The sequence below is a fragment of the Sphaerisporangium flaviroseum genome (assembly GCF_039537005.1).
Classification (GTDB): domain Bacteria; phylum Actinomycetota; class Actinomycetes; order Streptosporangiales; family Streptosporangiaceae; genus Sphaerisporangium; species Sphaerisporangium flaviroseum.
In genome coordinates this window covers 1-57,671 of record NZ_BAAAZR010000028.1, presented here as the reverse complement: position 1 = coordinate 57,671, position 57,671 = coordinate 1, and the positions used below count along the sequence as shown (strand labels likewise).

Genomic DNA, 57,671 nt, shown 5'->3' with positions numbered 1-57,671 from the left:
TCGTCGACACCGATGGCACCGGTTACATGATCTCTGCCGCGGACGAGAACTACGACCTGCACGTCTACCGCCTCACCTCCGACTACACCGACGTGGCGGCGCTGGTGCGCGTATGGGACGGCGACCACCGCGAGGCCCCGGCCCTGTTCAAGCGCGGCGGCGTCTACTTCATGCTGACCTCCGCCGCGACGGGCTGGCAGCCCAACCAGGCGAAGTACGCCACCGCGACTAGCATCACCGGCACCTGGAGCGGCTGGCAGAACGTCGGCGATTCACTCACCTACGGCTCGCAGTCCACGTTCGTCCTGCCGATCCAGGGCACGCAGACCACCTCGTACCTATACATGGGGGACCGCTGGGCGGGGGCCTGGGGCGGCCCGGTCAACGACTCCCGGTACGTGTGGCTGCCGGTGCAGTTCCCGAGCGCCACGACGATGAGCCTGTCCAACGCCCGGGAACTGACCATCGACACCGCGACCGGCACGATCAGCGCCACCGGGTCGGGCTACGACCGGCTGACGGTGCGCCACTCCGGCAAGTGCGCCGACGTCACCGGGCAGTCCACCGCCGACAGCGTCGCCGTCGTGCAGTACACGTGCTCAACCGGCACCAACCAGCAGTGGCGCATCCAGTCGATCAGCGGCGGCTACGTGCAGATCATCGCCCGGCACTCGGGCAAGTGCCTGGACGTCAAGGGCGCCAGCACCGCCGACTCCGCCCTGATCCAGCAGTACACCTGCGGCAGCGGCGCCAACCAGCAGTGGACCCTGCAGAACGTCAGCGGCTACGTGCGTCTGGCCGGCCGCCAGTCGGGCAAGTGCGCGGACCTGCCGAGCGGCTCGCAGAACAACAACGTGCAGTTCCAGCAGTACACCTGCGGCAGCGGCACCAACCAGCAGTTCACCCGCACCCCACTCTGATCCTCGCGTCCGGAGGAACCCCCATGAGATTCCGTCACCTCTGGCGCCGCTGCTCCGCCGCGACGGTCGCCATCCTCGCCGGCGCCGTCCTGGTGGCGCTGACCCCTGCGGCCGCGCACGCCGACACCAGTGGCTTCCGCGGCGTCAACTGGGCCGATCCCCGAGACAACTTCGCCGACGACGCCGTCGTGCCGACCGGGCTGTCCACCGGCGACGGCTATGCCACCACCAAGGCGAAAGCCGGTCAGATCCTTGAGGGGTTCCGCGCCAACCTCGGCGCCAACACCATCCGGCTGCCGATCAACCCCGCCAGCGTCGGCACCGCGTGGTGGAACTCCTACATCGGCGCAATCGACGCGGCCACCGAGCGCGGGCTCAACGTCATCCTCAGCTACTGGGAGGGCAGTTCCTCCCGCAACGGCACCATCGACAACACCACCACGTTCTGGGCCATGTGGCAGACCGTCGTGGCCAAGTACGCGGGAAACGCCCGCGTCTACTTCGAGCCGATGAACGAGCCGCACGGGTACAGCTACACCAACTGGAGCGCGATCTGCGCGACCTGGCTGAGCGACCACCCCTCGGTGCCACGCGGGCGCGTCATCCTGTCGGGCACCGGATACAACCAGGACGTCAAGCAACTCGGCGCCGACGGCCGCTTCACCGGCACGTTGCTGTCGGTGCACATCTACCAGTTCTTCTCGAGCAACACCACCTACGCCCAGTTCAAGGCACAGCTCGCCGGTGAGGTGGGCGCCTACGCCGGTCGGACGCTGCTGGACGAGTGGGGTGCGCCGATGACCGACGGCACCAACTACCACCAGGCGAACAGCACCAACTCGTTCGTCAACTATCTGCGGGCGGCCTCCGACTACGCCCGCGAGAACGCGATGGGCACCGTCTACTGGCCCGGGCTGCGCAGGGACGACCACTACTCGATGCAGACGCTCACCGGCACCTATCCCAACCTGAAGCTGACCAGCACCAACTCGTCAGGCCGCGATCTGCTGCTGGGCAGCTGGGGAGTCGACGCCGGGCGGACCGGTGTGATCACGGGGCTGGCCGGCAAGTGCCTGGACACCCTGGCCAACGGCACGGCGAGCCCGAGGGTCGTCATCTCCACCTGCACCGGGTCGGCCGGTCAGCGCTGGACCTTGCGCAACGGCGCGCTGACCAGCGGGGGGCGCTGCGCGGACGCGACCGGCGGCGGCACCGCGGACGGCACGCGCGTGATCGCCTACACCTGTAGCGGCGCGGCGAACCAGCAGTGGATCCTGGTGGGCGCACAACTCCGCAACGGCGCCTCCGGCACCTGCCTCGACGTACCGGCGTCCACCACGGCCGACGGCACACAGGTCGTGATCTACAGCTGCAACAACGGCGCCAACCAGAGCTGGTCGCTGACTCCGTGACCACGACACCGTCCCGGCGCCGCAAGCAGCGGGTCTCCATGGCGGACGTCGCCCGGCTGGCCGGAGTGTCCTCCCAGACCGTCTCCCGGGTGTCGAACGGCCACCCCAGCGTGGTCGGGTCCACCAGGGAACAGGTCCTCGCCGCCATGAAGCACCTCGGCTACCGGCCGAACAGCGCGGCACGAGCGCTGCGGTACGGCGAGTTCCACACGATCGGCGTCATCCTGTTCAGCCTGACCTCGACCGGTAACAGCCGGACCCTGGAGGCCATCGCCACCCACGCGGCCGGAGAGGGCTACGCGATCACGCTGATCCCCGTCGCCGTGCCGACCCAGGACCATGTCCTCGGGGCCTTCACCCGCTTGGGCGAGCTCGCCGTCGACGCGGTCATCGTCATCATGGAGATCCACCTGCTCGACACCGCCACCGTCACGCTGCCGCCCGGCGTTCACGTCGTCGTCGTGGACTCCGACGCGGGCGATCGCTACAGCGTCGTCGACACCGACCAGACCGACGGCACCCGCCAGGCCGTCCGGCACCTGCTGGAGCTCGGGCACCGCACGGTGTGGCATGTGGCCGGCCCCGCGGAGTCGTTCGCCGGCGAGCGCCGCGCCATGGCCTGGCGCGCGTCCCTGGAGGAGGCCGGGTGCGAGGTGCCACCCGTGCGGCGGGGTGACTGGTCGGGTGAGTCCGGGTACGCCGTCGGGCTCCGGCTCGCCGACGAGCCCGGCTGCACCGCCGTGTTCGCCGGCAACGACCAGATGGCCCTCGGACTGCTCCGCGCGTTCCACGAGAAGGGCAAGGTCGTGCCCAGGGACGTCAGCGTGGTCGGCTTCGACGACATCCCCGACGCGGCCTCGTTCATCCCCCCTCTGACGACGGTGCACCAGGACTTCGCGGAGGTGGGCCGCGCATGCGTGCAGGGCGTTCTGCGGCAGATCCGCAGCGACACCCCGTCGGTGCCCGGGACGACCCTGGTGTCGACCCGGTTGGTCACCAGGCGGAGCACGGCGCCCCCGGCCCGTTAGGCCGCAGGGAACGGCCCGAGGCCGAACCCGATCGACCTCAGCCGTTGAGCAGCGGGTTGGTGGGGTGGTTGGAGCGGGGGCCGGTGCGCGCGATGGCGGTGAGGGTGAGCAGCAGGGCGCCGGGAGGGCCGATGACCCAGACGGGCCAGAAGTAGGCGACGGTCGCGTCCGAGACACTGACCAGGGCCCAGACGGTCAGGTTGATCGCCACCTTGGCGAGCCAGATCGTCCAGAGCACCCGGAGCCATCTCGGCAGGGTGCCGAGGAAACCGTAGGAGCCCAGCGCTCCAAGGGTGCTCTCGGCGCCGGACGGGGTGGCCTTCGGCCGGGAGGTGGAGCCGGGAGCCGTCTCGCGGGGGGCCGCCGCGCCGGACCCCGATCTGGGCAGGTCGACGAACAGGTCCTCGAGGTCGCCGTAGGTCACCGACTGGTAGGCGCGGCCCAGCCGGTCGTCGTACTCCTGCAGGTTGAGGCGTCCCTCGGTCACCGCCGAGCCGAGCCGCTCGGCGGCCTCCTCGCGATCGCTGTCCGATACCCGCACCTCACGCTGCTGGTCCATATCTCTGCCTCCTCCAGGGCTACGGTCACGACCCCGCGTCGCACCGGCCTCGACTCCTACTGGCTTCGTCCGCTGGTCTCGCGTTCGAGGAGGTCGTCGATGACGGCCTTCTCGGCGGGCTGGATGTTGCGGTCGGCGAGACGGCGCTGGGCCATCACCTCGAGGTACGGCCGGACGGCCTCGCGGTCGATGCTGTCGAGGAACGTCTCGAGCATCACCGCGCTTGCCGACCGCGCCGTCGGCCCGCCCGCCGGAGCGGCGGCCATGACCACCCAGGTGTAGGCCGCGTCGGCCGCGGGAGCGCCTCGGCCCGCGTTGGCCCAGTCGACGACCCGTGGCCCGTCGCCGGTGATCAGCACGTTCAGCGGGTGCAGATCCAGGTGCAGCAGGTTGTTTCCCGCGCATCCCTCGACCGCCGGAAGCCAGCCCGGTGCCCGCACGGTGGCCAACCGGCGCAGGAGGTCGGCGATGAGCCGGCCGTGTGCCGCCATGCGCGATGGCCGGTGGGCGGCGTCCTCGGCCAGGTTCACCCCGTCGACCCGCTCCATGAGAATGTCGGCGCCGTCGGCGTCGAAGACTTCGGGCGCGGGAAATCCGCTTCTCCGGGCGTGCCGCATGACCGAGGCTTCGCGTTCGAGGTTGCGACCGTCGCGGGCACGTCGGATCACTTTGCCGGTTCCGGCCTCGAAGATGTGACAGTCGCGTCCAGACGTGATCAGCGAACCTACCTGCATGATTGTCAGATTATTCGGTAAAGATGCGTTATTCCAGGCGTCTGGCGGCCCCGCCGATGGCAACAATTGATGGCAATTAGTGGCCACTGGCGGGCACCTGTTCTCCCTCCCCTTCCTGCCTGCGATGTGGTACGGCGAATCTCGTTCAGGGCCGTCCTCCCGGCGATACGGTCTGTTTCAGTGGGAGATGTAGTTCTTGGATTCGGGAGGGCCGGGGGAGTGCTTGCCGGCGAGGCTGGCCGGTAGCTCGGTGCGGCGGGTGACGTTGAGCTTGCGGTAGATGCGCGTGAGGTGCTGTTCCACGGTGCTCATCGTGATGAAGAGCTTTCGCGAGATCTCGCGGTTGGTGTACCCCTCGGCCGCCAGCGCCGCCACCCGTCGCTCGGCGTCGCTGATGGCCGCCGTCGCGCTCGACGCGTCCACGGGAAGCACCTGGTCGTCCTTGTTGCCACGGGAGAGAGCCCGGGTCAGCGGTTCGGCGTGGCACTCCTTGGCCAGGATCCGGGCGCGCCGTCCGAACATTCTCGCCTGCCGGTACTCGCCGTTGGCGTGGTAGACCTCCGTGAGGCCGAGCAGCGTGCAGGCCAGTTGGTACCGGTCGCCGCCGGACTGCAGCAGATCGGCCGACTTGCGGAGCAGCATGGGCCGGTGCCGCATCTCGTTCACGTCGGCCAGCAGGCGCATCGCGATCCCCTGGGCGCGCCTGGACTGCTGCCCGCAGCGTGCCAGTTGCTCGTCGATCAGACGCCGTGCCTCGTCCTCGTCCCGCAGGCGGATCAGCGCCTCGGCCGCGTCGGTGCGCCACGCGACGAATCCCGGGACGTCCATCTCCCATCTCCTCATGAGCTCGCCGCAGAGCCGGAAGTCACGGAGAGCCTGCAGGGGCTGGTCGGCCATGAGGTTGAAGCGGCCCTTGGCGTGCAGGTACTGCAGTCCGTACCTGGTCCGCAGCATCGCCTCGGGCACAGGCTGGTTGAACTGCGGGAGGTACTCGTCCAGCTTGCCCATCGCCGCCCCGGCGAGCAGGAGGCTGCCCAGCGGCCCGCCGACGGCCACCCCCCAGCTGCCGGCGGGGATGATCTCCAGCGCGCGCAGGGCGTCCTGCGCCGCGGAGGCCAGGTCGCCCTTGCGGATGCCGATCTCCGCCCGGATGGCGGACAACCGGGCCTGCCGGCTCGGGGCACGGCGGAACGCGGCCTCCTCGATGAAGGCGTCGCACCACGGCGCGGCCTTGTCGGGACGATCCGCGTAGGTCAGGGCCAGCAGCGCGCTCTCCACCGTGTCCATGGACATCTCGTCCAGACGGGAGCCGCGCAGGATGAGCTCGGCCGTCGCCACCGTGTCCTCGCGAGGCCCCTTGGTGAGCACACCGGCCAGCGCGCCGGCGGACTGCATGCGGCGGCCGACCCCGAGGGACGAGGCCGCGGTGCTCGCCTGCTCACCGGTGATCTTCGGCAGGTGGGGGAGGAACGACGGGTACAGGCTCCTGAACCAGGGGCGAGCCGCGGCCAGCTCGGCCACGGTCTCCTGGTCGAGCTCCCCCAGCTCCTTGAGGTGGACCAGGACCTCCTTCGCCTCGTCGGCGTTGCCGTGCCACAGCAGGGCCTTCGCCAGCACGACCGCGTCGCCGCCGCCGAGGTGGCCCTTGTGCAGGGCGTCGGTCAGCTCGGAGAGGTGCCCGGCGGGCGTGCTGGGGTTGATCCGCCACTCCGCGCGTACGAGCGTCGTGGTGATCCGGGCGCGTCGCCGCGCGTCGCCGCAGGCCCGCCAGGCGAGCTTGAGGTACTCGATCGCGGACTCCACGCCGTCGTCGCGCAGCGCCTGCCGTGCCGCCTCCTCAAGGACCGATATGGCCCAGTGGTCGCCGGCGTGGCTGGCGTGCAGGAGGTGCTCGGCCACCACGGACGCGGGAGCCCCCTCCTCGTAGGTCAGTTCCGCGGCCCGGCGGTGCAGGTCGATGCGCTCCGCGGCGTCGAGCTCGGCGAGCACCGCCGACCTGGCGGCCTCATGGCGGAAGCGGCCCTCGTGCAGCAGCCCGGCTCCCTCCAGCTCCTGGATCGACGTGGAGATGGTCGTCCTGCTCTCGCCGAGCAACCGGCCGGCCGAGGCGGGCTCGCCCAGCACCGCGAGCCCTCTGGCGATGAGCAACATGCGGGGGTCGGCACGGCGCAGGTAGGCCACGACGGCCTCGCCGTACCTCGCGCCGGGAAGGCCGGTGTCCAGGTAGTCGTCCAGCAGCGCGTCCACCAGCAGCCGGTTGCCGCCGCTCAGCGCGTGGCAGTCGGCCGCGAACCGGCCGGCCACCTCCGCGCCGGCTCTGTCCGTCGCCCGCTGCTCGACGCCCTTGAGGGACAGATGGGTGAGCCGGACAGGACGGCAGTGCGGCTGCCGCAGCACCTCCGTGTGGAAGAGCGTGCGCGTGTGCGCGCTGTGGTCCGGCGCGCTGAACACGAGCATGACGTCGGCGAACTTGATGCGCCGTGCCAGGTAGGCGAGGCACAGCTGTGACGGGCGGTCGGCGTAGTGCACGTCGTCGACCGCGATGACCAGCGGGCAGCGCTCGGCCAGCTCCAGCAGCACCGCGCACAGGGCGTCCACGATCTGCACGTCGACGTGCTCGATGGACTCGGCCCGGGGATCGTTCGACATCTGCGAACGTGCGCCCTCCTCCAGCAGGCTCAGGGTCCTCGCCCGCTGCTCGTCTGTCAGCGGCGCGTTGTGGACGAGCTGTGACAGCGCCCCGAGTGGCAGGCCGCTCTCGGCGCGGGATCCCGTCGCGGTCAGGGGCAGGGCGCCGTGGTCGAACGCCCGCTCGGCGAACGCGTACAGAAGCTCGCTCTTGCCGGTCGCGATGGCCCCGGTGACCATGGCGATCCTGCCCTTACCTCCAACCGCCTCGGTCAGCAGTTCCTGCAGGGAGGTCATGCCCTCCCGTCGATCGTCTACGGCCATGATCGGCATCCCCTGTCGTCGGCGCGTCCGTTGGTCTTGGTCAGAAGGGCAACTTGCGCCCGGAAGGCGTGCGGAGATCCAGATCGGTGGCTCGGGCCTGCGGCCGCCGGTTCCGCCGGATTCTCGCGAGCATCGCGGTCTCCCTTTCGCTCAGAGTCCCGCCGCGGCCAGCGGGCGCGGCTGCTGGAGCACGCTCGCCTCGACGGTCTGGAGGCGCCTGGCGGGGGAGAGCCGCGTGCTGGCCGCGCGTACGGCCGAGAACGCGGCCGTCGCGATGTCCCTGTCGATGCCGGCGCCCCAGGCCACGGCGCCGCCCATCCCGCACTCGGCGTAGATCACGACCTCGTCCCCGGACCGGCCGTCGAGCACGGCCTGCTCCGGCGTCATCTCCTCGTTGTCGAGGGGGAGGCCGGTCCGGTGGACGACCCGGACCTGGATGCCCCAGGGCTCCAGCACCGAGCCCAGGGTGCGGAAGGCGTCGGCCTGGGCGCCGCTGATGTCGAACCGTCCATCGATGTAGAGGGACGCCGTCATGGGCTCCCGTCCCACCGGGAGGGGGCCCGACGGCTCCCCGTGGTGGAGGTACTCCTCCATGAAGAGCGCTCCGATGTCGTCCGGCGAGAGCTCGCCTCCCACCGCGTCGACCCGCGCCTGGACCTTGGCGGCCAGGTCGATCTGGAGGCCCCGGGGCAGGTTCAGGCCGTGCCAGGCACTCATGATGTACGCGACGCCGCCCTTGCCCGACTGGCTGTTGACCCGTACGACCGCCTCGTAGGTGCGGCCCACGTCCTTGGGGTCGACGGGGAGGTAGGGCATGTCCCACGGCAGCTCGCCCGCGTCGGCGCCGGCAGCGGCGGCGCGCCGCTCCAGGTCGTCGAATCCCTTCTTGATCGCGTCCTGGTGCGATCCGGAGAAGGCGGTGTAGACCAGGTCGCCGCCATAGGGGTGCCGAGGATGGACGGGCAGCTCGTTGCAGAGCTCGACGGTGCGCCGGATCGCGTTGATGTCGGAGAAGTCGATGCCCGGGTCGATCCCGTGGGAGAACATGTTCATGCCCAGCGTCACCAGGCAGACGTTGCCGGCGCGCTCGCCGTTGCCGAACAGGCAGCCTTCGACGCGCTCGGCCCCGGCCAGCAGGGCCAGCTCCGCCGCCGCCACCCCGGTGCCCCGGTCGTTGTGCGGATGGACCGAGAGGCAGACGTGCTCCCGCCGTGACAGATGCCGGTCGAGCCACTCGATCTGGTCGGCGAACACGTTGGGCAGGGACCGCTCCACCGTCGTCGGGAAGTTGAGTATGATCCCGCGGTCCCGCTCGGGCTGCCAGACGTCCATGACGGCCTCGCACACCTCGAGGGAGAAGTCCGGCTCCGTCTCGTTGAAGAGCTCGGGGGAGTACTGGTAGCCGAGGTCGCAGTCGCCGAGCGTCTTCTCCGCGTACTTCATCATGAGCCTGGTGCCCTGGACCGCGAGATCCTTGCACTCCGCGCGGCTCATGGCGAAGACCGTCCGGCGGAACAGCGGGGAGGTGGCGTTGTAGATGTGGATCATGGCGCGAGGGGCGCCTTCGAGGCATTCCACGGTACGCCTGATCAGATCGTCACGGGCCTGGGTGAGAACCGTGATCCGGACGTCGTCGGGTATCCGGTCGTGCTCGATGAGCATTCGCACGAAGTCGTAGTCGTGCTGGCTCGCGACGGGGAACCCGACCTCGATCTCCTTGTAGCCGATGCCGACGAGGAGGTCGAACATCATGAGCTTCCGTGCCGGGGTCATCGGGTTCGCGAGCGACTGGTTGCCGTCCCTGAGGTCGGTGGACAACCAACGCGGAGCCGAGACGATGCGGTTGCCGGGCCAGGTGCGGTCGGGCAGCTCGATAGGGGTGAATCCGGCGTAACGCGTGACACCTTTCATTGTTGGACTTCCTTTCCTGCATGTGCCGTGGGAGAGGTTGTATTCAGAATGCGGATGTCGGATGGGTCGCACTTCGAGCCGCGCGTCCGGGGGTGTGAATACCCCTCATCGGCGCGCCGGGCGCGCGCCGATGAATGCCGTGACCGGCGTCAGGGCGAGACGTGAAAACATCTGCCGGAATTTCGGGCCGCCGGGCGATCCGGAACGGCGGTAAATCGTCGTGTACCTCTGTCGGTCCGAGCAACTTGAAATCCGGCATCAGATTTCCTAAGGTTGATTCGGCCCCCCGCAGAGGCTGGAGGTCACCTATCTGGCGGCTTCCGATGGGCTCAAGTTATAGGGGTTCCCGCGGCCGGACAAGACGGGTGTACGAGGAGTTCGGCGCAGGTGTCCAAGGGTTGTACGGGTGGTATCGAAAGAATCAATGCCGACTACAACTTTCGGATTATCCTCTTACCCGATAGCCGGCTCGGGGCGACAATGCCCTCATGGCGAGCCCATGGACAACGAGGCAAGCGACAGGCACCTTCGTCCTGCGGTCCGGTATTCAGGTGTTGCGGCTGTGTGTCATCGAGGCACGGCCGTCCGTGCTCTCGGTATCGACGCTGCGATTCCTTACCGGAGCCGTGCTCGCGCTGCCGGTGGCGGCCACACCCGAGCCGGCGAAGGTGGCACAGGGGGCGATGGCCTGGGTGCTGTCGATCTTCGCGATCTACCTGTTCAACGGGGTGACGGACGTCACCGAGGATCGGATCAACGGCTCGCGGCGGCCGATCGCCCGTGGCGATCTGGACCCGGGCATCGCGGTCGGCGTCGCGGCCATCGCGGCCGGTCTCTCGCTCGCCGTCACCCTGCGGTTGCCGGGACCGCTGACGTGGATGGTCGCGTTCAATCTGGTACTCGGGTACCTCTATTCCGGCCCGCCGTTCAATCTCAAAAGCCGTTCCGGCTGCACGATTCTGGTGCTGTGCGCATCGAGCCTGTTGTCGTACTGGGGCGGGTTCACCGTCGCCACCGGGGGAACCGGCGCGTCGACGCCTCTCGGATTGATCGTTTTCGCGGTCGCCGCCACTTACTGGATGGCGGTCGTCGGTGTACCCGCCAAGGACCTGTCCGATATCGCCGGAGACGCGGCGGCGGGCAGGCGGACGATAGGGGTGACGCGAGGTGAGCGAACGTCGCGGTACATCATGTCCATCGCGGCCCTGACGCTCGTGGTGGTGTTCACCGGCATCACGATGTACTTCGGGCTTCCGCTGATCGGGGCCTGTTTGGCGATGGCGGTCGGCGCGGCGGCGGTGATCGGTGCCGGCCGCAAGGCTTCAGCCGAGGCCGGTCGGTGTCAACAACGCCGACCTTACAGAGCGTTCATGGCGACGCAACACCTCGTACACATTACGGAGCTGATCTCCAATGTGTCACCCCATATGTTGCTTTAGAGACTCACCTGCGAGATAGTTGGGACACGCCCGTCCCATGGCGGAGGGACTTCCTTGGATGCGGCACGCGGGGCAGGGAACGACCCGGCTAGATTCGTCGACGCATGTCGGAAAGAAATCCTCGAGGAATTCCAGTCGGAGCTCCAAGCCGCCGGTAACGTGCTCTCCACGGACCCGCAGGCCACCCGTCAGGCTCTTATGACCGCCCAGTACGTCCTGGACGACGTGGCCGCGATGCTCCGCGCCGGCAAGGTCCAGGTCAACGAGCTCTATAAGTTCCACGCCTGGGAAATCGGCAGCACCCGCGCGGCGTCCGGAGTGCACCCCAAGGCCTCTCTGGAGGCGGGCTCACTGTTTTTCAAAGCCGCGCTGACCCATCTGGCGCGCAGAATAGCCATGGACTCCGAGTCGCCGACCGAGATTTTCACTCTCGTGGCCACCGGAATGGAGGAGAGCCTCTCCCGGCGAATTCGCGAGGCTTCGGAGAGTTATCACGGCTTTCTCCTCAACCAGGTGCAGGAAGCCCAGGGCGAGGAGCGCCGCCGCATAGCCCGGGAACTCCACGACCGCATCGGCCATGGGATCAGTGTCGCCCACCAGCAGCTGGCGCTCTCCGAGATGCATCGTGCCAACGATCCCGCGAGGGCGTCGGCCAAGATCGGGGTAGCGCAACAGGCCATCCAGGAGACGATGGAGAACCTGCGGCAGATGACATCGGAGCTGCACCCCCAGGTGCCGGTGAAAAGCCTGGAGAAGGCGCTGCTCGGCTTCCTCGAAGCGGTCGAGGACGACCTGGTGTCCGTCGGCCTCGATGTCAACGGCGACGAGTCCTGGGCCGAACCGAGGGTGCTCGACGAGGCCTTCCTCATCATCCGGGAAGCCGCCCGCAACGCGCTCAGCCACGCGTGCCCCTCGGTCATCCTCATCCGCGTGGACATCGCTCCGCACGAGCTCGTCGCCACCGTGCAGGACAACGGGCGCGGCTTCGACTCCTCGCGGGTCCGAGATCGTGGCGGCGTGGGTCTCACGTCCATGCGGGAGCGCGCGGAGTTGCTGGGCGGCCGGGTGACCATCTCCAGCGAGCCAGGGAACGGCTGCCTGGTCGAGCTTTTCATCCCCCTAAAGAGACAGTCCCATGAACCGGACGAATCGAAGTAGCACCACCATCTCCGTCGCCATCGTGGACGATCATGCGCTCTTCCGGGAAGGGCTGCGCGAGATCCTCGAGGCCGTCCACGACATCGCCATCGTGGGCGAGGCCGGTGACTCCTCCGCCGCCTTGGAGCTCGTCGCGGAGACGCGGCCGGACGTGGTCCTGCTCGACGTGGAGATCCCCGGCGACGAGGTCACCGAGACCGTCACTCGGTTCCGGAGCATCTCCCCCGAGACGCAGATCATCATCTTGAGCATGTACGACGGGCCGCAGTTGCTCACCCGGCTGCTCGCCGCGGGCATCTGCGGTTACCTGCTGAAGAGCGTCCACCGTCACGAGCTGATCGCGGCGGTCAGGAGCGTCTACGAGGATCCCGCCAGGGTCGTGCTGGCGGTGTCACGCCACAGCCTCGCGCACGTGGAGGGGCCTCCCGTGGGAGTGCTGTCCGAGAAGGAGCAGGAGGTGCTGCAACTGGCCGCGCAGGCGCTCAGCAACGGCCAGATCGCTCGGTGTCTCGGTCTCGCCGAAGCCACCGTGAAGCGGCACATGCGGAACATCTTCGTCAAGCTCAACGCGGTCTCCCGGATCGACGCGGTGAACAAGGCCCTCGCCGCGTCGCTGATCCCGCCTCAGAGCAGGAAAGAGGTCGACTGACCGCCGGAGCGGAAGATCGTGGCCAGCTTGTCACGGATCTCGGGCGGGAGCTCCACGGCTGAGGCGGCGAGGTTCATCTCCAGGTGCACCTGGTCCCGCGTGCTCGGGACCGGGACGATGTCGTCCCCCTGGGAGAGGAGCCAGCCGAGGGCCAGGCGGCCGGCGCCGAGGTCGAGCTGGGCCGCCGCGGCCTCGATCTCCCGGAGCGCTCCCGCGCTGAGCCGCAGGTGCTCCGGCTGGAATCGGGCATCCTCGTGTCGCCAGTCACCGGCGCCGAGCTGGAGCGGCGATCTGATGCGGCTGGTGAGGAAGCCGCGGCCGAGAGGGCGGGCGGCGACCACGCTGGCACCCAGCCGGTGTGCCGCGGCGAGAAGCTCTCGCTGGGCCTGTGGCTTCCAGAGCGAGTATTCGATGGCGAGCGCGGTGACGGGGTGCACGGCGTGCGCCCTGTGCAGTTGCCCGAGCGTGCCGTTGGACAGGCCCACGTAGCGGATCTTCCCGGCCGACACGAGCTCGGCCAGCCGGGCCATGCTGTCCTCCACCGGGACGCTGTCGTCCTGGCAGTGCAGGTAGTAGAGGTCGATGCGCTCGACGCCGAGGCGTTCGAGTGACGCCTCACACGCCTGCTGGAGGTAGTCGGGCCGCCCGTCGAACCGGGCCGGTCGCCCCGGCCCCGCGTCGCGCACGCCGCCACGGGTGCACACCACCAGCTCATCGCCCCGCCCGGCGATGGCCCGGCCCACGAGGCGTTCGACCTGACCGGCGGCGTAGAAGTCCGCCGTGTCGACAAGGGTCACGCCGGCGTCGAGGGCCCTGCACACAAGGGCGAGCGCCTCACCGCCGTCGATGTCACCGTAGGCGCCGGTGAGGGCCAGTGAGCCGAGCCCGATCTTGGAGATGACCGGCCCTTCCCGTCCCAACCTCGTGTAACGCAAGCGGACCCCTTAGCGCGTCCATCACAGACTCCTGCATTTCTATAGATATCCCCCTCGTCAAAGTACAGTCAAAACGGAGTCAATGTCCAGTCAGATGGAGAAACAACTGATAGTCAAACCGTCAACAAGGGTGCCTTCTGTCAGGGCTACTAAGGTGATCTATCCCCTAAACAAGCCCCTTGATTGAGACATATAACCCCATAAAGAGGCTTAATGCCGTGGGATCACTAATTAGCGGTGACCCGGCCACGGTATGATGACCGCTTTTCCGCGAGAGACGTCCGATGTATCGGCCGCCGGGTTTCAATGCGGGGGGATCGGCGCCAGGCGTGGGGCGCTGTCCACGCGAGAGGAGGTCAGGCTGTACAGACAGGCGCTCAGGCTGCGGGCCTGGACGTTCAGGTAGTAGCTGTGCCGCAGCAGTTCCCCGAGTTGGTGCATGGTGAGCCATCGGAAGTCCGGGTGGCCGAGCGCGGGGTCCTCGTCGGTCTCCACGATGAGATAGCGGTTCCTCGCGTGGTAGAAGCGTCCACCCTCCTCCGACAGGACGGTGTCGAACCGGATACGGCCAGGCCGGGCCGCCAGCACCTCGTCCAGGAAGAGCGGGCGGGCTCCGGGCGGAAGGTGGTCGTAGTTCTCCGGGGCGCACTGCACGGTCGGGCCCAGCTCGACGACATCGCTGTTCCCCGGCTCGACGCGTGCGTTCACCAGAGCGTGGAGCACGCCGTCGATGTTCCGTACGAGGAGGGCGATGACGCCCATGCCGACGGGCTCGATCATCGGCTGGCTCCAGGCGCCGACCTCGCGCCCGCGCGCGGTGACGTCCACCCCGATGACGTCGAAGAACCTCCCCGTCTCGTGCGAGATCTTCCCGTCGGCCCGATGCCATCGACGCAGCCGGTTGAGCGGGATCCGCTCGGTGTGGATGTCGACCGTGGATCGGATCCCGGTGGTCCAGCTCAGTACCTCGTCGATCCCGTGCCGGCCACCCTGGGCCGGGTCGCAGGACCGGATGAGCGACGCGCGGAACCCGCCGTCGCCGTCGGAGCCGAACGTGTCGCTCGTCCCCCTGCCGGAGAACGGCATGCAGGCCAGCACCGTCCGGGCGTCCATATTGACCAGGTCGGGCACGGACAGCAGCTCGTGCACCTGCCCGAGGGTCAGCCAGCAGAACCCGTCGAGCAGTTCGACGTCCCCGGTGACCTCCACGACCATGTTCCTGTTGCGCTTGCGGTAGAACCACGCGCCCTGCTCCGACTGGCGCACGTCGGCCAGCACGCGCCCCGAGGGGTCGCGGAAGTGGTCGAGATAGGGGACCGGCCTGCCGTGGTGCACCCGCGTGTAGTTGCTCCGGGTCGCCTGCACCGTGGGGGACAGCTGCGGGCCGTCATGGTTGCCGGGCTCGTTCTTCGCCTGCATCAGCAGGTGCAGGACGCCGTCGAACTCCTTGACCAGGATGCCGAGGATGCCCACCTCCGGCTGGTTGATGATCGGCTGCGTCCACGCCGCCACGCAGTTGCCGGGGAAGCGGACGTCGAGCCCCTCGATGGCGAAGAACTTCCCGCTCCGGTGGACGATGTCGCCCGTCCGTCCGTCCTCTCGCCAGCCGGCCAGATCCTCCAGCGCGGTCCGGTCCACATTCATGCGCGTGCGTTCTGCGATTTCGGAGAACCAATGATGGAAAGCCGCCAGGCGCCTGAAATGCGTCCCCGGCGAAAGAGCGGACTCGGCGATTCTCACCTGTGCCGGCGGGCACGAAAGCGTAGGAATGGCAGACTCCTCCCGGGCGGCGCTTACCGGCGAAGATGTCATGGGCGATCAGCCGTCGTAACCCCCTGTCCACCCCTGCTCACCACCCCCCTGCTTTTCTTCTCGTACGCGAATAGGGGGGTCTCACCGCGCCGGCCGACCATAGCCTCGGGTCGGACGCCGGTACCGGGTGTGATCCCAAGGCTGGCAGGAGGAAAAACTGATCAATAGAGTGGGCGCCATGACCAAAGACGCGGGGATCCGGGCCGGTGACGGGGACCGGGACCGAGTGGCCGAGATGCTGCGCACTGCGGTCAGCGAGGGACGCATCAGCTTCGAGGAACTGGACGACCGGCTCGGCCGTACGTACGCGGCGCAGACCTACGGAGAGCTGGACGCCATCGTGGCGGACCTGCCGCAGGCGGGAAACCTGGCCGAGCGGCGGCCGAACGCCCACGACGCCGTAGGGGTCCTGCGGCTGCACACCCGGGGCGGACGGCTGAAGAAGATCGGTCACTGGGTCGTCCCTCCGCTCATCAGCGCAAGATGCACCTGGGGCCGGGTCAAGCTCGACTTCACCCAGGCGCAGTGCCATCACCGCGAGGTCCCCATCGAGGTCGACTGCGGCCTGGGGGACATCGTCATCGTGGTTCCCGTCGGATGGTCGGTTCGCTCCGACGAGGTCACCACCAGCGCGATGGGGAAGGTCCACAACCGGCCCCCTGGGCCCCCGGCGCCGGACGCGGTGGTCGTGCGGCTCTACGGTCACGTGCGCATCGGCGACATCTGGGTGAGATACCGCCATCGACGTGGCTGAGCCGGCACGCCTTCGAAGGCCGGCCGGACGCGACGTACCAACCTAGCTCGCACTCTCGAAGGAGTCTGCCATGTCATGCCGGGTCTGTTCGGGTCGCCTCCGTCCGTTCGCCGACTTCGGGCGCCAGCCCATCTCAGATGCTTTCGTGACACCTGGCGACACCCGGGAGGAGTTCTTCTTCCACCTCGCGGTCGGGATCTGCGAGACCTGCACGATGGTGCAGCTGCTGGAGGAGGTCCCGAGAGAACGCATGTTCCACGAGGCCTATCCCTACCTGTCGTCCGGCTCGGCGGTCATGCGCGAGCACTTCCAGGCCCTGGCCGACCACCTTCTCGCCACGGAGCTGACCGGGGAGGATCCCTTCGTCGTCGAACTCGGCTGCAACGACGGCACGATGCTCCGGCGCGTCGCCGAGGCGGGCGTCCGGCACCTCGGCGTCGAGCCGTCCGGCGGCGTCGCCGACCTGGCCGCGGCGAAGGGCGTCCGGGTGAGGAAGGACTTCTTCGAGGAGGCCACCGCTGCGCAGATCCGCGCCACCGACGGGCCCGCCGACGTCATCTACGCCGCCAACACCCTGTGCCACATCCCGTACATGGAGTCGATCCTGCGCGGCGTCGACATCCTGCTGAGCCCTGGCGGCGTCTTCGTGTTCGAGGACCCCTATCTCGCGGACATCGTGGACCGTGCCGCGTTCGACCAGATCTATGACGAGCATTTCTTCTTCTTCGCGGCAGGTTCCGTCCAGAACATGGCGCTGCGGGCCGGCTTCGAACTGGTCGAGGTGGAACGTCTCCCCGTGCACGGGGGCGAGGTCCGCTACACGCTGGCGCGCCAGGGCGCGAGGCGGCGGAGCCCGGCCGTGGACGAGCTGCTCGCCACCGAGACCGCGGCCGGGATCACCGACCCGGCCACGCTCCACAAGTTCACCGCGCGCGTCGAGCACACGCGGGACACCCTCGTGGCGGTGCTGGCGGATCTGCGGCAGAGGGAGGCCCGCGTCGTCGGGTACGGTGCCACCGCCAAGAGCGCGACCGTGCTCAACTACTGCGGCATCGGGCCGGACCTGGTGTCCTTCGTCTGCGACACCACGCCTGCCAAGCAGGGCAGGCTCACCCCGGGGTCGCGCATCCCGGTCAGGAGCGCAGAGGCCTTCGCCGACCCCTATCCCGACTACGCCCTCCTGTTCGCCTGGAACCACGCCGAAGAGATCATGAAGAAGGAGGCGGCGTTCCGGGCCGCCGGCGGCAGATGGATCCTCTACGTCCCCGAGGTGCAGATCATCTGATCAGGCGCACCGGGTCCTCCCGCCGGGGGTTCTCACAACCTCTTCAGCACCTCGCGAAGGGCGGTGATGACCTTCTCCTGCGCCTCGACCGGCAGTGACGGGTACATCGGCAGGGAGAAGATCTCGTGGGCCAGGGACTCGGTCACGGGCAGGCTGCCCGGGGCGTAGCCGAGGTGCGCGAAGCCGGACATGGTGTGGACCGGCCACGGATAGCTGACGGTGAGATGGACGTCATGGGCGCGGAGCGCCTCGATGATGTCGTCGCGCCGGGGATGCCGCACGACGTACAGGTAGTAGACGTGGTCGTTGCCCTCGGCGACCGCGGGCAGGACGAGGCCGGTGTCGGCCAGGCCTTCGGCGTAGCGCGCGGCCACGGCCCGGCGCCCGGCGATGTACTGGTCGAGCCGGCCGAGCTTGCGGCGCAGGATCTCCGCCTGGACCTCGTCCAGCCGGGAGTTGTGTCCGGGCGTCTCCACCACGTAGTACGTCCGCTCCATGCCGTAGTAGCGGTGCCTGCGCAGGCTGGCGTCCACGGCGCCGTCGGAGGTGATCGTCGCTCCGCCGTCCCCGTAGGCGCCGAGCACCTTGGTGGGGTAGAACGAGAACGCGGCGGCGGCGCCCATCGATCCGGCCATGCGCCCATGGTGGCGGGCGCCGTGGGCCTGCGCGCAGTCCTCCAGGATCACGAGGTCGTGCTCGGCGGCGAGCCGTTCCAGCGGCGCCATGTCCACGCACTGCCCGTACAGGTGGACCGGCAGCAGGCACCGGGTCCTTGAGGTGATGGCGGCCTCCACCTGCCCGACGTCCATCAGGTAGGTGTCCGGGCGCACATCGGTGAAGACCGGTACGGCGCCGACCCCGTCGATGGCGACCACCGTCGGCGCCGCCGTGTTCGACACGGTGATCACCTCGTCGCCCGGGCCGACCCCCAGAGCCTGCAGCCCCAGCTTGACGGCGTTGGTGCCGTTGTCCACACCCGCGCAGTGGCGCACTCCCTGGTAGGCCGCGAACTCCTCCTCGAAGCACCGGACACTGTCGCCGAGGATGAGCCGTCCGGAACGGAACACGCTCTCGACCGCGTCGATGATGTCCGTACGTTCGGCTTCGTATTCCAGCAGATAGTCCCAGACGCGGGTGGGCATTGGCGTCCTCCTCGAGATTCCGGCTCAGCGTAAACACGCGCATACGACTGGGGGAACCCCAGAGGGAGGGGGTGGCTCCGGGTACCTGACAGGGGGCGATAGGGGGTGCCGCATTTTCGGAAACCCTTATTAGCTTTGCAGTGGCGCATACCCGAGTAATCCGCGGGAGATTCTCACATGACGCGACACTATCTCTTCATCTGTCACCCTGATCATGGTCATGTGATTCCTAATCTGGCCGTGGTCGCTGAATTGGTCCGCAGGGGGAACCGGGTCACGTATTTGACCGCGCCCAGCATGGCGGCCATCGTGGAAAGGACCGGCGCCACCGTCCTTCACTACGACTCGGTGTACCGGCAGGCGGACTTCCGGCACGTGGCCGACGATCCGCTGTATCTGCTGTCGCTGTTGCTCGACGAGAGCGCGGCGATGCTGCGGGCCCTGGACGAGCAGATGCCCGACCGGCCCGACATGGTGGTGTACGACATCTCGATCCTGTACGCGGGGCGCATCCTGGCCAGGAAGTGGGAATGCCCGGCGGCGCAACTCATCCCCGTGTTCGCGTCGAACGCCGGCTTCTCGTATCTCCACGCCATCTACGACGACCCCGGTGGCGCGGAGGCGGCGCTTCCCCGGTGGGTGGACGGCATGCTCGAGAGGATCCGCGCGCTGGCCGGCTCGCACGGCGTGGGGGTTCCGGCCGCCGAGCTGTGGTGGGGCGTCCAGGACTTCAGTTTGGTGAACATCCCGCGGTCGTTCCAGTTCGCCGGCGACACCTTCGACGAGCGGTTCGTCTTCGTGGGGCCGTGCCTGGGAGAGCGGAGCTTTCTCGGCCGGTGGGAGCCGCCGGGCAACGGGCTCCCGGTCGCGCTGGTCTCGTTCGGAGCGGTGTTCAACGAGCATCCCGGGTTCTTCCGCACCTGCGTCCAGGCCTTCCAGGACATCCCGTGGCACGTGGTCATGACGGTGGCGGACGGCGTGGACCCCGCCGCGCTCGGCCCGCTGCCCCCCACCATCGAGGTCCATCGATGGGTGCCGCACCTGAGCGTGCTCGGTCACGCCTCGGTGGCCGTCACCCATGGCGGCATGGGCACGGTGATGGAGGCCCTGCACTCCGGCTGCCCCATGGTGGTCGTCCCCACGTCGGCCATCGACCGGCCGACCGGGAGGCGGGTCGAGGAGCTGGGGCTCGGACGGGCCATGCGTCCCGAGGAGGTGACCGCCGAGCGGCTGGTCGCCGCCGTCCTCGACGTGGCGGCCGACCAGGACATCGGTCGCAGGACGCGGTCGATGCGACAGGACGTCCAGGCCGCGGGCGGCACCGTCCGGGCCGCTGACGAGCTCGAACGGCGGCTGGACCGGATATGCGCCACCGAGCGGCGCCTGGCGGGGACCCGCTGATGAGCGGCACGCTGGAGTTCCGCGTCCTTGGACCGCTCAAGGTGTTCAAGGACGGTGCGGAGCTGCAGATCTGCGCGAGCCGTGAGCTGGCGATCCTGGCGAGCCTGGTCCTGAACGCCAACCGGGTGGTCAGCGTCGACCGGCTGATCGAGACGGTGTGGGCCGGATCCGCGCCGCAGAGCGCCGGGAGGCAGATCGCCATCTGCGTGTCGCGGCTGCGGCGCACCCTGGGCGCCGGGGTGATCGAGACGTCGAGTCCCGGCTACCTCCTTCGGGCGTCCGCGGGCGGCATCGACTGGCTGCAGTTCAGGGCGCTGGTGACGCGGGCGCGCGGCGAGGTGGCGGGCATGAACCATGAGGACGCCGCCCACCTGCTGCGGGAGGCGCTCGCGCTGTGGCGCGGCGTCCCCTTCGAGGACCTCCGCGGCCTGCGGTACGACGTGGCGCGGATGGAGGAGTCGCGGCTGGAGGCCCTGGAGGCGTGCCTGGAGCTGGAGATCGAGCTCGGCCACCATCACCAGGTGATCCCTGAGCTGCTGGCGCTGGCGGCGGAGTGCCCCTTCAGGGAGCGCGTGCGCGCCCAGCTGATGCTGGCGCAGTACCGGGCGGGCCGCCGGGCCGAGGCGCTGCGGACGTATCAGGAGACGCGCCGGTACCTGCTCGAGCAGATCGGCCTTGAGCCGGGTCCGGCGCTGCGACGGCTTCACGACCAGATCCTCCGGGACGAGTCGGCGCTCATGCGGCCCCCGGCGCACCGGCCCAGCGCCGGCCTGGTCGTCCCCTCACAGCTGCCGCCGCAGATGCTGCCCTTCGTGGGCAGGGACGAGGAGGTCGGCGCGCTGGATCTGGCGATGCGGCCGGATCCCGAGGTGGCGGTGCCCGGCACCATGGTCCTGAGCGGCCAGGCAGGCGTGGGGAAGACCGCGCTGGCGCTGCGGTGGGCGCACAACCGGATCGAATGGTTCCCCGACGGCCAGCTCTACGCCGACATGGGCGGGACCGGGGACGGCCCGGCCGTCGACCCGGACGCGGTCGTGGACCGGTTCCTGCGGGCGCTGGGCGTGCCAGGTCACGAGATTCCGCTCGACCGTGCCGAGAAGCTGGCCCTCTACCGCAGCTGGACGGCGCGGAGGCGGCTGCTGGTGGTGCTGGACGACGCCCGCGACAGTGAGCAGGTACGACCCCTGCTGCCGGGCGGCGCCAACTGCCGGGTGGTCGTCACGAGCGCCGATCCGCTGGACGAGCTCGTCGCCAGGCAGGGGGCGCACCGCGAGTTCGTGCGGCCCCTGGAGGCCGAGGCGGCCAGGGAACTGGCGGACATGCTCGTCGGGGTCACCTACGCTCCGTTCCAGGCGCAGACGGTGATGGACCTCGTCGCCAGCTCCTCCGGCGACCCCCTGTCCCTCCGGATGGGCGCCGCCGCGCTCGCGGGCCGGGCCCGTCACGAGCTGGCCAGGATGACGGCCAGCGCGCCGGCCAGCGCGGCCTGTGCGGGCTCGCCGCCCGGCGACCGCCAGCCGACATGACCGTCGGGACGGACCAGGACGGCGCCCGCGTCGCCCACGCCGTACTCGTGCGCCCAGGTGGGGGACGAGAGGGGGGCCGAGCCGTCGCGGGAGATCTCGACCGTGGCGAGCGGGATCCCGGCCTGGTGGGCGGCCTCCTTGGCGGGCTGGAGCCACCCGCTGCCCGCCGGGGTCATGAGGGTGAAGCACGGGCCGAGCACATCCAGCGTCGAGACCTTGCCGTCCTGCCCCGACAGCCAAACGTGCGGCGCGCGGTGGCCTGGACGCGCGGCAGGAACATAGGTGCGGTAGGGATCGGCGGGCACGATCTCCCGCGTCCCGTCCGGGACCACGGCGTCCGACTCGTAGTGGAAGCCGAGGATCAGGCCCTCGTTGCCGCGCCGGCCGGCCTGCCGCTCGATCGCCTCACGCATGGAAAGGCCGCCCGCCATCATGTGGAAGGTGATCAGGGCGTTGGTCAGGCTCTCCTCCACCGTCCGGGCGGCGATCGGACGACGCTCGGCCTCGTAGGTGTCGAGGAGCCCTTCCCCCGCCGTCCCGCGGAGCACGGCGGCCAGCTTCCAGGCGAGGTTGTGCGCGTCCTGGATGCCGCAGTTCATACCGAAACCCCCTTGGGGGGTCGCCACATGCGCGGCGTCTCCGGCCAGGAAGACCGGGCCGCCGCGGAACCGGGTGGCCACCACCGCCTGCTGCAGCCACGGCATGACGCCCACGATGTCGACGGGCAGGTCGGGGACCCCGGCGGCCGAACGCACCGCCGCCAGGCACGCCTCCGGGGTGAAGTCCGCGGCGCTTCCGCCCTCGGCGGGGTCGTATCCGGTCTGGAGCATCCATCGCCGCCGATCGTCCACCGCCTCCACCGCGCAGGGGGGGTCGCTGCGCAGGAAGGACAGCGCGGCGCGCCGGTCGCCGAGCAGGGGACCGAGGTCGGCGTCGAACATGATGCTGATCATGTGGCCCAGCGGGGGAGGGCCCTCGACCGTGATGCCGAGGCCTTCCCTGATGGTGCTGCGGCCGCCGTCGGCGGCCACGAGATACCGGGCACGTACGAGCGTGCGGCCCTTCTCCGACTCGATGACCGTCTCGGTCCCGTTCGCGGTGGCCCGTGTCCGCGTCATGGTGGTCGCGAACCGGACGCCGGCGTGCGGCTGGGCCTCGGCCAGCCGGCGCAGGATGACCTCGAGCAGGTCCTGCGAGCACAGGCAGGTGTAGGTGGGGCTCTGCGGCGCGTCTTCGTGGATCGCCGCCGCCTGCCGCAGGAAGTCGCCGGACGTGAGGGAGGTGCCGACGCCCACCGCGAGGATGTCCTCGCGCGGCATCCCGGCGCTCTCGACCTCTTCCTGAATTCCCCAGGCGCGAAAGAGCTCCATCGTGCGCGTCGAAATGAGCCGCGCCTTGGGGAAAATCGAGGTGCCTTCGTGTCTCTCCACGAGGAGTGAGGAAATTCCGTGCCGGGAGAGCTCAATGGAGGTGGACAGGCCGACCGGCCCGCCGCCGACGACCAGAACTTCGACATCGACCTTATCCATGAAGTCAGCGTCGTATATCGCCTTATCCTCGTCAATCCAGAGATGCCTGCGTGATACAGGCGTGATATCTCGCCCTAGTACTTTTTCGTAATAGATACCCATTGTTCGATCGGTGTCATTGCCGAACCTCTGGAGACGATGATGCTCTTTGCCGAAGGCTCCGTGGCCCTGGTGACGGGCGGGTCGCGCGGCATCGGCCGGGCGGTCGCGCTCGATCTGGCCCGGGAAGGCGCGCACGTCATAGTCAACTACGCCAACTCCGCGCAGGACGCCAAGGACGCCGTCGCCCTGATCGAGGCCGAGGGCGGCAGCGCGACGGCCGTACAGGCGGACGTCACGGACGAGGACGCCGTGCGGCGGATGTTCCGGGGCGTGCGCTCGGATCACGGCCGGCTGGACGTGCTGGTGACCAGCGCCGGCATCACCCTCGACCGCTATCTCATCGCCATGAACCTGGACCAGTTCCGCAAGCCGATGGACATCAACGTCACCGGCACCTTCCTGAGCTGCCGAGAGGCCCTGCGGCTGATGCAGCACCAGCGCAGCGGGGCGATCGTGACGCTGTCGTCGACCAGTGGGCTGGACGGCGGCTTTCCCGGCCAGACGAACTACGTGGCGTCCAAGGGCGCGATCATCGCCTTCACCCGGGCGCTGTCGAACGAGGCGGCCCCGCACGGGGTGCGGGCCAACGTCGTGGCGCCCGGATTCGTCGCCACCGACATGACGCGCAAGGTGCCCACGGAGCTCAGGAAGCAGTACGAGTCCCGCATCCGGCTGGGCCGCATGGGGCGGCCCGAGGAGATCGCGACGATCGTGAGCTTCCTCGCCTCGGAGAAGGCGTCGTACATCTCCGGCACGGTCGTGGTCGCCCACGGCGGCGGCCTCGGCTGAACCGGCCGCGCCTTCGCCCCCGAACCGAACGCCCTACCAGACCCGCAGGCACAAGGAGGATAGATGACCATCGACGAGCTCCGCGCGAAGGCCGCCGAGCGCCAGCAGACGTGCAACCAGATCAAGAAGATGATCGTGTCCCGGCTCGATCTGGAGATCGAGCCGCAGTGGATCACCGATGACCAGCCGCTGTTCGGCCGCGGTCTCGAATTGGACAGCCTTGACGTCCTGGAACTGTACGTCGCCATCGAGGCCGAGTTCGGCGTGGCGCTCTACGACAGCGAGATGGCCGTCTTCGGCTCGGTGTCCCGGCTCGCGGACGAGGTCAACCCCGCTCTGCGGGCCTCGGCATGACGGTCGGCACGGCGGCCCCGGTCGTCTCCGGGCTGACCAACGACCAGATCCGGGAGGTGCTCCCGCACCGCTGGCCGATGCTCATGCTCGACCGCGTCGGCAAGGTGGAGCCGGGGGTCAAGGGAACGGCGACCAAGAACGTCGCCGGGACCGAGCTGTGGTTCCAGGGCCACTTCCCGAACGAGGCCGTGCTTCCCGGTGTGGTGATCATCGAGGCGATGGCCCAGCTCGCCGGGCTGGTCTTCGCGCTCGCGGGCGCCAGCGAGATCAGCTATCTGGCGGGGGTCAGGTCGATGCGGTTCCGCCGGCCGGTCGTCCCCGGTGACCAGCTCACCCTCTCCGCCGAGCGAACCGGGGGCGGCGGCGGTTTCGCCGAGTACCGCGTCTCGGCGCGGGTGGACGGCCAGGTCGCCGCCGAAGGAAACCTCACGATCGCCGATCCGGCGGCCAACGTCCCCGTACGAAAGGTGTGAACAATGGCTACCGTCCTCGCGAACCTGCATCCGGAGGACACCGTCTACGGTCAGGTGGGCGACAGCTCCGTCCCGCTGCGTTTCTCCCCGATAGCCGATGAGTACAAGGTGCTGAGGGAGCGCGCCGCCGTGCTCGACCTGAGCGGGCACCGCCTCATCGAGGTCACCGGCGCCGCGGCGATCGACTTCGCGCAGCGCGTGCTCGCCCGCGACGTGGAGTACCTGACCTCCGAGCGGTGCATGATGAGCCTGGTTCTGGACGAGTCAGGTCAGGTCGTCGACCAGGTGCTCGCCTTCGGCCGGGAGAACGGCCTGCTGCTGGAGAGCTCCTGCGGTGCGGGCACGCGCCTCATCGAGCACCTGCGGGAACACAACGACGAGGACGTCGAGATCACCGACCGCTCGCGGGAGCTGACGGTGCTCGGCCTCGAGGGACCCTACGCCTGGGGAGTGGTCGGCCGGCTCATCGACGGCGAGCTGGCCTCGCTGCCGTTCGAGTCCGTCGTGGACACGGACTGGAACGGGATCGACATCATCTTCGCGCGGACCGGCTTCACCGGCGAGTACGGATACCAGATGATCGTGCCCCGTGAGGCGGCCCCCGAACTGTGGCGGCAGTCGATCGAGCACGCCGGGGCGGCCGGCCAGGAGGCCCTGGAGCTGGCGATGCTGGAGGTCCGCCAGCCGATCCCGCGCCACGAGGTCACCGACGGGACCTCCGTGCTGGAGATCGGCGCCAACTGGCTGGTCGACATCACCAAGGACGCGTTCGTCGGCAAGGAGGCCGTGCTCCAGGCGCTGGAGTCGGGCCAGGGACGCCGCACCGTCGGCTTCACCGGCGGGTCCGTTCCCGCGCCCGGCACCCGGGTGCTGGCCGGCGGCCACGACGTCGGCGAGGTGGTGCACGCGGTGCACAGCGTGGGCCTGGACGCCACCCTCGGGCTGGTGCGGGTCGATGCCGACCTGGCCGCGGCGGGGCTGGAGTTCACCGTCGACGGCGCCGAGGTGACCACGCTGACCAGCCCTTACATCGTCCCCAAGAGCTGGAGCATCCCGATCATCTGATCGGTCGGTCCTCTGAGAAGGAGACAAGCATGGCGCTGCGGCCCGTCGTCGTCACCGGCCTTGGCATCATCTGTGCCATCGGCCGCGATCCCGCGGAATTCTGGCAGCGGCTCACATCCGGTCAGGGGGGTCTCACCCCGATCGAGGATGAGGGCTTCGCGGTGTTCGAGGCACGGTACGCCGGCCAGGTTCCCGACGAGTGGATCGACGGCCGGCTACCGGGGTCCGACGCCGCCCTGGACCGCACCGCCCGGCTCGCCCTCATCGCGGCACGGCAGGCGGTCGAGCAGGCCGGGCTGGCATACGAGGACCTCGACGGCGAGCGGTCCGGGATCATCCTCGGCAAGTGCCAGGCGACCCCGGACGTGGCGGGGTGCTACCAGCCCATGCACCGCACCGAGGACGTGGTGGCCGAACGGCTGGGCATCCGCGGGCCGCGCATCCTGGTGTCGACCGCATGCGCGGCCGGTGGGAACGCGGTCGGCCTCGCCAAGGACAAGATCCTCACCGGTGAGGCCGATGTGGTCCTGGCCGGCGGTGTGGACCCCCTGCTCTTCGGAACCTACGCGGGGTTCGCCGGGCTGCAGGCGCTCAGCACCGGCCCCTGCCGCCCGTACAGCCACTCCGACGGCCTCAACCTCGGAGAGGGCGCGGCGTTCCTGCTGCTGGAGCCGCTGGACCGGGCGCTCGCCCGGGGGGCGACGCCACTGGCCGAGGTCGCGGGGTACGGCCTGTCCGCGGACGCCTACCACGCGACCGCGCCCGACCCCACCGGCAGGGGCGGCGCCAGCGCCGTGCGGCGCGCGCTCGCCGACGCCGGGCTGACCCCGGACGACGTCGACTACGTCAGCGGTCACGGCACCGGGACCCCGGCCAACGACGCCATGGAGGCCAAGGTCATGCGGGTGGTGTTCGGCCCGCGGGCCGGCGAGGTGCCCACCAGCAGCATCAAGTCGTTCGTCGGGCACACGCTGGGCGCCGCGGGCGCGGTGGAGGCGGTCGCCGCCGTGCTGGCTCTGCGGCACGGCACCGCGCCGCCCACCATCGGCTTCGACGAGGAGGCCGTGCCCAAGGACCTGGACTTCGTCCCCAACGTGGCCAGGAAGATGCCGATCAGCACCGTCGTGTCCAACAACTACGCGTTCGGCGGGAACAACGTCTCGCTGGTGCTGACCACGCCTCGTGCTCAGCGCGACCACGACGAGTTCCCGCGGCGCGAGGCCGTCATCACCGGCCTCGGCCCGGTCAGCGGCCTCGGCGTCGGCATCGGTGAGCTGGCCGAGGCCGTGGTCACCGGCCGCCAGGCCGTCGGCCGATCTCCCTCGCTGGACGGCAGGACGTTCGCGCCGCGCTCGCTGTGGCGGCACATGAACAACCTGTCGCGGATGGCGATCGCCGCGTCGCGGCTCGCCTGGGAGGACGCGGAGCTGAAGCTCCCGAGGAAGGAACTGGACGACGTCGGGCTGGTGTTCGCGACCGGCGCGGGATCGGCGGAGAGCACCGGCGGCTTCGACGAGAGCATCGCGGTCAATCCCAACAAGCCGGCCGTGCTCAGCTTCTCCAACGTCGTGCTGAACGCCACGGGCGGGGCGGTCTGCCAGACGCTCGGCCTGCGCGGGCCGACCACCACGATCTGCAACGGCGGGGCATCGGCCTCGATCGCCCTCGACTGCGCCCTGGAGATGATCAGGGCCGGCAAGGCGAAGGTGGTGCTGGTGGTCGCGGCGGACGAGACCGTCGAGCAGGTCCCTCCTGACGCCACCGTCTCGCCGTACGACCGGCGGTACCTGTCCACCGTTCCCGGATCGGCCGCCGTCGCCTTCCTGGTGGAGTCGGCGCGGCACTGCGCGGAGCGCGGCGGGCGCCCATACGCACGCGTCCTCGGCACCGGGCACGCCGGCGCCGGCGGGGACGACGGACGCGAGCCGATCGCGCGTGCCCTCACCCGCCTTCCGGAGGCCCGTCCTGGGCTGGTGCTCGGCGCGGGCACCGGCGTCGCCGGCGACGCCGAGGAGGCGGCCGCGGTGCTGGAAGCGGTCCCGGGCGCCCGGCTCACCACCTCGGCCGGCCTGACCGGGGACTGCCACGCCGCGACGGGGGCGATGAACATCGCCCTGGCGGCGCTGGCGATCCGCGAGCGCGTCGCGCCCGCGCTCGCCGGGTTGGCGTCCCCGCACGTGGGCGACCTCGACTCGTACGTGACCAAGCCGGAGCTGCCCGACCCCGTCGCGCAGGCGCTGGTGCTGACCGCGGCGCCCGGCTCCGTCCGCGGCGCCGTCCTGCTGGGGGCGGTGTGAACACGATGACCGGAACCCCCTTCGACGTGGCGGAGACCGACCGGCTGCTGACCACGACCAGGTCCGTCCGGCGCCGGCTCGACCTGGACCGGCCGGTGCCCCGCGAGGTCGTGGAGGAGGCCCTCGAAGTGGCGGTCCAGGCCCCCACGGCCAACAACCACCAGAACTGGCGCTGGCTGGTGATCAGCGATCCCGGCGTCAAGGAGACCATCGCCGAGCTGATGCTGACGTCCTGGCACTTCCACCGGAACGACATGTGGACCAACGCCGGGCGGCGGCGCAACGACGGCCAGGCGCGCAGGAACTACGAGTCGGCCCAGGTGCTGACCGAGACGATCGCGAAGGTGCCCCTGCTGGTCATCCCCTGCGTCCTCGGCCGGCCGCCGGACATCGAAGGCATCAACGCCGCGTGGGACCTGCGGATGGCGGACAAGGTCGCCGACGACCCGGGGCACATGGTGAGGCACGGCCCGATGCGGGCGAGCATCTTCTACGGCTCGATCTTCCCGGCCATCTGGTCCTTCCAGCTGGCGTTACGCAGCCGCGGCCTCGGCAGCACCATCACCTGCATGCTCGTGCCCCACGAGCGCCGGCTCGGCGAGCTGCTCGGCATCCCGTCCGGGGTCACGCAGGTGTGCATGATCCCCGTCGCCTACACGATCGGAACCGAGTTCCGCCCGGCCGGGCGGGCCGGCGCCAAGGAACGCACGTACTGGGAGAGGTGGGAGGCATGACCGTCGACTACGCCGACGTCGTCATCGCGGGAGGCGGCATCTCGGGCGCGTCGGCGGCCTGCAGGCTCGCCGCCGGCGGGCTGTCGGTCGTCCTGCTCGAGAAGCAGGAGACCTACGAGGATCTGGTCCGGGGCGAGTGGCTCGCCCCCTGGGGCATCCGGGAGGCCCAGCGGCTGGGCGTCTACGACTGCTTCGGGGCCGGCGGCGGCTGGGAGATCCGTGAGTGGATGACCTGGGACGAGGCCGTCTCCGACGACGAGGTCGAGGCGGTGGACATGACCCGGTTCATCCCGGGCATCGGCGGACCGCTCTCGTTCCCGCACCACGCGGTGTCCGAGCTCATGGCGGCGCAGGCCGTCGACAGCGGCGCCCGGCTGGTCATGAACGCCGCCCGGATCACCGTCACCCCCGGCAGGGAGCCGGTCGTGACCTACCAGACGGCCGGGGGCGAGCACGAGATCAGGGCCAGGATGGTGCTCGGCGCCACCGGGCGGGGCAACACCATCGGCCGGCAGATCGGCGTCACCATGCGCAACTCCATGCACCACTGGGGCGGCGGCATGATGGTCGCGGGCATGGACGGCTGGCCCGCCGACGTACAGGCGATGGGCACCGAGGGCGACGTCATGTTCATGGTGTTCCCCCAGGGGTACGGCCGGGCGCGCCTCTACCTGAACTTCCCCACGGTGAACAAGCACCGCTACCGCGGCCCCGGCGGTGTGGAGCGCTTCCTGGCGGCGTTCGAGCTCGACTGCCTGCCCGACCGGGGCAAGGCGGTGACCGAGGCCGTCCCGGCGGGGCCGCTGTCGGTGTGGCCGTCGGTCTCCAGCGTCCCCGAAGGGCCGCCGCTGGTGGAGGGCGTGGTCCTGATCGGCGACGAGGCCGGCAACGCGGACACGGTCCTTGGCACCGGGCTGTCGTGCGCGCTGCGCGACTCCCGGACCGTCTGCGACATCCTGCTCGACGGCGACGACTGGTCGCCGGCCGCCTTCGATCCGTACCTGCGGGAGCGCGAGTTCCGCCTGGAGCGACTGGACTTCGGCGCCTCCATCATCAGCAGGTTGCACGTGGAGTTCGGCCCCGCGGCCGTCGAGCGCCGCCGCCGGGTGCGCCGGCTGATGGCGAAGAACTTCGCCGCGCAGGTCACGGGCCTGCTCAACATGGTCGCCCCCGAGGACGTGCCCGAGTTCGGTTTCAGCGAGTTCTTCGCGGAGCGGTTGTTCAGGGAGACGGCATGATCAAGAAGAAGACGGCACGGGTCAACGACGTCGACATCGCGTTCGTCGACGAGGGCGAGGGTGATCCCGTCATCCTGCTCCACGGTTTCCCCGACTCGTCGTACCTGTGGCGCAACCAGATCCCGGCGCTCGCCGAGGCGGGCTTCCGGGTCATCGCACCGGACCTGCGCGGTTTCGGCGACTCCAGCAAACCGCAGGAGATCGAGGCCTACGGGATGCAGACCATTCTCAACGACGTCGTCGCGCTCACCATCAAGCTCGGCATCCGCAAGCCGCACATCGTCGGTCACGACTGGGGCGCGGCCATCGCCTGGATGTACGCCTTCATGATGCCCCGCAGGGTCGACCATCTGGCCGTGCTGTCGGTCGGGCATCCGGGGGTGTTCGCCAATCCGTCGCTGGAGCAGCGGGCGGCCTCCTGGTACATGCTCTTCTACCAGTTCCCCGGCGTCAGTGAGGAACTGCTGCGCCGCAACGGGTGGCGGCTGTTCAAGGAGATCATGGGCCGGGACGGCGACTACGACCGCTACCTGCGCGACCTGGCCAGGCCGGGCGCGCTGACCGCGGGGCTGAACTGGTACCGCGCCAACCGGTCGCCCGAGTCCGAGCTGCGCCCGGCGCGGCCCTTCCCGCCCGTGCTGTCGCCGACGCTCGGCATCTGGTCCTCAGGGGACAAGGCGCTGCTCGAAGAGGGAATGGCCGCCTCCGGCAAGTACGTCAAGGGGCCGTGGCGGTACGAGCGCGTCGAGGACGCGGGCCACTGGATCCCCCTCGACGCCCCCGACCAGGTGAACAAGCTGCTCCTCGGTTTCCTCGGCACCGAGCGGCCCGCCACCGAGGAACGGCGCCCACGGCGCCGGCTGTAGGAGGAGAAGGGGTGACCGTCATGCTCGGCTATCTGTTCCCCGGACAGGGCACGGTCCGCGTCGGGATGGGCGCGTGGCTGCGCCGCAGACCGGCGGCGAGGGACCGGCTCGACGAGGTGGACGCGCTGCTGTCGCGGCCGATCTCCCCGCTCTGTGCCCGGGGGCCGCTCGATCGGCTGGTGGCCACCGAGCACGCCCAGGTGGCGGTGACGGCGTGCAACCTGGCCGCGCTGGCCGTGCTCGCCGAGGAGGGGTTCGAGCCGTGCGTGGTGGCCGGGCACAGCGTGGGCGAGCTGAGCGCCCTGCACGCGGCCGGAGTGCTCGACCTGGCGGACACGGTCCGGCTGGTGGAGGCGCGCTCCCGCCTCATGGCCGAGGTCGGCGTCACCGGAGGGATGCACGCGGTGATGGGCCTGCCGGTCCAGGAGGTGGAGGAGCTCGCGGCCGAGGCGGGCACCGGCGACGAGCCGCTCGTGGTGGGGCTGGAGAACGCGCCCGGCCACGTGGTGGTCTCCGGCGCCCTTCCCGCCCTGGGACGGCTCGCGGCGATCGCCACCGGCGCGCGCAAGATCGTCCCCCTCCAGGTCGGCAACGCCTTCCACTCGCCGCTGATGGCCGCGGCCGTACCCGGCTGGGCGCGTGCGGTGCGGGCCGCGCCGATGCGGCCGCCGCGCGTCCCGGTGGTCCCCAACGTCACCGGCGAGCCCACGACCGACCTGGACACGATCAAGGAGGCGCTGGTCGCCCAGCTCACCGGGCGGGTGCTGTGGACCGGCACCGTGACCGCCGTGGACCAGATCGCGCCGAGCGTCGAAGTGGGGGACAGCAAGGTGCTGGCCGGGCTCTCCCGCCGCGCCGGCGCGCGCTGCCTGACCATGGCCGACCCCGCCACGCTGCGGCGCCTCTCCCGGGAGCGGGCGGCATGAGGCGGTGGGGCAGCGCGATGGTCGGCTTCGCCGGGCTCTCCCGGCCCCAGGAACTGGTCGGTGACATGCGGCTGGACGAGGTGTACACCCCGGCCGAGCGCCTCCGGTCGGGCGGCGGCCGCTCGCTGCAGCACTGGGCCGGCCGCCTGGCAGGGAAGTACGCCGTCCTCCGGCTGCTCGGCATCCCGCCGACGGCCGAGCACCTCGGCCAGGCGGAGGTGCTGCCCCGGCCCACCGTCAACTGCGAGAGATCGGCGGCGTGCCACCACGGGCACCCGCCCACGGTACGGCTCGGCGCGAAGCTGAGGGCGGCGGCGGAGCCCGGGCAGCAGATCCGGATCTCGCTCAGCCACACCTCCGGCCAGGTGCTTGCGGTGGCGGTCGCCTCCTGGCGGCTTCCCGAAGACGAGACCGAGGTGGGATGACATGGACGCGCGGAAGATCGCGGAAGCGCACCTGGACGCGTGGCGGGCCGGTGACGCCGCCGCCGTGGCGGCATCGGCCGCCTCCTACAGCGACCCCGATTCCGGCGGCGCGCTGAGTGGGGACGCGCTGGCCGCTCACGCGGCCGGGGTACTGGGCCGCTTCAGGAACCTCCGCTTCCTGGTCGACCGCGTGACCGGGGACGAGGAGGCGGCCGTTGTCTCGTGGACGCTCCAGGCCGACCACCGCGCCGCCTACCTGGGCATGCCCGCGACCGGCGGAGCGATCAGCGTCTCGGGCACGGACCTGGTGACGCTCGGCGAGGACGGCGCGCACGTACGGCGGTGTTTCGACCGGCTCGCGGTCGCCGAGGCACTGGGCTATTCGGCCAGGTTCGTACCGGAGGCCGATGAGGTCAGGGAGTTCGGGGTCAGCGCCAGGGTCGCCACCGGGCGTACCGAGCGTCCCGGCGCGCTGACCCTGACCTGGCTGGAGGTCCGCGACGACGCGGAGGCCGCCGACGTCGACCTGCTCAGCGTGGAGGTCGTCACCTCCCTGCGCGCTTCCCGTGGCGTCCTCGGCGTCGCCACCTTCGACATCGGTGACCGCAAGTTCACCCTGACCGCGTTCGACCGTCCGGAGTCCGTTCGGGCGGTGCACGCGAGGCCGCACCAGCGGGCGATGCGCCGCTTCTTCAAGGGCGGGCTGTGCACCCGGGTGCTCACCAGCGTCTGGCTTCCCTCCGCCACCCGTGAGTACGCCCGCTGCCTCGACTGCGACGCCGTCGTCAAGGCCGGCGAGGACGCGGCCTGCGGCTGCGGGTGGGTTCCCGACGATGTCTCCCTACTGTGACAGGAGCATTCATGACCGACTTCACCACCGAGCATCGGCTCGGCGACGACACCCGGCCCACCGTGGTGTTCATGTCCGCCCTGTTCGCCGGTGGCTGGATCTGGGATCACCCCTACCGGTACCTGGAGCGGGAGGGATGGGGCGTCCTGCGGACCAACGAGGCGATCTGCGCGCTCGACCGGACGGTCGCCGGATCGATCGAACGCCTCGGTGACGCGCTGCTGGAGGCCTGTGACGCCGCGGGGGCCGAGGACGTCATCGTCTGCGCGAACTCGCTCGGCGGCCTGGTGGCGATCGACCTGGCGGGCCGTCATCCCGATCGGGTGCGGGGGATCGTGGTGAGCGGTGCCCCCGGCCTGACCCCCGACCCCGACGTCGGGCTGAGCTTCGACAGGAGGGGAAGCGTGCGCCCCGTCGGCGAGGAGTTCGGCGAGCGCATGCTGGCCGCGCTGTTCCATGGCAAGGAGCGGTTCTTCACCGACGAGCAGATGGACGAGGTCGGCACCATGCTGCTCCAGCCCTCGGCCATGGTGAGCATGGCCCGCAGCATCAAGGCCACCCGCAGGTACCAGGTCCGGCCGGCGCTGGACAAGGTGCGGTGCCCGTCGAAGTACATCTGGGGCCGGCACGACCGGATGACGCCGGTCGGCGCGTGGCTGGAGGTCCTCGCGGACTACCCGGAGAACGAGGTGCTGGTCGTCGAGGACAGCGGGCACATTCCCATGATCGAGCGGGCCGCGGAGTACACCGCGTCCCTTGAGCCCTTCGTCACCCGCTGCGCGCAGGTGCTGGCATGACGGCGCCGGCCGTACTGATCGGTGTGGACATCGTGGACGCCGACCGGCTCGCCCGCGCCGGCGACCGCGGCGGGGCGCTGTTCCGCCGCCACCTCACCACGTCCGCCGAGCGGGACCTGGTGGCCGATGACGCGGTGTTCTCGGTCAAGGAGAGCTTCATCAAGGCGGTGGGAGGACGGCCACCGGGGTTCAGCTGGCACGACTTCGAGGCCCGGCCCGAGCGGCCCGCCGCGTGGACGGGCCGGCTGCTCGACGAGGCCTCCGAGGAGCTGACCGCGTCCACCGGCCTCACGCTGACCGGCGACGCGTCGTACGCCGTCCGCGGCGCCTGCGGACGCGCCGTCCTCGCACGACTGGCGCCGCACGAGGACGGGATGGCGGGCGTGGCCTCGTACGAGGGCCGGGTGGCGGGCGCGGCCCGGTGGGGGTTCGGCGCGGGGCTGCTGGTCTCATTGGCGATCGTCTTCGTCGACAGGAAGGAGGGCTCGTGATGTCCCTTGTCAGGTTCGTGCAGCCCGGCGAGTCGATCCAGCGGGCGCTCGACGAGGCGGGGCCCGGGGCGAGGATCCAGCTCGCGGAGGGGGCCTACGCGGAGAACGTGTGGATCAGGCACGGCGGGGTGACGCTGAACGGCATGGGCCGGGGGCGCACCCTGCTGGTGCCCGGCGAGCCGGCGCCCGTGGACATCCCCCGGCTCCACGACGCGTCAGGCGACGTGGTGAACGGCGTCAGCGTGCACGGCGAGGGCGTGGACGACGTCACGATCGCCGGGCTGACGGTGAGGGGTTTCTCCGGTGCGGGGATCTACGCGCACGGGATCAGCGGCCTGGCCGTGAGGGAAGTGGAGGCGCTGGACAACGCGGTCTGGGGCGTCTACGTCCGCGAGTGCCACCGCTGCGAGGTGGCGCGCTGCCGGGCGTCGGGCAGCCAGTACGGCGGCATCGCCCTCAGCTTCTGCTCGCGGGCAGAAGGGCTGGTCGCCGACAACGAGACCTTCGCCAACGCCTTCGGCATCTTCATCGACAACTCGTCCTGGGCCCGGGTGCTGCGCAACACCTGCCACGGCAACGCGGTCGGCATGCTGATGCTCAACCAGACCTACGAGGGCGAGCCCGACGGCGGCGTCCGTGACTGCCTGGTCGCAGGCAACGACCTGTACGGCAACGTGCTGGCCGGCGGCGCGGAGCCCGACGGGCTGGGCGCGGCGGGCCCGCCGATCTCCGGCGTGGGCCTCGCGCTGATCGGGACCCAACGGGTCAGCGTCGTGGACAACCAGATCCACGACAACCATCCCAGCGGCGAATCGGTCATGGGCGGCGCGTTCGTCCTCGGGTCGTCGCAGGGCTGGGGAGGCGACGACGCCGTGGACAACCACATCCTGTGGAACCGGGTCACCGGCAACAGCCCGCTCGACTACCAGCTGGGCGCCGACCTGGACCGCCAGGCCTTCGCCGGCAATGTTGCCGGCAAGGGCGACCCCGAGGACGCGGAGGGGTGGAGCCGATGACCGCCGCCATGTCCTGCGCCGGCCTCAGGAAGAGCTACGGCGACGTCCTCGCAGTCCAGGACGTCGGCTTCTCCATCGCCCCGGGCGAGGCGTACGGGCTTCTCGGCCCCAACGGAGCGGGCAAGACCACGACGATCTCCATGCTGGTCGGTCTGGTACGGCCGGACTCGGGCGCCGTGCACATCTGCGGCACCGACCTCGCCACCGACCCGATGACGGCCAAGTCGAAGATCGGCTACGTTCCCCAGGAGATCGCCCTCTACCCCGAGCTGACGGGCCGTGAGAACCTGCGCTTCTTCGGCAGGCTCTTCGGGCTGCCGCGCAGGGCGCTGGCACGGCGCATCGACGAGGTGCTCGATCTGGTCGGGCTGAGCGACAGGGCCGACGGCAAGCTGGACACCTATTCGGGCGGCATGAAGCGGCGCATCAACATCGGCGCCGCGCTCCTGCACGGACCCGAGCTGCTCATCCTGGACGAGCCCACCGTCGGCGTCGATCCCCAGAGCCGTAAGGCCATCCTCGACGGGGTGGAACGGCTCGTCGCCGGCGGCATGGCGCTGCTGTACACCTCGCACTACATGGAGGAGGTGGAGCGGGTCTGCGACCGGGTCGCGATCATCGATCACGGCAGGATCGTGGCCGACGGCACCCGCCACGAGCTCGTCTCCATGGTCGGCAGCGCGGACAAGATCAAGCTGACGCTCGACGGCGACGCCGACTCCGCGTTCGCGAAGCTGCAGACCGTGGAGGGCGTCCTCGAGGCGGTCCGCACCGGCACCGCCACCGTACGGCTGATCGCCGAAGGGGGCCGCTACCTGCTGCCGGCGCTCATCACCGCCGTCGAGGGCAGCGCCTCCGTGACCGCCGCCGAGGTCGTCGAACCCGACCTCGAGGCCACCTTCCTGCACCTCACCGGCAGCACGCTCCGGGACTGACGATGCTGAGATCACTTCTCACAGTGAGCGCACTGGAACTGCGCACCCGGCTGCGCGACGGCACGGCCCTGGTGATCGCGGTGATCGTGCCCGTGGCCCTGGCGACGCTGTTCGGCCTGGCGCTGGGCGGCGACGATCCGCCGCTCCGCGCCACGGTGGGCATCGTCGACCTGGACGGCGGGGAGTTCCCCGCGAGCGTCCGCGCGGAGGTGATGGCCGCCAAGGAGCTCAAGGGCATGCTGACGCTGCGCGACCTGCCCGGCCGGCCGGAGGCGCAGCAGGCGCTCGACGCCGGGGACATCGGGTCGGCCATCGTGTTCCCCGCCGGGTTCAGCCGCAGCGTCGGGGCCGGTGAGGGCGGCAGGGTGGACGTGCTCGGCTCCGCCGAGGCCCCGCTGGCCGGGGTGGTGGCGAACGCCATCGTCGACCGGATCTCCGCCCTGGTCGACGCTCGTACGCTCGCGGTCCGCGCGTCGCTGCGCGCCGGGGTGCCGGCGGACCAGGTGAAGGAGTTCGTGGAGCGCAACGGCGCCGCCGGCCCGGCGCTGACCCTGTCGAACGATCCGCTGCAGGGCGGCAAGGTCGACCTGTCGGTGTACTACGGCTCCGGCATGGCCGCGCTGTTCGCCTTCTTCGTGGTGGGCGCGTCGTTCAGGAGCCTGCTGACCGAGAGGAGGCAGGGCACCCTCGACCGGATGCGGGCGGCCCCGATCCGGCCGTGGGTCCCGATCGCGGGCAAGGCGGTCGTCGGGTTCACGCTGGCCGTGGTCAGCGTCTGCGTCACCTGGGCCTCCTCCGTCCTCGTCTTCGGCACGAGCTGGGGCGATCCGGTGGCGGTGTTCACGCTGCTGGTCGCCCATGTCCTGGCCGCCGCCGCGATCACCATGCTGGTGGCGAGCAGGGCCAGGACCGATGCCCAGGCCGACGGGATCACCATGGTCGTCTCGTTCGTGATGGCGTTCTTCGGCGGCAGCCTGGTGCCGCTGTACAACCTGCCCGACGTGCTGCGGACGGTGGCCCTGTTCACCCCGAACGGCTGGACGTCGACGGGACTCACCGGGCTCGCGGGCTCCGGCGGCGGCCTGGCCACGGTGGCCGGCCCGATCGCCGTCCTGTGCGCCATCGCGTTGACGGCGGGCGGGCTGGCCGCCGTCGGCTTCAGGAAGGGACTGCTCGGATGACACCACGTCCCCCCGGGGAACGGCGGAGGCCGCGTCCCGTTCTGGCGCTGGTGGTGGCCAACCTCCGCCGCCACTCCAGGGACAAGGTCGGCCTGTTCTTCATGGTGGTCATGCCGTTCGTGAGCATCGTCTTCGTCGGGATGGCGATGGGCGGCGGCACGACGGGCCCGTCCAGGCTCCCCGTCGGGGTGGTGGCGCCCGGCTCCGACCCGGTCGCGGGCGCCGTTCTGGCCGAGCTGAGGAGACATCCCGATCTCGCCGTCACGCCCATGGGCTCCAAGGAGGACCTGCGTGCGGGCGTCCGGGAGGGCTCACTGGCCGCGGGCGTGGTGATCTCGGCGGGATCGACGCGGCTGGAGCTGGTCATGACCCAGACGAACGGCAGCGGCATGGCGGCGCGCAGCGCGGTCGACGTCGCGGTGGGGAGGGTGGCCGCCGTGCTGGAGGCCACCCGGGCGGCCAGGACGGCCGGCGCCACCCCGGTGCAGGCCGAGCTGTACGTGCGCCAGGCGCAGGCACAGTCGGGCCGGGTCGCGGTGGCGAGCTCCGACGCGACCGGCGACGACCCGCGCGGGTTCGCCTACACCGCCCCGGCCAACCTGCTGCTGTTCACCTTCATCAACTCCATGGCCGTCGCCGCGGCCCTCGCGGAGAGCCTGCGGCTCGGCATGCTGCAGCGCTCTCTCACCGCCCCGGTCAGACGGCGGTCGGTGCTGCTCGGCGAGGTGCTGAGCCGGTTCCTCGTGGCCCTCGCCCAGGCACTGCTGATCATGGTGGTGAGCGCGCTGGTGTTCGGCGTGTCGTGGGGGGACCCCCTGGGCGTCGCCGCGGTCGTCGGCGTGTTCTCGCTCGTGGCCACCGGCGCCGCGGTCCTGGTCGGCAGCCTGGTCCGCTCGCCCTCGCAGGCCCCCGCGATCGGCCCGCCCCTCGGCATCGTGCTCGGCATGCTCGGCGGCTGCCTGTGGCCGCAGGAGGCCGCGGGGGATCTCCTCACCTCGATCGGCCATCTCTTCCCGCACGCCTGGGGCATGGACGCGCTCCTGGCGCTGTCGAGACCCGGCGCCGGCCTTGGAACGGTGCTCGCCGACGTCGCCGTGCTGGCGGGCATGGCGGCCCTTCTGCTCGGCGTCTCCCTCGCCCTGTTCAGCCGTCGTACCCGGGCCCTGACCTGAGGGGATGGTCTCGATGAAGAGGTCTGCACAGGTTGGTTCCACACCTCGGGCGCAGGCGCCCGATCAGCGTGACAGGTGACCTGACTATCAGGAGGCAGCTCATGGAAACGACGGCTACGTTACTGGGCACGACACCGGCCGGTGGAACCCACGTCACCGGTGTGTACCGCTACGCGACCAGGAAGGGTGCGATCGAGGCGCTGGAGGTGGCGGCCGCCGATCTCGGCATCGGCGTCCACGCCATGAACGAGGCGGTGGACCACCTCATCTCCAGCCGCCTGCTCAGGGCCGAGGTCACCGCGACAGGCCGCCGGTTCGTCCCGGTCGATCCGGAGATCGCGGCCGCGTCGCTGGTCTCCTCCGTCGAGCGGGAGATCTACCAGCGGCGCGAGCTGATCGACCAGATCCGCGAGCGCATCGACGTCTTCCGCCAGGACGACTCCAGCACCGGCGGCACGTCCTCGGCCTCCGGTTCCATCGAGTACCTCGTGGGGTCCATGGAGGTCCGGGGCTTCCTCAAGATGGCGAGCGACGCGTGCCGGGACGAGGTCCTGGTGCTCCAGTCGAACCAGGAGGACGCCGACGAGCTGGCGCTGGCGTACCTGTCGCTGCTGGGCCGGGGGATCACGGTGCGCATCATCTGCCAGCACCGGGACCGCGCGGATCTGTCGACGCGCATGAAGATGAAGAAGCTGACGGACGCGGGGGCCGCGGTGTCGACCACCAGCCACGTGCCGAGGTCCGCCGTGGTCTTCGACCGGTCGCTCGTCGTGCTCTTCGGGTTGTCCGACGGGGAGAGCTCCGTCGCGCGGGTGCACAACCACGGGGTCGCCCGCTTCCTGCTGGACCTGTTCAACCACCTGTGGGACGCCGCGACGCCGCTGGAAGGCCTCGAGTCCGGGTACGCCAACGTGGTCGACGACCTCCAGCAGGCCATCGCCGGGCTGATGGCCAAGGGATACACCGACGAGATCGTCGCCCGCAAGCTCGGCATGTCGGTGCGCAGCTGCCGGCGTCACATCGCCACGCTGATGCGCGACCTCGACGCGACCAGCCGTTTCCAGGCCGGAGTCCAGGCGGCCCGCAGGTTCTCCGTGAACGGCGCGTGATGGACCGCTGGGCCCATCCTCGATGACCGGCTCGGCGGCGTGTTCGCGACCCCCCTCGCCGCCGTCGCGCCGGCCGCCTCATCCTCCGGGCGGACGGCATGCCTCAGCGCGTGCCCTGCATCGCGACGACCACGTCGGCCAGGCCCTGGGCACGCTCGCACACCATCTCGATGCCGCGCACCAGGTCCTCGAAGCCCATGGCGGGATCGAGGCAGATCCGGATGGAGCTGTTCGCGTCCTCGGCGCTGACCCCGATCGCCGTCAGCACGTACGACGGTTCCTGGGAGGCGGAGTTGCACGCGGACCCGGTGGACAGGGCCACGGAGTGCAGGCTCGCGACCAGGCTCTCCCCGCGCACCCCGGGAAGCACGAGGTTCAGGATGTGCGGCACGCCGGCGTGCGGATCCCCGTTGACACGCACCCCCGGAAGCCGGGTGGCGATCAGATCCAGCGCGGTGGCGCGTAGCTGCGTGACACGCTTCCAGCCGCTGTCGAGCCGTCGCCTCGCCAGCTCGCACGCCTTGCCCAGCCCCACCACCAGGTGCGTCGGTATCGTCCCGCTGCGCAGCTCGAACTGGCCGCCGCCGAAGGTCGTCGGGCGCAGGCGCCGGCGTATCTCCGGCCGTACGTACAGGGCGCCGACCCCCTTCGGCCCGTGGAGCTTGTGGCCCGAGATCGCGAGCGTGTCCATCGCCGCTTCGGTCACGTCGATCCGCAGCCGGCCCGCGGCCTGCGCGGCGTCGACGTGCAGCAGGCAGCCGACGTCGTGGCAGAGCGTGGCGAGCTCGGAGACCGGCTGGATCGTGCCGATCTCGCTGTTGACCCACGCGATCGTCGCCACCCGCGAGTGGAAGTCGAGGCGGTCGGCGACGTGCCCCAGATCCACCAGCCCGTCCGGGCGCACCCCCATCGTCCGGGTCTCGATCCCACGGTGCCGCAACGCCCGGCCGACCGAGAGCGAGGACTTGTGGTCGGTCGGGCAGAACAGCGCGTTGACCGGCGCGCGGTCGTCATGCGCGAACATCCCGAGCAGCGCGATGTTGTTGCTCTCGGTGGCGCCGGAGGTGAGCACGATGCTCTCGGCGTCGGCGCCCAGGAGCTCCGCGACCGACTCGGTGGCCTGGCCGACGGCCCGGCGCGCCCGCTTGCCCAGCACGTGCGGTGACGAGGGGTTGCCGAAATCCTCCTTCAGGTAGGGCAGCATCGCGTCGAGCACTTCGTCGTCCACGCGAGTCGTGGCGCAGTTGTCCAGGTAGATGACCTTCATTGTCCCGCCCGTCGCCATCGGTGGGCGTCAGCTCCGGAAGGTGCTGACCGTCACCAGCTTCGAATAGATCTCGTCGGTGGACATCTCCCCGCTGCCGCCGGGGTCGGCGACCAGGACGAGCATGCCCGGCAGTTGATAGAGGCTGAGCGCGATGTCGACGCCCGTCTGGACCGGTGCGAGGCACTCGTCCGGCGCGAAGATGACGACGGCACGGTAACCGGCCCGGTACACCTCGGAGATCATCTCGGTGATCTCTCCCGCGCATCCGGTGATACCGCAGCTGATGAGCGTGCGGTAGTTCCCCTCGGCGTCGAGGAAGGCGACCTCGGTGTCCCTGCGGTCCGCGTCGAGCACGCGCTTCTCCAGCCGTCCCTGCTTGACGAACCTGTCGGCGGCCTTCTGGAACCTGTACTTGAGCCATGTCTCGGGAAACGACAGCGCGTGCTTCCTGCTCGACAGGACGCGGTCCGTCCCGAACCCCGATCTGCGCAGCACATGGTCGTATTCGGCGGGCAGCCGGGTGAACTCCTCGAAGAACTCGGCCCGCAGCTCGCTCGCCGGCCGGCCCGCCGTCGGCACGTACTGCCAGTCGTTGATCAACAGCAGCAGCCGGACGTCGTCGCAGAGCTCCGCGTACGCGGTCAGCATGCTCACGGACAGGTTCCACGTGTATCCCGGGAAGATGCCCACGCGACCCGCGATGCGCCGTCTCATCGTGGCGGACGTCTGCTCCTCGATGACCCCCGGAACGAGCCGGCCGGAGCTCTCGTCCTCGAACAGCATGAAATGCCCGCCCATGATGACCAGCTTGTCCAGCGCGAAGCTCGACAGCTCCCGGTCCAGCACCTCGCGGAGCTCCCGCTCGGATGCGACCAACTGGTGGCTCTTGGTGACACGGCCGGTGAGAACATCGTTCATGGTGAAACCACTCCGATCTGCGTCAGATCCAGGTTGGGGGAGAAGGTCCGCGTTCTCACGGCCTGATCTTCTTGGGGGAAGGCGGTGGCCACCTGGCGCGCCCGGCCGGCCGGGATCACCGGGACCAGCAGGCCCGCCAGCGCTCGGAGCGGCCGGGCACTGGTGAGGTGCTGGACGCGGAGCCCTTGCCATCCGTGGTGTCCGAGCATCTCCAGCACCCGGGGGATCCGCAGGGCTCTGCCGCCGGCGCTCGTGTAGGTGTCCGACAGATCGACCTCCGCGCACCCGTTGACCTGCCGCACGACGGCCGCGAGCACCCGTTCGGCCTCGCCGGTCGCGCAGGTGGGCTCGCCGCCCCGCCCGTCTCCCTCCACCACCGGCGCCTCCACGGACTCGCCACCGGGTTCGGAGGCGTGATGGTGGATCAGGAACCGGTCCGGGCAGCGGACGGGGTGGTCGTAGAGGTGGCCGAGGAAGTGGGTGCGAAGCCGGGCGGGGGAGAGCGGCCGCTCGGCGACGACATGCGCGACGATACGGCCGTCGTCCGCATCGGCCGTGGACACGTGCGCGAGGCGGACCAGGGGATGGCGCTCCAGCACGGCCTCGACCTGGTCGAGATCGACCAGGTCGTCTCCCTCGCGCACCACCCGGCCACCGGTCGGCGCCGGTGCCGGGAAGCCGGCCATCCGGGCGACGTCGCTGACGCGCAGGTCCGCCGACGGCTCGACGTGGGCGAGCACCACGGCCTCGTAGCCCCGCAGGAACCGCTCCATGGCGTCGGCGTCCATGACCGAGGACATCGCGTCGAACGTGACGACGACGGCGTCCCGCCACTCGTCGATGCGGAAGTAGGTGTCCAGACCGTAGCGCGCCCAGGCCGGTCGCGCGGAGGCCCAGGCGAACTTGGTGCGCTTGGCGCGGGAGTCACGGGACGCCTGCTTGATGAAGTTCACCTCCGACCCGATCCGCATGGCCCGGCCACGCCGCAGGCTCTCCCGCGACACCAGCTCCACGACCTCGTCGTAGGGCACGTACGAGTGGCTCCGCGCCCGCTCGAAGCGCTCCGCGACGCGGCGGAGCAGCTGGGAGAACGCCGGGTCGTCCTGGCAGTCGACCCGCATGAGCAGGGGCGAGAACATGCAGGTCAGCACATCCGAGTGCGGGCTGGACTCGCGATTGCTCGTGAACGACAGGTGGCCGGCCGTCCCGCCGCCCGTGTACGCGGCCATCATCATCGTGTAGGCGGTCATGTGGACCAGCGACGGCCACACCCGGTGCCGGGCGCCGACACGGCGGCTGGCGTCCAGCAGGGACGGCGAGGTCAGGGACGCGGCCCGCGCCTCGGGCGCGGCGTCGTACCGGCGCCTCGCCCCGAACGTGTCGGCGGGCAGCGCGGAGATCTCCTCCCGCCAGTACGCCAGAGCGCGCCCGGCCTCGGCGGCGGCCTCGGCCGACGCCTCGTACCGGGCCAGATCGAGGGGCTGGTGGCGGACCGGCTCCAGGGAGGCGGGCCGGCGGGAGCCGAATCCGGCGCACTGGATCCTGAGCTCGCGCTTGATCTGCCCGACGGTCCAGACGTCGACCGCCAGATGGTTGAGCACCACCACGAGTTGCTTCGGAACGCCCCCGGTGGTGATGACGCAGGCGCGGATCGGCCATTGCGTCGAAAGGTCGAATTCGGCGCCGACGAGCTGCTCTACCACTTCCGCGGGCGTGGCCGTGCCGTCCCTCTCGGTGGACACGTGAATGACCGGGAGGGCCGCCGGAGAATGCACCCGCTGCCGCGGGCCGGAATCGGCGTCGAAATCATATGTGGTGCGCAGCGCCTCGTGCCGGCGGGTCAGGTAGTTGAGCGCCGTCCGGCAGTTCGCGAGCGTGACGGCGTGCGCAATGTCGAGACGCAGGACGATGTCTGTTTCATGTCGCTCGTGTGGTGGAAGCTGGTGATATCTCAGCCACATGAAACGCTGGCCCCAGCACAGATTCGCGTACTTCAGTGCGGACAACTCAGCCTCCCACGGTCGGTCGCGACGTCCCACGTCGCACGGTGTGCCGGTTGCCGGCGGCGCGACTCATCAGTCGTCGAATCGACAGCGGTTCTCAGGATAGTTGAATGCGATGGATAATCACCGTTCCCGGCGGGTGGCAGGATGTGGAAGGAGAGAACCTGCCACCGGGCGGGGCCTTTTCAGCCGGTGTGCGGGCTTGACACGCTCTCGCCCATTCGGAGAAGCTCGGTACGAACAGCATGGTTTCATCGTGGTGTTCGGTAAGCCTTGTACAGGGGCTTGGCCTTCGGCTGAGGTGGCACGTTGACTATGTTGGAAATACCTCAACGGTTTCAGAATATCCTGCGGCGGCATTTGCCCTATGCGGATTCAGGTGAATTCTCCGCGGCGGACGAGCTCGCGGGTCTCGGCCTCGATTCGATGGGCGTCGTCCAGCTTCTGGTCGACCTGGAGGACGGCTACGAGATCGAGCTTCCCGACGACATCCTCGACGAAGAGACGTTCGCGACCGTCGGCTCACTCTGGCGGGCGCTGTCCGCGCTCCTGGCCTCGAATGACGAGCGAGCGTGCCCTTCGCCGCGGCGTTGACCGAAAGCGCCCTGTGACCTACGCGGCGACGAGTGTGAGGATCGCGGATGCCGACTCGAGTCGATGACCTGCTCCGGTGCGGTGACCCCGCCCGACCGGCGGTGACCTTCAAGGACGAGACCCTCAGCTACGGCGAGTTGTCCGATCGCGTCGCCGAGACGGCGGCCGGCCTGCGCCGCATGGGGCTCCGCCGTGGTGAGCGGGTCGTCGTGTACCTCGAGAAGCGGATCGAGACCGTCGTCGCGATGCTCGCCGTGTCCTCGGCCGGTGGGGTGTTCGTCCCGGTCAATCCCCTGTTCAAACCGCAGCAGGTAGGTTACGTCGTCAGCGACTGCGAGGCCCGTGCGGTGATCACCACCTGGGAGCGTCTCCGCACGCTGCACGCCCGGTTGGAGGCGGCCGAGTCGCTGCGCCACCTCGTGCTGGTCGGTGAGCCGCCGCGCGACGGCCCGTGGCCGGCTTCCGGCCGATGGCGGGCCACCGCCTGGTCACGGCTCCGCGCGCCGGCGGCGGCGCCGGTCCGTGACGATGACGATGACGACGACGAGCTGGTCGAGCCCGACATCGCCACGATCCTCTACACCTCGGGCAGCACGGGATGGCCGAAGGGCGTCGTGTTGTCCCATCGCAACCTGCTCGCGGGCGCGCGGAGCGTCGCGGGCTACCTCGGGCACACGCGCGACGACGTGGTGCTCGCGGTCCTGCCCCTGAGCTTCGACACCGGGTTCAGCCAGCTGACGACGTCCTTCGTCGCCGGTGCGCACGTCGTCCTGGTGAACTACCTGGTGCCCGGCGAGGTGGTCCGCCTGTGCGCCCGGCACGGCGTCACCGGCCTGACGTGCGTGCCCCCCCTGTGGTCGCAGCTCGCGGCGCAGAGGTGGCCCGACGAGGCCACCCGGCGCCTGCGGTACTTCGCGAACACCGGCGGGCGCATGCCGAAGGCCACTCTGGACCGCCTGCGGAAGACCTTTCCGCAGGCCGAGCCGTACCTGATGTACGGGCTGACCGAGGCGTTCCGCTCCACCTACCTCGACCCGGCGCAGGTCGATCGGCGGCCCGACTCGATCGGGAAGGCGATACCGGACGCGGAGGTCCTGGTGGTGCGGCCGGACGGCTCGGTCTGCGACCCCGGCGAGGAGGGCGAGATCGTGCATCGTGGTGCGCTTGTGGCGCTCGGCTACTGGAACGACCCTGAACGCACCGCCGAACGGTTCCGGCCGTTCCCCCCGGGCGGCGGCGGGCCGCCGTCCGAGAGGGCGGTCTGGTCCGGCGACATCGCCTACCGGGACGAAGAGGGCTTCTTATACTTCGTCGGACGCACCGACGACATGATCAAGACCTCGGGATACCGATTGAGCCCCACGGAGATCGAGGAGGCGGTGTACTCCACCGGTCTGGTGTCCGAAGCGGTGGCCTTCGGCGTCCCCGACGAGAACCTCGGGCAGCAGGTGGTGCTGGCCGTCACCGGCCGCGACGGCGAACCGTGCGACCCCGGCACGCTGCTGAGGACGCTGGAGCGCGACCTGCCGCGATACATGATCCCGCGGCAGGTGATGGTGTGCTCCCGGCTACCCCGGTCGGGCAACGGCAAGTTCGACCGCAACGCGCTGCGCCGGATGGTGCCAGGATGATGGGCCTTCCCGCCGGCGGATACGGAAGGCACGAGGGCCAGCTCACCGTGGGCGGCATCCCCGTCGAGAGGCTCGCCGCCCGCGTGGGCGGCACACCGTTCTTCGTCTACGACCGTGAGCTGATCAACCGGCGGGTCGCGGCGGTGCGCGCGGCGCTGCCCGGCGACGTCCACCTGAGCTACGCGGTGAAGGCCAACCCGATGCCGGCCCTGATCCAGCACATGAGCGGCCTGGTCGACGGGTTCGACGTGGCCTCCGCCCTGGAGATGCGGCACGCGCTCGACACCCCGACGCCCGCCCACCGGGTCGGCTTCGCCGGGCCGGGCAAGACGGTGGAGGACCTGTCGCAGGCGGTGGCCGCCGGGGTCACCATCGAGCTGGAGTCCGAGCTCGAGATCGCGCGGGTCAAGAGGGTGAGCGCGGACCTCGGCATCGCGGCGCGGGTCGCGCTGCGGGTCAACCCCGACTTCACGATGCGCGGCTCCGGGATGCGGCTGGGGGGTGGCCCGCAGCAGTTCGGCATCGACTCCGAGCGGGTCCCCGACGCGCTCGCGAGCCTCGCCGGCGCGGACTTCGACTTCCAGGGCTTCCACGTGTTCGCCGGTTCCCAGAACCTGCGCGCCGACAACATCTGCGAGGCGCAGCGCGGAATCGCCGAGCTCGTTCTGCGGCTGGCGGATGCGGCGCCGGGCCCGGTGCGGTACCTCAACCTCGGCGGCGGGTTCGGCATCCCGTACTTCCACCGGGACCGGCCGCTCGACCTCGACCGGGTCGGGGCGAACCTCGCGGACCTGATGGACGAACTGATCCGCCCCGGCCTGCCCGAGGCCAGGATCGTCGTCGAGCTCGGCCGTTACCTGGTCGGCGAGGCCGGGGTGTACCTCACCCGCGTGGTGGACAGGAAGGAGTCGCGCGGCAAGGTGTTCGTCGTCGTGGACGGGGGACTGCACCACCAACTCGCGGCGTCGGGCAACTTCGGCCAGGTGATCCGCCGCAACTATCCGATCGCGGTGGCGAACCGTGTGGACGACCTTCCCGATGAGACGGTGAGCGTCGTCGGCTGCCTGTGCACCCCGCTCGACCTGCTCGGGGACGACGTCGCGCTCCCCAGCCCCGGGGTCGGCGACCTGATCGTGCTGTTCCAGGCCGGCGCCTACGGCCTCACCGCCAGCCCCACCGCCTTCCTCAGCCACCCGCCTCCAGCAGAAGTACTCATCTGAAGCACCCACAGCGCAGGCTCCCGCGCGAGCCTGCGCCCTTGGCGGGCGTCGCCCCGCCTTCTGTTGCCATGGGCTTTCGCTCTGGGCTACGGCTGGTGCGGCAGCGTGGGGATGTCGCGGGGGAACAGGGACGGGGGCAGGGTCTCTGAGCGGGTGTTCCAGAGGTCCTTGAGGCTGGTCTCTGGGGTGGTCGCGGCCAGTTGGGTGCCGTGGGCGATGACGCGCAGGATGTCGGTCAGTGCCTCGGCCGGGATGACGTCCGGATCGGCCAGCATCATGACGCTGGTGCGCCCGCCGTGGACCGACACCCGCACCCGGAAGGGCTGCCCGTACTGCTGGGCGACCGGAGTCCAGACCAGCTCGGCCGGAGTCTGGTCGGTGGGGTCGGACGGCACGCGGTCCTGCTGGATGTAGTTGAACCAGCACCGGAACAGATGGTTGATCCAGCAGTCGTGGTCCGGGCTCCGGCCGGTCTGCGCCGTGATATCGGCGGCCAGGGCCGCCACGCGGTCGAAGTCGTAGCAGGAGTACCGGTACGCCCGGGCGCTCACCCAGTGCAGGTGCTTGATGTGCTCGCCCAGCGTGGCCCCCTGGTCGACGTTGGCGACCACCGGGATGAGCTGGTTCATCGTGCCGATGACGTGCTGGTGCTCCGGGGCGAACCGGTTCGAGGCCATCAGGCTCATCGTCACGCGGTCGGTGCCGGTGTGCCTCGCCAGCCCGGCGGCGATCAGAGCCATGATCACGGCGGGCGCGGTGACGCCGAGCCGCCTGCCGGCCTCCGCCGCGACCCCGCCCAACCGGCGCGAGTGCAGCGTCGCCTCGATCCGGTTGCGCTTCACGCGCGCCGGCAATGTCGGCGGCCCGTCCATCAGGCCGTCGGTGAGGACACGCCGCCAGTACCGTTCTGAGGCCTGCTGCCGGTCGCGCCAGGACTCCCCCCGCTGCTGGTACGCGAGCTCCCGGGGCGTGGGACCGAGCCGCATGGTGGCGTCCGGGTCGGCCAGCAAGGCGCGGAAGTGGTCCTGGAGATGATGGATCGACCACACATCCAAGATCAGGTGGGAGAACGACAGCGCGAGGTACTTCGGGGCGCCGTCGTCGGTGACCAGGACGCCGCGCCAGTTCCTGTCACCGGTCATCGGGAACGGGACGGCGGCCAGCTTCTCCTTGGCACGCTCCGGATCGCCGCGGTCGGTGACCGGGCGGTCGATGTGCTCGACCGGCAGCGACGTCGCCGAGTCGAGCCGCTGCACCGGGTCCCCGTCCCGCAGGTGGTAGGTGCTCCGCAGCGGCTCGTGGATCTCGACGAGCCGGTTCAGCGCCGGTACCACCCGGTCCGGCGGGGCACCTCGCAGATCCCAGGCCGTCGGAAGGTTGGCGTCCCGCATCCAGTCCTGCGGGTACCTCTCGATCTCTCGCCAGCTGAACAGCTGGCCGTAACTGAGAGGGGCGTCAACGGGCATGCGGTCTCCTCGGGAGCTCGGATCGGCTGGGCCTTCAGGCCTTCGCCGCGTTCTCGGTGAGCGCGGCGGCCCTGCTCTCCACCTCACGCCGCCCCATCCACAGCACCATCACCGCGGCGCCGGCCGCCACCTCGAAAAGCGTCACCAGGGTGACGAGGGTCGCCGCGTCAGGGCGGGTCAGCGGCTGCCCCCGGAGCGCCTGCCACGTGGTCACCGCCACGACGCCCGCGTACGTGCCGGCGGCCGTCCGGATCAGCTGGACCCGCACCCACTCGGAGCGCAACCAGGGCGTCCGGGCCGCCAGCGCCGTGAGCGCGACGGCGAACAGCGGGATCGCCTGCAACGCGTGGATTCCCAGGAAGTGTGCCACCCGGAGGTCACCCCCGGAGGTGCTCCATCCGACGATGGGCAGGCCCGGCCCGCCATCGGGCACTCCGACGCTGTGGGCGCCGGCGATGCCGTCTTCGACGCTCCGCATCGCTTCGATCCCCGGCGTGGAGGCCGTCATGAAGAAGGCGATGGCCATCCCGGCCAGGGCGACGACCATGCCGAGCCGCAGCGCCGACGCCAGCGCGGGATCGTCGAGCCGCTGCGTGCCCAGAAGGACGGCGAGGACCACGTTGGCGAGCCAGAGGATCGCGATCATCGCGGTCATGATGTTCCATACGAGCGCGTCCCACGAGGTCTGCACGTTGAAGTGGCTCATCCGGCCGAGGAACACCTGCGCCGTGATCAGGGCGAGTTCCCCGACGATCATGACCGCGCTCACGGTGGCGAGCCGCCGGCCCCAGCGGCGTCCGCGCCGCAGGTAGGTCAGCATCCAGGCGAGCGTCGCCGCGTAGACGGCGACGGAGACCGCGAACTTGAACGGCTTGAGCCAGATCGGCGCGCCGGTGAGCACCCGGTCGTCCACGAGCAGGCCGGCGAGCGCGACGATGCCGACCAGTCCTGAGGTGACGGCCGCGGCCAGCAACGGCCGGTGCGCACGTAACGCTGAATCAATCGGACTCTGGAGAACGCTCATACGAGGCCCCTCTCCTAAAGGGGTGGTCCTGCCGTCCATTACAGATCGCGCCGGCCACCGAATGAATAATCCCCGCGGGGTGTTCATCCTGGGCCGGGGATATGGGACGCGACGGCGGTGCCTTTAGGCGGGCGTGCTGATTGCCGCTCGGTAACGCATGGCCTTATCGGCCACTTGGAGCCGGACCTCGATTCGAGCGTGAGGTCTCTTCCACAGACAGCATCTTCAGTGCGTACGCCCACGTCAAGGCGGTTACCGCGTGAAGGCGATGGCAACTAACTACCGGCAACAATGTGCCAGCACGCGACCGTGGCCCAGGAGCGCAGGCTGCCATTAGGGTCACAGTATCGAGCGAATAGTCGTAAACACACCACCGTCCGTCATTCCTGCACGGTTCTTTATGGAAACCGGCGGTGTCAGGTTGGTGATGCCCGAGGCTTGAGGTGGCGCCTTGATGGTTGGTGAGTCGATTCAACTGAACGGCGCGACGGCGGACGGGGCCGGCCGGTTGGACGCCCGTCCTGATCCATCGGTCGCCGAGCCGGTCGCCGTCGTGGGGATGTCCTGCCGGCTGCCCGAGGCCGCGGATCCGGAGCGGTTCTGGCACCTGCTGCGCGACGGAGTCGACGCGGTGACCACGGTGCCGGAGGGCCGGTGGCCGCACTCCACCGGCATCGAGTACCGACGCGGCGGCTTCATCCAGGATGTGGACCGCTTCGACGCCGCGTTCTTCGGGATCTCGCCGAACGAGGCCGCCTCGATGGACCCGCAGCAGCGGCTGATGCTGGAGCTCTCCTGGGAGGCCCTGGAGAACGCCCGGGTGGCGCCCGCCGAACTGCGCGGGACGGCCGCCGGCGTGTTCCTGGGAGCCATCTCCAACGACTACGCCGCCCTGCGGGACCGGCTCGGCGCCGGGGCGCTGGACCGGCACACCTACGCCGGCGCGAACCGCGCCATGATCGCCAACCGGGTCTCGTACTTCCTGGGGCTGCGCGGACCGAGCCTCACCCTGGACGCGGGGCAGTCGTCGTCGCTGGTGGCCGTGCAGATGGCCTGCGAGAGCCTGCGCCGTGGCGAGACCCGGCTGGCACTCGCCGGAGGGGTGAACCTCAACCTCCTGGCGGAGACCACCGCCGCCATCGGCAGCTTCGGGGCGCTGTCCCCGGACGGCCGCTGCTACGTCTTCGACAGCCGGGCCAACGGCTACGTACGCGGCGAGGGCGGCGCGCTCGTCGTCCTGAAGCCGCTGTCCGCGGCGCTCGCCGACGGGGACGCCGTCCACTGCGTGATCCTGGGAGGCGCCGTCAACAACGACGGCGGCGGCGACGGCCTGACGGTGCCGAGCCGCCGCGCCCAGCAGGAGGTCATCACGCTGGCCCGTGAGCGCGCCGGAGTCGACCCCTCCGAGGTCCAGTACGTCGAGCTGCACGGCACCGGCACGAAGGTGGGCGACCCGATCGAGGCGGCGGCGCTGGGCGCCGCCCACGGCGGCGGGCGTCCGGACGGCTCGCCGCTGCTGGTGGGTTCGGTGAAGACCAACATCGGCCACCTCGAAGGCGCCGCGGGCATCGCGGGGCTGCTGAAGGTGGCGCTGAGCCTCAAGCACCGCGAGCTGCCGCCGAGCCTGAACTTCGAGACCCCCAACCCGGGGATCCCGCTGCACGAGCTCGGCCTGGAGGTCGTACGTTCTGCCGGTCCGTGGCCCGAGCCCGGACGCCCCCTGGTCGCGGGCGTCAGCTCCTTCGGGATGGGCGGCACCAACTGCCATCTGGTACTCGGCGAGGCGCCCTCCGAGGAGCCGGTCGCCCGATCCGTACCGGCGAGCGCGGACGCGCCATGGGTGCTGTCCGCACGTTCCTCCGAGGCGCTACGGGCCCAGGCCCAGCGGCTGCGCGCCCGCGTCGGGGAGGACCCGGCGGTGGAGCACGCGGACGTGGCGCTGACCCTGGTGCGCACCCGGGCCCGCTTCGAGCACCGCGCGGTGATCCTCGGCGGCGACCGGGCCACCCGTCTGGCGGGGCTGGAGGCGCTCGCCGGCGGGCGTCTCGACGAGTCGGTGGTCACCGGGTCGGTGACGGCCGGCGCCACCGCGTTCGTCTTCCCCGGGCAGGGATCGCAGTGGCCGGAGATGGCACGCGACCTGCTCGACGGTTCCCCGGCGTTCGCGGAGCGGATCGCCTCCTGCGCCGAGGCCCTCGAACCGTTCACCGGCTACTCGCTGCCGGAGGTGCTGCGCGGAACGCCCGGTGCGCCCGGCCTCGACCGCGTCGACGTGGTCCAGCCGGCGCTGTGGGCCGTCATGGTGTCGCTCGCCGCCCTGTGGCGGGCGCACGGTGTCGAGCCGGACCTGGTCATCGGGCACTCCCAGGGGGAGATCGCCGCGGCCACCGTCGCCGGAGCGCTGTCCCTGACGGACGCCGCCAGGGTCGTGGCGCTGCGCAGCCGCGCCATCGCCGGCATCACCGGCCGTGGCGGCATGATGTCGGTCGCCGCTCCGCTCGACGTCGTCGAGTCGGCCGTCGGCCCCCTGGCGGGGGACGCGGGTGTGGCCGCGGTCAACGGGCCCCGGTCCGTGGTCGTCTCCGGGCGGTACGAAGCCCTCTCCGGCCTGGGGCGGCGGCTCTCCGCCTCCGGGTACCGCACGAAGCTCATTCCGGTCGACTACGCCTCGCACTCCGCCGAAGTGGAGGACATCCGCGACGAGGTGATCCAGTCGCTGGCGTCCATCCGCCCCGTGAGCACCGAGACGCTGTTCATCTCCACGCTCACCGGCGAGCCCATGGACACCGCGGAGCTCGACGCCGGCTACTGGTACCGCAGCCTGCGGCAGCCGGTCCGCTTCGCCCAGGCCACCCGCCGGGCGCTCGACCGCCACTGCGGCCTGTTCATCGAATGCAGCCCGCACCCCGTGCTCTCGGGCGCCGTCGAGGAGACGATCGAGGAGGCCGAGCGTGAGGCGGCGGTCGCCGGCACCCTGCGCCGCGGCGACGGCGGGCCGGGCCGGTTCCTGCGAGCGCTCGCCGAGGCCTACACCTTCGGCGCCCCCGTGGACTGGACCGGGCCGTGCGAGGTGCCGGGGGCACGGGTGATCGACCTTCCGACCTACCCCTTCCAGCGGGAACGGCACTGGCCCTCCTCGCTCGATGACGCGCGGCGGCAGGACCGCCCGACGCCGGGGGCCGGGCACGACCCGGCCCCGTCCACGCCGGGCGTACCGGCCGGCACCTCCCGGCGCGAGCTGCGTGAGCTGGTGCTGAGCACCGCCGCCGGGCTGCTCGGGCACCAGGACATCCGGAGCATCGAGCCGACCAGGACGTTCAAGGACCTCGGCTTCGAGTCGGCGGCCGCCGAGGACCTGCGCAAGCGGCTGCGTACCGCGACCGGGCTGCGGCTGCCGACCGGCCTGGTGTTCGACCACCCCACTCCTGACCGGCTCATCGACCACCTGCACACGCTGCTCAACGAGGGGCACGCCGAAGCCGTCGCCGAGGTGCGCTCCGGGGACGACGGCGACCCGATCGTGGTGGTCGCCATGGCGTGTCGCTACCCCGGCGGCGTGGCGTCGCCGGAGGACCTGTGGCGGCTGGTCAGCACCCGGACCGACGCGATCTCGGAGTTCCCTCCCAACCGCGGCTGGGACCTCGACGCGCTGTTCGCCACCGGACCGGACCGCTCCGGCACCAGCGACACCCGGTACGGCGGCTTCCTGCACGACGCGGACCAGTTCGACGCCGCGTTCTTCGGCATCAGCCCCCGCGAGGCGGCCGCCATGGACCCCCAGCAGCGGCTGCTGATGGAGATCGGCTGGGAGACCGTCGAGCGCGCCGGTCTCGACCCCGCCGAGCTGCGCGGCTCCGCCACCGGAGTCTTCGTGGGGGCCATGGCGTCCGACTACGGGCCCCGGCTGCACCAGTCCGCCGGGGTGGCCGACGGGCACCTGCTGACCGGCACCGCGCTCAGCGTCGCCTCCGGGCGCATCGCGTACGCGCTGGGCCTTCGTGGACCCGCGATCACCGTCGACACCGCGTGCTCCTCGTCGCTGGTCGCCATCGTCCTCGCCATGCAGGCGCTGCGGCGCGGGGAGTGCTCGCTGGCGCTGGCCGGTGGCGCGACCGTCATGTCCAGCCCTGGACTGTTCGTCGAGTTCAGCCGCCAGAGCGGTCTGGCCGCAGACGGCCGCTGCAAGGCGTTCTCCGCCGCGGCGGACGGTACGGGCTGGGGCGAGGGCGCGGGAATGCTGCTGCTGGAGCGCTGGTCCGACGCACGCCGTCACGGGCACCCCGTACTCGCCGTGATCCGCGGCGGCGCGGTCAACCAGGACGGCGCCAGCAACGGGCTCACCGCGCCGAGTGGCCAGGCCCAGCAGGACGTGATCAGGCAGGCGCTGGCCGACGCGCGGCTCACCGCCCGCGACGTCGACGCGGTGGAGGCGCACGGCACCGGTACCAGGCTCGGCGACCCGATCGAGGCGGAGTCGCTCATCGCCGCGTACGGCGAGGACCGTGACGGGGACCGTCCCGTCTGGCTCGGCTCGCTCAAATCGAACATCGGTCACACCCAGGCCGCCGCAGGCGTCGGCGGCGTGATCAAGATGGTGAAGGCGCTGGAGCATCGGATGTTGCCTCCCACGCTGCATGCCGACGAGCCGACGCCGCACGTCGACTGGAGCGGTGGCGCGGTACGGCTGCTCACCGAGCCCGTGGAACTGCCGGAGGACCGGCCGCTGCGCGCCGCGGTGTCGAGCTTCGGCATCAGCGGAACGAACGCGCACCTCATCGTGGAGCGGGCGCCCGAGGCCGAGCCGGCCGAGCCGGTCACCGAGGGCGACCGCCTCGTGTGGGTGCTGTCGGCCAAGACCGCGGCCTCCCTGCGCGCCCAGGCCGACAGGCTCGGCCAGTACGCGGCCACCGCACCGGTGGACGACCTGGCCGCGGCGGCTCAGGTGCTGTCACGGCGGGCCCGTTTCCCGCACCGCGCGGTGGTGATCGCCGGCGATCGCGAGGAGCTCCTCGCGGGGCTGGCCGCGCTCGCCGACGGCTCTGCGCACGCCGGCACCGTCCGCGGGGTGGCGGGGACCGACGTGCGGCCGGTGTTCGTGTTCCCGGGTCAGGGGTCGCAGTGGGCGGGGATGGCGGTGGAGTTGCTGGATTCCAGTGAGGTGTTCCGGGGGGAGATGCGGCGGTGTGATGAGGCGGTGGGGCGGTTCACGGGTTGGTCGGTGGTGGAGGTGTTGCGGGGTGTGGGTGGTGCGCCGGGGTTGGCGGGGTCGGATGTGATCCAGCCGGTGTTGTTCGCGGTGATGGTGTCGCTGGCGGGGTTGTGGCGTTCGCTGGGGGTGGCTCCGGCGGCGGTGGTGGGGCACTCGCAGGGGGAGATGGCCGCGGCGTGTGTGGCGGGGGCGCTGACCCTCGAGGACGCGGCCAAGGTCGTGGTGCTGCGCAGCCGGGCGCTGACGAAGATCGAGGGTGCCGGGGGCATGCTGGCGGTCTCGCTGCCCGCCGGCCTGGCGAGGGAGCGGATCGCGCCATGGCAGGACCGGCTGTGGGTGGCGGTGCACAACTCGCCCGCGAGCACGGTGGTCGCCGGTGATCTGGAGGCCCTGGAGGAGTTCACCGCGAGCTGCGGGGACGGGGTGCGGGTCCGCAGGATCGCGCTCGACTACGCCTCGCACACCCCGCACGTCGAGCCGCTGCGTGAGGAGCTGCTGGCCACCCTGGAGGGGGTGACCTCGCGCGCCACCGATGTCGCCTTCTGCTCGTCGCTGGCCGGCGCGTTCGTCGAGCCCGGCGACCTGAACGCCGAGTACTGGTACGACAGCCTGCGCAATCCGGTGCGGTTCGAGCAGGCCGTCAGGGCGTTCGAGCAGTACGGCACTCCGCTGTTCATCGAGGCGAGCCCGCACCCCGTCCTGACCGGGCACGTCCAGGACACCCTGCAGAGCGCGGGTGCGCCCGGCGACGCGACCGGGACGCTCCGCCGCGGCGAGGGCGGCTGGGGCCGCTTCCTGACGTCGCTGGCCCAGGCGTACGTGCTCGGGGCCGAGATCGACTGGCCCGCCGCGCTCGGTCCGGCGCCCCGCCGCCATGTCGATCTTCCCACCTACCCCTTCGACCACCGCAGGTACTGGATCGACGGCGGCACGGGCACCGTGGACGTCGCCGCCAGGGGCATGGCCGGCTCCCGGCACCCGCTGCTCGGCGCGGTCGTACCGCTGGCCGGAGACGACGGCTTCCTGCTCACCGGGCGGCTGACGCGCGGCACGACGCCGTGGCTCTCCGACCACGTGGTCGACGGCGGAGGGCTGCTGCCCGGCACCGCCTTCGTCGAGCTCGCCCTGGAGGCCGCCGCCACCGCCGGCTGCGAGGAGGTCGAGGACCTGACGCTGGAGGCCCCCCTGCCGCTGCCCGACGCCTGGGCGGTCCAGGTGCAACTGGTGGTCGGGGGAGCCGACGACGAAGGCCGCCGCGGCCTCACCGTGTACGCCCGCCCGGCGGGCGACGAGGAGGCGGCCTGGACACGTCACGCCACCGGCGTGCTCGCCAAGGCCTCCGAGGCGGCAGGCGAGCGGCTCGCCGCTTGGCCGCCGGCGAACGCCGTCGCGGTCGACCTCGTGGAGGCGTACGAGCGCCTCGCCGACCGGGGCTACCAGTACGGACCCGCGTTCCAGGGACTGCGGGCAGCGTGGCGCGCGGGCGACGACGCGTACGTCGAGGTGGCGCTGCCGGAGGAGGTCCGCGGGGACGCCGGGCGGTACACGATCCATCCCGCGCTGCTGGACGCGGCGCTGCACCTGCTGGTGCTGGACTCCACCGCGGTCCCGCAGGACGCCGTCTCGCTGCTGCTGCCGTTCGCCTGGAGCGGGGTGAGCGTGCGAGCCGTCGGCGCCGGCACCCTGCGGGTGCGGATCGCGTCCCGCGGTGACAACCGGGTGTCGCTGATGATCTACGATGGCGCCGGGAACCTGGTCGCGGACGTCGAGGAGCTGACGTTGCGCCGGATTCCCCGGCACAGAGGCGCCTCGCACGCCGCCTCCGACGCCGCCTCGTACACCGTCGACTGGATCGACCTCACGACGTCCGGCACCGAGTCCGCCCGGCGGTGGGCCGTGGTCGGATACGACGGCTTCGCCGACGAGATCGGTGCCGCGCTGGAGAGGGCCGGCCTCAACGCTCCGCGCTACTACGACCTCGCCTCGCTGGCCGAGATGACCGCGGGCGAGGTGCCCGACACCGTCCTGGTCCCCTACCTGCCCGAAGCCGATGACGACGACGTGCCGTACGCGGTGCGCGACGGCATGTACCAGATGCTCGACCTGGTCCAGGGCTGGGTGGGCGACGAGCGGTTCGCCAACAGCCGCCTGGTGTTCGTGACCAGGGGCGTCCTCGACCCGGTGGGCGGCACGCGGCGGTCGCTGGTCGGCGGGCCGGTGTGGGGGCTGGTGCGGTCGGCGCAGTCGGAGCATCCGGGGCGTTTTGTGCTGCTGGATGTGGAGGAGGGTTTTTGCGGGTGGGGTTCGGTGGGGTCGGCGGTGGTGTCGGGTGAGTCGCAGTTGGTGGTGCGTGGTGGTGTGGTGCTGGTGCCG

At 70.6% G+C, this 57,671-nt stretch carries 45 protein-coding genes (1 of these 45 running past the window's edge); 32 read left to right on the top strand and 13 right to left on the bottom strand.

Features of this window, described 5'->3' with window-relative positions; genetic code table 11:
• The 3 genes in view from ABD810_RS28305 to ABD810_RS28295 are tightly spaced (at most 23 nt apart) and all read left to right on the top strand, a layout consistent with a single transcriptional unit that may run on beyond the window.
• Window positions 1–920 carry the 3' portion of an RICIN domain-containing protein gene (locus ABD810_RS28305; protein WP_344947016.1) on the top strand. The gene continues 532 nt to the left of window position 1, outside the view, so 920 of the gene's 1,452 nt are visible here — the last part of the coding sequence; its start codon lies beyond the left edge, outside the window; it ends in the stop codon at window positions 918–920.
• A 23-nt stretch (window positions 921–943) separates the two neighbouring features.
• Window positions 944–2,332 (top strand): ricin-type beta-trefoil lectin domain protein, encoded by a 1,389-nt coding sequence (locus tag ABD810_RS28300; protein ID WP_344947013.1) that lies wholly within the window; start codon window positions 944–946, stop codon window positions 2,330–2,332.
• On the top strand, window positions 2,329–3,360 hold the full coding sequence (locus ABD810_RS28295; protein WP_344947010.1) for a LacI family DNA-binding transcriptional regulator: 1,032 nt from the start codon (window positions 2,329–2,331) through the stop codon (window positions 3,358–3,360). The genes ABD810_RS28300 and ABD810_RS28295 overlap by 4 nt, the downstream gene beginning before the upstream one ends.
• Window positions 3,361–3,397: 37 nt before the next feature.
• Here ABD810_RS28295 and ABD810_RS28290 read toward each other — a convergent pair whose 3' ends face one another.
• From ABD810_RS28290 to ABD810_RS28275, 4 genes are all read right to left on the bottom strand, one after another.
• Window positions 3,398–3,919: a DUF1707 SHOCT-like domain-containing protein gene (locus tag ABD810_RS28290; RefSeq protein WP_344947007.1), complete on the bottom strand. Its 522-nt coding sequence runs from the start codon at window positions 3,917–3,919 to the stop codon at window positions 3,398–3,400.
• Between the two features lie 56 nt (window positions 3,920–3,975).
• Entirely contained in the window at window positions 3,976–4,653 is a 678-nt protein-coding gene (locus ABD810_RS28285) for a phosphotransferase (RefSeq protein WP_344947004.1), read from the bottom strand.
• 177 nt (window positions 4,654–4,830) lie between these two features.
• Window positions 4,831–7,605 carry a LuxR C-terminal-related transcriptional regulator gene (locus ABD810_RS28280; RefSeq protein WP_344947001.1) on the bottom strand — a complete coding sequence of 925 codons (2,775 nt, stop codon included), beginning with the start codon at window positions 7,603–7,605 and terminating at the stop codon, window positions 4,831–4,833.
• Window positions 7,606–7,755: 150 nt separating this feature from the next.
• Window positions 7,756–9,516 (bottom strand): 2-isopropylmalate synthase, encoded by a 1,761-nt coding sequence (locus tag ABD810_RS28275; protein WP_344946998.1) that lies wholly within the window; start codon window positions 9,514–9,516, stop codon window positions 7,756–7,758.
• 488 nt (window positions 9,517–10,004) lie between these two features.
• Between ABD810_RS28275 and ABD810_RS28270 the strand changes: the two genes are divergently transcribed.
• From ABD810_RS28270 to ABD810_RS28260, 3 genes are read left to right on the top strand one after another with little or no spacing between them, the layout of a single operon-like run.
• Window positions 10,005–10,955 carry a UbiA family prenyltransferase gene (locus tag ABD810_RS28270; RefSeq protein WP_344946995.1) on the top strand — a complete coding sequence of 317 codons (951 nt, stop codon included), beginning with the start codon at window positions 10,005–10,007 and terminating at the stop codon, window positions 10,953–10,955.
• Window positions 10,956–11,009: 54 nt separating this feature from the next.
• Window positions 11,010–12,113 (top strand): sensor histidine kinase, encoded by a 1,104-nt coding sequence (locus ABD810_RS28265; RefSeq protein WP_344946992.1) that lies wholly within the window; start codon window positions 11,010–11,012, stop codon window positions 12,111–12,113.
• Window positions 12,091–12,762, top strand: coding sequence for a response regulator transcription factor (locus tag ABD810_RS28260; RefSeq protein WP_344946989.1), 672 nt, complete (start codon window positions 12,091–12,093; stop codon window positions 12,760–12,762). Before ABD810_RS28265 ends, ABD810_RS28260 begins: the two co-directional genes overlap by 23 nt.
• Here the strand turns inward: ABD810_RS28260 and ABD810_RS28255 are convergent.
• Both ABD810_RS28255 and ABD810_RS28250 read right to left on the bottom strand, forming a co-directional pair.
• A complete protein-coding gene (locus ABD810_RS28255) occupies window positions 12,738–13,697 on the bottom strand; it encodes an aldo/keto reductase (RefSeq protein WP_344946986.1) in 960 nt (319 codons plus the stop codon). The two genes, ABD810_RS28260 and ABD810_RS28255, sit on opposite strands and share 25 nt — an antisense overlap.
• A gap of 303 nt (window positions 13,698–14,000) precedes the next feature.
• Complete coding sequence (locus ABD810_RS28250; protein WP_344946983.1) at window positions 14,001–15,437, bottom strand: NDP-hexose 2,3-dehydratase family protein; 1,437 nt, start codon at window positions 15,435–15,437, stop codon at window positions 14,001–14,003.
• Between the two features lie 250 nt (window positions 15,438–15,687).
• Between ABD810_RS28250 and ABD810_RS28245 the strand changes: the two genes are divergently transcribed.
• The gene (locus ABD810_RS28245; RefSeq protein ID WP_344946980.1) at window positions 15,688–16,263 is read left to right on the top strand and encodes a DUF1707 domain-containing protein; all 576 of its coding nucleotides are present in this window, start codon (window positions 15,688–15,690) and stop codon (window positions 16,261–16,263) included.
• Window positions 16,264–16,333: 70 nt separating this feature from the next.
• Complete coding sequence (locus ABD810_RS28240; RefSeq protein WP_344946977.1) at window positions 16,334–17,548, top strand: methyltransferase domain-containing protein; 1,215 nt, start codon at window positions 16,334–16,336, stop codon at window positions 17,546–17,548.
• A 32-nt stretch (window positions 17,549–17,580) separates the two neighbouring features.
• Here the strand turns inward: ABD810_RS28240 and ABD810_RS28235 are convergent, their stop codons facing one another.
• Window positions 17,581–18,690, bottom strand: a complete 1,110-nt coding sequence (locus tag ABD810_RS28235) for a DegT/DnrJ/EryC1/StrS family aminotransferase (protein WP_344946974.1) — start codon at window positions 18,688–18,690, stop codon at window positions 17,581–17,583.
• A gap of 177 nt (window positions 18,691–18,867) precedes the next feature.
• Here ABD810_RS28235 and ABD810_RS28230 point away from each other — a divergent pair, with 177 nt between their 5' ends.
• Together ABD810_RS28230 and ABD810_RS28225 are read left to right on the top strand one after the other, a co-directional pair.
• On the top strand, window positions 18,868–20,091 hold the full coding sequence (locus ABD810_RS28230; RefSeq protein ID WP_344946971.1) for a macrolide family glycosyltransferase: 1,224 nt from the start codon (window positions 18,868–18,870) through the stop codon (window positions 20,089–20,091).
• Window positions 20,091–21,617, top strand: a complete 1,527-nt coding sequence (locus tag ABD810_RS28225; RefSeq protein WP_344946968.1) for an AfsR/SARP family transcriptional regulator — start codon at window positions 20,091–20,093, stop codon at window positions 21,615–21,617. Before ABD810_RS28230 ends, ABD810_RS28225 begins: the two co-directional genes overlap by 1 nt.
• Here ABD810_RS28225 and ABD810_RS28220 read toward each other — a convergent pair.
• Complete coding sequence (locus ABD810_RS28220) at window positions 21,533–23,146, bottom strand: FAD-dependent monooxygenase (RefSeq protein ID WP_344946965.1); 1,614 nt, start codon at window positions 23,144–23,146, stop codon at window positions 21,533–21,535. The two genes, ABD810_RS28225 and ABD810_RS28220, sit on opposite strands and share 85 nt — an antisense overlap.
• A gap of 141 nt (window positions 23,147–23,287) precedes the next feature.
• Here ABD810_RS28220 and fabG point away from each other — a divergent pair, with 141 nt between their 5' ends.
• From fabG to ABD810_RS28130, 18 genes are all read left to right on the top strand, one after another.
• Window positions 23,288–24,037 carry a 3-oxoacyl-ACP reductase FabG gene (gene fabG / locus ABD810_RS28215; RefSeq protein WP_344946962.1) on the top strand — a complete coding sequence of 250 codons (750 nt, stop codon included), beginning with the start codon at window positions 23,288–23,290 and terminating at the stop codon, window positions 24,035–24,037.
• A 63-nt stretch (window positions 24,038–24,100) separates the two neighbouring features.
• Window positions 24,101–24,391 carry an acyl carrier protein gene (locus ABD810_RS28210; RefSeq protein ID WP_344946959.1) on the top strand — a complete coding sequence of 97 codons (291 nt, stop codon included), beginning with the start codon at window positions 24,101–24,103 and terminating at the stop codon, window positions 24,389–24,391.
• Window positions 24,388–24,864, top strand: coding sequence for a 3-hydroxyacyl-ACP dehydratase FabZ (fabZ, locus tag ABD810_RS28205; protein WP_344946956.1), 477 nt, complete (start codon window positions 24,388–24,390; stop codon window positions 24,862–24,864). The genes ABD810_RS28210 and fabZ overlap by 4 nt, the downstream gene beginning before the upstream one ends.
• Before the next feature lie 3 nt (window positions 24,865–24,867).
• Window positions 24,868–25,929, top strand: coding sequence for an aminomethyl transferase family protein (locus tag ABD810_RS28200; RefSeq protein WP_344946953.1), 1,062 nt, complete (start codon window positions 24,868–24,870; stop codon window positions 25,927–25,929).
• Between the two features lie 29 nt (window positions 25,930–25,958).
• Window positions 25,959–28,226 (top strand): beta-ketoacyl synthase N-terminal-like domain-containing protein, encoded by a 2,268-nt coding sequence (locus ABD810_RS28195; RefSeq protein WP_344946950.1) that lies wholly within the window; start codon window positions 25,959–25,961, stop codon window positions 28,224–28,226.
• Between the two features lie 5 nt (window positions 28,227–28,231).
• Window positions 28,232–28,960 (top strand): nitroreductase family protein, encoded by a 729-nt coding sequence (locus ABD810_RS28190; protein WP_344946947.1) that lies wholly within the window; start codon window positions 28,232–28,234, stop codon window positions 28,958–28,960.
• A complete protein-coding gene (locus tag ABD810_RS28185) occupies window positions 28,957–30,198 on the top strand; it encodes an FAD-dependent oxidoreductase (protein WP_344946945.1) in 1,242 nt (413 codons plus the stop codon). Before ABD810_RS28190 ends, ABD810_RS28185 begins: the two co-directional genes overlap by 4 nt.
• Window positions 30,195–31,064: an alpha/beta fold hydrolase gene (locus ABD810_RS28180; RefSeq protein ID WP_344946943.1), complete on the top strand. Its 870-nt coding sequence runs from the start codon at window positions 30,195–30,197 to the stop codon at window positions 31,062–31,064. Before ABD810_RS28185 ends, ABD810_RS28180 begins: the two co-directional genes overlap by 4 nt.
• A gap of 20 nt (window positions 31,065–31,084) precedes the next feature.
• A complete protein-coding gene (locus tag ABD810_RS28175) occupies window positions 31,085–31,990 on the top strand; it encodes an ACP S-malonyltransferase (protein ID WP_344947838.1) in 906 nt (301 codons plus the stop codon).
• Complete coding sequence (locus tag ABD810_RS28170) at window positions 31,987–32,415, top strand: holo-ACP synthase (protein ID WP_344946941.1); 429 nt, start codon at window positions 31,987–31,989, stop codon at window positions 32,413–32,415. Before ABD810_RS28175 ends, ABD810_RS28170 begins: the two co-directional genes overlap by 4 nt.
• Window position 32,416: 1 nt before the next feature.
• On the top strand, window positions 32,417–33,265 hold the full coding sequence (locus tag ABD810_RS28165; RefSeq protein WP_344946939.1) for an ester cyclase: 849 nt from the start codon (window positions 32,417–32,419) through the stop codon (window positions 33,263–33,265).
• Window positions 33,266–33,276: 11 nt separating this feature from the next.
• On the top strand, window positions 33,277–34,062 hold the full coding sequence (locus tag ABD810_RS28160; protein WP_344946937.1) for an alpha/beta fold hydrolase: 786 nt from the start codon (window positions 33,277–33,279) through the stop codon (window positions 34,060–34,062).
• A complete protein-coding gene (locus ABD810_RS28155; protein WP_344946935.1) occupies window positions 34,059–34,553 on the top strand; it encodes a 4'-phosphopantetheinyl transferase superfamily protein in 495 nt (164 codons plus the stop codon). The genes ABD810_RS28160 and ABD810_RS28155 overlap by 4 nt, the downstream gene beginning before the upstream one ends.
• Window positions 34,553–35,569: a right-handed parallel beta-helix repeat-containing protein gene (locus ABD810_RS28150; protein WP_344947835.1), complete on the top strand. Its 1,017-nt coding sequence runs from the start codon at window positions 34,553–34,555 to the stop codon at window positions 35,567–35,569. The genes ABD810_RS28155 and ABD810_RS28150 overlap by 1 nt, the downstream gene beginning before the upstream one ends.
• Window positions 35,566–36,504: an ABC transporter ATP-binding protein gene (locus ABD810_RS28145; protein ID WP_344946932.1), complete on the top strand. Its 939-nt coding sequence runs from the start codon at window positions 35,566–35,568 to the stop codon at window positions 36,502–36,504. Before ABD810_RS28150 ends, ABD810_RS28145 begins: the two co-directional genes overlap by 4 nt.
• 2 nt (window positions 36,505–36,506) lie before the next feature.
• On the top strand, window positions 36,507–37,685 hold the full coding sequence (locus tag ABD810_RS28140) for an ABC transporter permease (RefSeq protein WP_344946929.1): 1,179 nt from the start codon (window positions 36,507–36,509) through the stop codon (window positions 37,683–37,685).
• Window positions 37,682–38,857 (top strand): ABC transporter permease, encoded by a 1,176-nt coding sequence (locus ABD810_RS28135; RefSeq protein ID WP_344946926.1) that lies wholly within the window; start codon window positions 37,682–37,684, stop codon window positions 38,855–38,857. The genes ABD810_RS28140 and ABD810_RS28135 overlap by 4 nt, the downstream gene beginning before the upstream one ends.
• Before the next feature lie 101 nt (window positions 38,858–38,958).
• Entirely contained in the window at window positions 38,959–39,966 is a 1,008-nt protein-coding gene (locus ABD810_RS28130; RefSeq protein ID WP_344946924.1) for a hypothetical protein, read from the top strand.
• Between the two features lie 103 nt (window positions 39,967–40,069).
• Here ABD810_RS28130 and ABD810_RS28125 read toward each other — a convergent pair whose 3' ends face one another.
• From ABD810_RS28125 to ABD810_RS28115, 3 genes are read right to left on the bottom strand one after another with little or no spacing between them, the layout of a single operon-like run.
• Window positions 40,070–41,233, bottom strand: coding sequence for a cysteine desulfurase family protein (locus ABD810_RS28125; protein ID WP_344946921.1), 1,164 nt, complete (start codon window positions 41,231–41,233; stop codon window positions 40,070–40,072).
• Window positions 41,234–41,260: 27 nt separating this feature from the next.
• Window positions 41,261–42,151 (bottom strand): hypothetical protein, encoded by an 891-nt coding sequence (locus ABD810_RS28120; RefSeq protein WP_344946918.1) that lies wholly within the window; start codon window positions 42,149–42,151, stop codon window positions 41,261–41,263.
• Window positions 42,148–44,157, bottom strand: a complete 2,010-nt coding sequence (locus ABD810_RS28115; protein WP_344946915.1) for a condensation domain-containing protein — start codon at window positions 44,155–44,157, stop codon at window positions 42,148–42,150. The genes ABD810_RS28120 and ABD810_RS28115 overlap by 4 nt, the downstream gene beginning before the upstream one ends.
• 312 nt (window positions 44,158–44,469) lie before the next feature.
• On the opposite strand from ABD810_RS28115, the gene ABD810_RS28110 reads away from it, so the two are divergent.
• Genes ABD810_RS28110 through ABD810_RS28100 form a run of 3 tightly spaced genes read left to right on the top strand, consistent with a single transcriptional unit; the run spans window position 44,470 to window position 47,599 of the window.
• The gene (locus ABD810_RS28110) at window positions 44,470–44,748 is read left to right on the top strand and encodes a phosphopantetheine-binding protein (protein WP_344946912.1); all 279 of its coding nucleotides are present in this window, start codon (window positions 44,470–44,472) and stop codon (window positions 44,746–44,748) included.
• 47 nt (window positions 44,749–44,795) lie between these two features.
• Entirely contained in the window at window positions 44,796–46,379 is a 1,584-nt protein-coding gene (locus ABD810_RS28105) for an acyl-CoA ligase (AMP-forming), exosortase A system-associated (RefSeq protein WP_344946909.1), read from the top strand.
• On the top strand, window positions 46,376–47,599 hold the full coding sequence (locus ABD810_RS28100; protein WP_344946906.1) for a pyridoxal-dependent decarboxylase, exosortase A system-associated: 1,224 nt from the start codon (window positions 46,376–46,378) through the stop codon (window positions 47,597–47,599). Before ABD810_RS28105 ends, ABD810_RS28100 begins: the two co-directional genes overlap by 4 nt.
• An 86-nt stretch (window positions 47,600–47,685) precedes the next feature.
• Here ABD810_RS28100 and ABD810_RS28095 read toward each other — a convergent pair whose 3' ends face one another.
• Together ABD810_RS28095 and ABD810_RS28090 are read right to left on the bottom strand one after the other, a co-directional pair.
• Window positions 47,686–49,065 (bottom strand): condensation domain-containing protein, encoded by a 1,380-nt coding sequence (locus ABD810_RS28095; protein ID WP_344946903.1) that lies wholly within the window; start codon window positions 49,063–49,065, stop codon window positions 47,686–47,688.
• A gap of 34 nt (window positions 49,066–49,099) precedes the next feature.
• Window positions 49,100–50,089, bottom strand: coding sequence for a hypothetical protein (locus ABD810_RS28090; RefSeq protein WP_344946900.1), 990 nt, complete (start codon window positions 50,087–50,089; stop codon window positions 49,100–49,102).
• 454 nt (window positions 50,090–50,543) lie between these two features.
• On the opposite strand from ABD810_RS28090, the gene ABD810_RS28085 reads away from it, so the two are divergent.
• A partial coding sequence (locus ABD810_RS28085) for a type I polyketide synthase (RefSeq protein WP_344946897.1) occupies window positions 50,544–57,671 on the top strand: 7,128 nt, incomplete at its 3' end.

Coding starts and splice junctions, on each gene's coding strand:
- ABD810_RS28280 (WP_344947001.1), bottom strand. CDS start 7,605: ATGGCCGTAGACGATCGACGGGAGGGCATGACCTCCCTGCAGGAACTG.
- ABD810_RS28275 (WP_344946998.1), bottom strand. CDS start 9,516: ATGAAAGGTGTCACGCGTTACGCCGGATTCACCCCTATCGAGCTGCCC.
- ABD810_RS28120 (WP_344946918.1), bottom strand. CDS start 42,151: ATGAACGATGTTCTCACCGGCCGTGTCACCAAGAGCCACCAGTTGGTC.
- ABD810_RS28170 (WP_344946941.1), top strand. CDS start 31,987: ATGAGGCGGTGGGGCAGCGCGATGGTCGGCTTCGCCGGGCTCTCCCGG.
- ABD810_RS28225 (WP_344946968.1), top strand. CDS start 20,091: ATGAGCGGCACGCTGGAGTTCCGCGTCCTTGGACCGCTCAAGGTGTTC.
- ABD810_RS28230 (WP_344946971.1), top strand. CDS start 18,868: ATGACGCGACACTATCTCTTCATCTGTCACCCTGATCATGGTCATGTG.
- ABD810_RS28195 (WP_344946950.1), top strand. CDS start 25,959: ATGGCGCTGCGGCCCGTCGTCGTCACCGGCCTTGGCATCATCTGTGCC.
- ABD810_RS28110 (WP_344946912.1), top strand. CDS start 44,470: ATGTTGGAAATACCTCAACGGTTTCAGAATATCCTGCGGCGGCATTTG.
- ABD810_RS28125 (WP_344946921.1), bottom strand. CDS start 41,233: ATGAAGGTCATCTACCTGGACAACTGCGCCACGACTCGCGTGGACGAC.
- ABD810_RS28190 (WP_344946947.1), top strand. CDS start 28,232: ATGACCGGAACCCCCTTCGACGTGGCGGAGACCGACCGGCTGCTGACC.
- ABD810_RS28300 (WP_344947013.1), top strand. CDS start 944: ATGAGATTCCGTCACCTCTGGCGCCGCTGCTCCGCCGCGACGGTCGCC.
- ABD810_RS28105 (WP_344946909.1), top strand. CDS start 44,796: ATGCCGACTCGAGTCGATGACCTGCTCCGGTGCGGTGACCCCGCCCGA.
- ABD810_RS28220 (WP_344946965.1), bottom strand. CDS start 23,146: ATGGATAAGGTCGATGTCGAAGTTCTGGTCGTCGGCGGCGGGCCGGTC.
- ABD810_RS28145 (WP_344946932.1), top strand. CDS start 35,566: ATGACCGCCGCCATGTCCTGCGCCGGCCTCAGGAAGAGCTACGGCGAC.
- ABD810_RS28165 (WP_344946939.1), top strand. CDS start 32,417: ATGGACGCGCGGAAGATCGCGGAAGCGCACCTGGACGCGTGGCGGGCC.
- fabZ (WP_344946956.1), top strand. CDS start 24,388: ATGACGGTCGGCACGGCGGCCCCGGTCGTCTCCGGGCTGACCAACGAC.
- ABD810_RS28260 (WP_344946989.1), top strand. CDS start 12,091: ATGAACCGGACGAATCGAAGTAGCACCACCATCTCCGTCGCCATCGTG.
- ABD810_RS28235 (WP_344946974.1), bottom strand. CDS start 18,690: ATGCCCACCCGCGTCTGGGACTATCTGCTGGAATACGAAGCCGAACGT.
- ABD810_RS28140 (WP_344946929.1), top strand. CDS start 36,507: ATGCTGAGATCACTTCTCACAGTGAGCGCACTGGAACTGCGCACCCGG.
- ABD810_RS28210 (WP_344946959.1), top strand. CDS start 24,101: ATGACCATCGACGAGCTCCGCGCGAAGGCCGCCGAGCGCCAGCAGACG.
- ABD810_RS28285 (WP_344947004.1), bottom strand. CDS start 4,653: ATGCAGGTAGGTTCGCTGATCACGTCTGGACGCGACTGTCACATCTTC.
- fabG (WP_344946962.1), top strand. CDS start 23,288: ATGCTCTTTGCCGAAGGCTCCGTGGCCCTGGTGACGGGCGGGTCGCGC.
- ABD810_RS28150 (WP_344947835.1), top strand. CDS start 34,553: ATGTCCCTTGTCAGGTTCGTGCAGCCCGGCGAGTCGATCCAGCGGGCG.
- ABD810_RS28175 (WP_344947838.1), top strand. CDS start 31,085: ATGCTCGGCTATCTGTTCCCCGGACAGGGCACGGTCCGCGTCGGGATG.
- ABD810_RS28155 (WP_344946935.1), top strand. CDS start 34,059: ATGACGGCGCCGGCCGTACTGATCGGTGTGGACATCGTGGACGCCGAC.
- ABD810_RS28100 (WP_344946906.1), top strand. CDS start 46,376: ATGATGGGCCTTCCCGCCGGCGGATACGGAAGGCACGAGGGCCAGCTC.
- ABD810_RS28200 (WP_344946953.1), top strand. CDS start 24,868: ATGGCTACCGTCCTCGCGAACCTGCATCCGGAGGACACCGTCTACGGT.
- ABD810_RS28185 (WP_344946945.1), top strand. CDS start 28,957: ATGACCGTCGACTACGCCGACGTCGTCATCGCGGGAGGCGGCATCTCG.
- ABD810_RS28130 (WP_344946924.1), top strand. CDS start 38,959: ATGGAAACGACGGCTACGTTACTGGGCACGACACCGGCCGGTGGAACC.
- ABD810_RS28245 (WP_344946980.1), top strand. CDS start 15,688: ATGACCAAAGACGCGGGGATCCGGGCCGGTGACGGGGACCGGGACCGA.
- ABD810_RS28160 (WP_344946937.1), top strand. CDS start 33,277: ATGACCGACTTCACCACCGAGCATCGGCTCGGCGACGACACCCGGCCC.
- ABD810_RS28135 (WP_344946926.1), top strand. CDS start 37,682: ATGACACCACGTCCCCCCGGGGAACGGCGGAGGCCGCGTCCCGTTCTG.
- ABD810_RS28270 (WP_344946995.1), top strand. CDS start 10,005: ATGGCGAGCCCATGGACAACGAGGCAAGCGACAGGCACCTTCGTCCTG.
- ABD810_RS28090 (WP_344946900.1), bottom strand. CDS start 50,089: ATGAGCGTTCTCCAGAGTCCGATTGATTCAGCGTTACGTGCGCACCGG.
- ABD810_RS28180 (WP_344946943.1), top strand. CDS start 30,195: ATGATCAAGAAGAAGACGGCACGGGTCAACGACGTCGACATCGCGTTC.
- ABD810_RS28095 (WP_344946903.1), bottom strand. CDS start 49,065: ATGCCCGTTGACGCCCCTCTCAGTTACGGCCAGCTGTTCAGCTGGCGA.
- ABD810_RS28240 (WP_344946977.1), top strand. CDS start 16,334: ATGTCATGCCGGGTCTGTTCGGGTCGCCTCCGTCCGTTCGCCGACTTC.
- ABD810_RS28290 (WP_344947007.1), bottom strand. CDS start 3,919: ATGGACCAGCAGCGTGAGGTGCGGGTATCGGACAGCGATCGCGAGGAG.